Source organism: Paraburkholderia madseniana (assembly GCF_009690905.1).
GTDB lineage: Bacteria > Pseudomonadota > Gammaproteobacteria > Burkholderiales > Burkholderiaceae > Paraburkholderia > Paraburkholderia madseniana.
Genome location: NZ_VOSW01000086.1, coordinates 1 through 40,777, shown reverse-complemented (window position 1 = coordinate 40,777; position 40,777 = coordinate 1). Strand labels below are relative to the sequence as shown.

At 62.8% G+C, this 40,777-nt stretch carries 33 protein-coding genes and 2 riboswitches; of the genes, 12 read left to right on the top strand and 21 right to left on the bottom strand.

All coding sequences use genetic code 11. The features are described from left to right. Positions 1–275: 275 nt before the first annotated feature. Entirely contained in the window at positions 276–563 is a 288-nt protein-coding gene (locus FSO04_RS33865; protein WP_154565911.1) for a DUF4148 domain-containing protein, read from the bottom strand. Positions 564–852: 289 nt separating this feature from the next. Between FSO04_RS33865 and FSO04_RS33860 the strand changes: the two genes are divergently transcribed. The 3 genes from FSO04_RS33860 to FSO04_RS33850 are packed head-to-tail and all read left to right on the top strand — an operon-like array spanning position 853 to position 6,826. Next, positions 853–4,098: an efflux RND transporter permease subunit gene (locus FSO04_RS33860; RefSeq protein ID WP_154565910.1), complete on the top strand. Its 3,246-nt coding sequence runs from the start codon at positions 853–855 to the stop codon at positions 4,096–4,098. A gap of 19 nt (positions 4,099–4,117) precedes the next feature. Further along, on the top strand, positions 4,118–5,350 hold the full coding sequence (locus tag FSO04_RS33855; RefSeq protein WP_154565909.1) for an efflux RND transporter periplasmic adaptor subunit: 1,233 nt from the start codon (positions 4,118–4,120) through the stop codon (positions 5,348–5,350). A gap of 27 nt (positions 5,351–5,377) precedes the next feature. Continuing rightward, positions 5,378–6,826 (top strand): efflux transporter outer membrane subunit, encoded by a 1,449-nt coding sequence (locus FSO04_RS33850; RefSeq protein ID WP_154565908.1) that lies wholly within the window; start codon positions 5,378–5,380, stop codon positions 6,824–6,826. Here FSO04_RS33850 and FSO04_RS33845 read toward each other — a convergent pair. The 9 genes from FSO04_RS33845 to FSO04_RS33805 form a co-directional block, all read right to left on the bottom strand. Beyond that, positions 6,807–8,390 carry a heavy metal sensor histidine kinase gene (locus FSO04_RS33845; protein WP_154565907.1) on the bottom strand — a complete coding sequence of 528 codons (1,584 nt, stop codon included), beginning with the start codon at positions 8,388–8,390 and terminating at the stop codon, positions 6,807–6,809. The genes FSO04_RS33850 and FSO04_RS33845 overlap by 20 nt on opposite strands. After that, positions 8,390–9,067 (bottom strand): heavy metal response regulator transcription factor, encoded by a 678-nt coding sequence (locus FSO04_RS33840; RefSeq protein ID WP_154565906.1) that lies wholly within the window; start codon positions 9,065–9,067, stop codon positions 8,390–8,392. The genes FSO04_RS33845 and FSO04_RS33840 overlap by 1 nt, the downstream gene beginning before the upstream one ends. Before the next feature lie 150 nt (positions 9,068–9,217). Then, the gene (locus tag FSO04_RS33835; protein ID WP_154565905.1) at positions 9,218–10,129 is read right to left on the bottom strand and encodes an ABC transporter ATP-binding protein; all 912 of its coding nucleotides are present in this window, start codon (positions 10,127–10,129) and stop codon (positions 9,218–9,220) included. 79 nt (positions 10,130–10,208) lie between these two features. After that, positions 10,209–11,180, bottom strand: coding sequence for an ABC transporter permease (locus tag FSO04_RS33830; RefSeq protein ID WP_154565904.1), 972 nt, complete (start codon positions 11,178–11,180; stop codon positions 10,209–10,211). Positions 11,181–11,285: 105 nt separating this feature from the next. After that, positions 11,286–14,909: an urea carboxylase gene (gene uca, locus FSO04_RS33825; protein ID WP_154565903.1), complete on the bottom strand. Its 3,624-nt coding sequence runs from the start codon at positions 14,907–14,909 to the stop codon at positions 11,286–11,288. Beyond that, entirely contained in the window at positions 14,906–15,562 is a 657-nt protein-coding gene (locus FSO04_RS33820) for an urea amidolyase associated protein UAAP2 (RefSeq protein ID WP_154565902.1), read from the bottom strand. The genes uca and FSO04_RS33820 overlap by 4 nt, the downstream gene beginning before the upstream one ends. An 11-nt stretch (positions 15,563–15,573) precedes the next feature. Next, the gene (locus FSO04_RS33815; RefSeq protein WP_154565901.1) at positions 15,574–16,329 is read right to left on the bottom strand and encodes an urea amidolyase associated protein UAAP1; all 756 of its coding nucleotides are present in this window, start codon (positions 16,327–16,329) and stop codon (positions 15,574–15,576) included. A 57-nt stretch (positions 16,330–16,386) separates the two neighbouring features. After that, positions 16,387–16,544, bottom strand: a riboswitch (guanidine-I (ykkC/yxkD leader). Positions 16,545–17,056: 512 nt separating this feature from the next. Beyond that, complete coding sequence (locus FSO04_RS33810) at positions 17,057–18,115, bottom strand: isopenicillin N synthase family dioxygenase (protein ID WP_154565900.1); 1,059 nt, start codon at positions 18,113–18,115, stop codon at positions 17,057–17,059. 9 nt (positions 18,116–18,124) lie between these two features. Next, positions 18,125–19,063, bottom strand: coding sequence for a sugar phosphate isomerase/epimerase family protein (locus tag FSO04_RS33805; RefSeq protein WP_154565899.1), 939 nt, complete (start codon positions 19,061–19,063; stop codon positions 18,125–18,127). Positions 19,064–19,219: 156 nt separating this feature from the next. On the opposite strand from FSO04_RS33805, the gene FSO04_RS33800 reads away from it, so the two are divergent. From FSO04_RS33800 to FSO04_RS33785, 4 genes are all read left to right on the top strand, one after another. Continuing rightward, positions 19,220–19,588, top strand: coding sequence for a helix-turn-helix domain-containing protein (locus FSO04_RS33800; protein ID WP_154565898.1), 369 nt, complete (start codon positions 19,220–19,222; stop codon positions 19,586–19,588). A 117-nt stretch (positions 19,589–19,705) separates the two neighbouring features. Further along, a riboswitch (guanidine-I (ykkC/yxkD leader) is annotated at positions 19,706–19,839 on the top strand. A 173-nt stretch (positions 19,840–20,012) separates the two neighbouring features. Continuing rightward, complete coding sequence (locus FSO04_RS33795; RefSeq protein WP_154565897.1) at positions 20,013–21,056, top strand: ABC transporter substrate-binding protein; 1,044 nt, start codon at positions 20,013–20,015, stop codon at positions 21,054–21,056. 113 nt (positions 21,057–21,169) lie between these two features. Then, on the top strand, positions 21,170–21,580 hold the full coding sequence (locus FSO04_RS33790) for a hypothetical protein (protein ID WP_233465063.1): 411 nt from the start codon (positions 21,170–21,172) through the stop codon (positions 21,578–21,580). A gap of 120 nt (positions 21,581–21,700) precedes the next feature. Then, positions 21,701–22,744: a rod shape-determining protein gene (locus FSO04_RS33785; RefSeq protein WP_028194510.1), complete on the top strand. Its 1,044-nt coding sequence runs from the start codon at positions 21,701–21,703 to the stop codon at positions 22,742–22,744. Between the two features lie 10 nt (positions 22,745–22,754). Here the strand turns inward: FSO04_RS33785 and FSO04_RS33780 are convergent, their stop codons facing one another. From FSO04_RS33780 to atzF, 9 genes are all read right to left on the bottom strand, one after another. Then, on the bottom strand, positions 22,755–23,504 hold the full coding sequence (locus FSO04_RS33780) for a GntR family transcriptional regulator (RefSeq protein WP_154565896.1): 750 nt from the start codon (positions 23,502–23,504) through the stop codon (positions 22,755–22,757). Positions 23,505–23,540: 36 nt separating this feature from the next. Continuing rightward, a complete protein-coding gene (gene hpxZ, locus FSO04_RS33775; RefSeq protein ID WP_154565895.1) occupies positions 23,541–23,927 on the bottom strand; it encodes an oxalurate catabolism protein HpxZ in 387 nt (128 codons plus the stop codon). Then, complete coding sequence (locus FSO04_RS33770; protein WP_154565894.1) at positions 23,918–24,613, bottom strand: cysteine hydrolase family protein; 696 nt, start codon at positions 24,611–24,613, stop codon at positions 23,918–23,920. Before FSO04_RS33770 ends, hpxZ begins: the two co-directional genes overlap by 10 nt. Then, on the bottom strand, positions 24,610–26,247 hold the full coding sequence (locus FSO04_RS33765; protein WP_154565893.1) for an ABC transporter ATP-binding protein: 1,638 nt from the start codon (positions 26,245–26,247) through the stop codon (positions 24,610–24,612). Before FSO04_RS33765 ends, FSO04_RS33770 begins: the two co-directional genes overlap by 4 nt. Positions 26,248–26,250: 3 nt before the next feature. Continuing rightward, complete coding sequence (gene biuH, locus FSO04_RS33760) at positions 26,251–26,985, bottom strand: biuret amidohydrolase (protein WP_154565892.1); 735 nt, start codon at positions 26,983–26,985, stop codon at positions 26,251–26,253. Between the two features lie 61 nt (positions 26,986–27,046). Further along, entirely contained in the window at positions 27,047–27,973 is a 927-nt protein-coding gene (locus tag FSO04_RS33755; protein ID WP_154565891.1) for an ABC transporter permease, read from the bottom strand. After that, on the bottom strand, positions 27,966–29,081 hold the full coding sequence (locus tag FSO04_RS33750) for an ABC transporter permease (RefSeq protein ID WP_097396658.1): 1,116 nt from the start codon (positions 29,079–29,081) through the stop codon (positions 27,966–27,968). Before FSO04_RS33750 ends, FSO04_RS33755 begins: the two co-directional genes overlap by 8 nt. Before the next feature lie 57 nt (positions 29,082–29,138). Continuing rightward, the gene (locus FSO04_RS33745) at positions 29,139–30,236 is read right to left on the bottom strand and encodes a BMP family ABC transporter substrate-binding protein (RefSeq protein WP_054042313.1); all 1,098 of its coding nucleotides are present in this window, start codon (positions 30,234–30,236) and stop codon (positions 29,139–29,141) included. Between the two features lie 40 nt (positions 30,237–30,276). Then, on the bottom strand, positions 30,277–32,142 hold the full coding sequence (gene atzF / locus FSO04_RS33740; protein ID WP_168435943.1) for an allophanate hydrolase: 1,866 nt from the start codon (positions 32,140–32,142) through the stop codon (positions 30,277–30,279). 350 nt (positions 32,143–32,492) lie between these two features. Here atzF and FSO04_RS33735 point away from each other — a divergent pair, with 350 nt between their 5' ends. Beyond that, entirely contained in the window at positions 32,493–34,079 is a 1,587-nt protein-coding gene (locus FSO04_RS33735; RefSeq protein ID WP_154565890.1) for a gamma-glutamyltransferase family protein, read from the top strand. Between the two features lie 34 nt (positions 34,080–34,113). Here the strand turns inward: FSO04_RS33735 and FSO04_RS33730 are convergent, their stop codons facing one another. Then, complete coding sequence (locus tag FSO04_RS33730) at positions 34,114–34,875, bottom strand: GntR family transcriptional regulator (protein WP_154565889.1); 762 nt, start codon at positions 34,873–34,875, stop codon at positions 34,114–34,116. Continuing rightward, the gene (locus tag FSO04_RS33725) at positions 34,872–35,837 is read right to left on the bottom strand and encodes a polysaccharide deacetylase family protein (protein ID WP_154565888.1); all 966 of its coding nucleotides are present in this window, start codon (positions 35,835–35,837) and stop codon (positions 34,872–34,874) included. Before FSO04_RS33725 ends, FSO04_RS33730 begins: the two co-directional genes overlap by 4 nt. A gap of 316 nt (positions 35,838–36,153) precedes the next feature. On the opposite strand from FSO04_RS33725, the gene FSO04_RS33720 reads away from it, so the two are divergent. The 4 genes from FSO04_RS33720 to FSO04_RS33705 all read left to right on the top strand — a co-directional run bounded on the left by FSO04_RS33720 (position 36,154) and on the right by FSO04_RS33705 (position 40,579). After that, positions 36,154–37,212 (top strand): ABC transporter ATP-binding protein, encoded by a 1,059-nt coding sequence (locus tag FSO04_RS33720; RefSeq protein ID WP_154565887.1) that lies wholly within the window; start codon positions 36,154–36,156, stop codon positions 37,210–37,212. Between the two features lie 152 nt (positions 37,213–37,364). Next, positions 37,365–38,660, top strand: coding sequence for an ABC transporter substrate-binding protein (locus tag FSO04_RS33715; RefSeq protein WP_154565886.1), 1,296 nt, complete (start codon positions 37,365–37,367; stop codon positions 38,658–38,660). A gap of 108 nt (positions 38,661–38,768) precedes the next feature. Next, on the top strand, positions 38,769–39,683 hold the full coding sequence (locus FSO04_RS33710; protein ID WP_154565885.1) for an ABC transporter permease: 915 nt from the start codon (positions 38,769–38,771) through the stop codon (positions 39,681–39,683). Between the two features lie 2 nt (positions 39,684–39,685). Then, entirely contained in the window at positions 39,686–40,579 is an 894-nt protein-coding gene (locus tag FSO04_RS33705) for an ABC transporter permease (protein ID WP_154565884.1), read from the top strand. Positions 40,580–40,777: the final 198 nt, after the last annotated feature.

Here is a 40,777-nt window from a genome sequence, read left to right as displayed (position 1 = left end):
TTGTTCATGGTGGATGGTTTGTTGTTTGCTGGTTTCCGACTTCGACAATCAGATTCTCAGCTAAAACCTCCACCGCCTTCAATCTCCCGCCTCAACTCCCCCGTACACCAGATCCGAGCATATCTCTCAACCATGTCCCCGCACACCTGTCAGCTATGTCTCCGGTCTATACACAGCCGGCAAAGAGAAGTAGGTGCCGCCCCGCACAGGGGCAACGCTAATAGACCACTAACAATTCAAGGAAAGGCCAACACCGCGGGAGTCCAGACACAGCATCAATTCGACGCCGACTCTGTTTGAGCCGCTGGCACACCTGCCGTCTTGGTAGCGTCAGCGCCATTCCCTCCATGCTGAATAGCATAAATCTCCCGATTCCGCGCAATCTCCGTCGCCGAAGGCGGATAGTCATTATTGCGCACCGGCACGAGCCCTTCAGCCTGAGCCTGCTTCAGCTGAGCAATGACCTCAGCGCGGGTCAATCCCGACGGATTAGATTGAGCAAAGGCAGTAGCCCCAAACGGCAGACTAAGAGCAGCAACAGCAATAGCGGTAAGCAATTTCATGATGTCTCTCCGATGAAGTGCAAAAAATGAGTGGCTTGAACCACGCTTCCCATTGTTGCCATTTCATCTGTCGGAGCACTGACCTTCGGATTACCGTTTTGTTATCTACGCACCGCGCGTAAATCAGAACAAAAAACCCAAACCCCAGATAACAGAACGGTAATCTAGCGGACCATCAGCGGTAAGCGCCCTACCCCCACACTCCTGACATACGAAGAAGCCCGCGCCCCGCGCCACCACGCGCATCAAAACCCGCGCGCCTCCCTCTGCCTCTTTTCAGGAAACCGCCATGTGGATCGTCAAGCTCGCGCTGCGCCGCCCATATACATTCGTGGTCCTCGCGGTGTTGATCTTTATCGTCGGCCCTCTTGCGATACTGCGCACGCCGACCGATATCTTTCCGAACATCGACATCCCGGTGGTCAGCATCGTCTGGACGTATAACGGCTTTTCCGCCCAGGATATGGCCAACCGCATCACCTCGAACTACGAGCGCGCGCTGACCTCCGACGTCGACGATATCGAGCATATCGAGTCGCAATCGCTGAACGGCGTCTCGGTGGTGAAGATCTTTTTCCACCCCGGCGCGGACATCAATCGCGCGATTGCCGAAGCGGCCTCCAATTCCGCGTCGATCCTGCGCGTGCTGCCGCCTGGCACGCTGCCGCCGAACATCATCACGTACAACGCGTCGACGGTGCCGATCCTGCAGCTCGGACTCTCCAGCGACACGCTGTCCGAACAGCAGCTCTACGACCTCGGCAACAGCCAGATCCGCACGCAACTGGCGACGGTGCAAGGCGCGGCGGTGCCGCTGCCGTTCGGTGGCAAGGTGCGGCAGATCATGGTCGATATCGACCCGCGCGCGCTGCAGGCCAAAGGCCTTTCCCCGCTCGACGTGGTCAACGCCGTCAATGCGCAGAACCTGATTCTCCCGGGCGGCACCGCCAAGATCGGCACGAAGGAATACAACGTGCAGATGAACGGCAGCACCGACACGGTGGCTGCGCTGAACGACCTGCCCATCAAGACGGTGGCCGGCGGTGTGGTGTATGTGCGCGACGTTGCCCATGTGCGTGACGGCTATGCGCCGCAAACCAATATCGTGCGCAGCAACGGCAAACGCGCCGCATTGCTCACCGTCGAGAAATCCGGCAGCACGTCCACCTTGACCATCATCCAGCAGGTCAAGGCGATGCTGCCGCATATCGCGGCCGGTTTGCCGAGCGCGCTGCATATCACCGCACTGTCCGATCAATCGGTGTTCGTGAAGTCGGCCGTGATGGGCGTGGCGCGTGAGGCAGTGATCGCCGCAGCCCTGACCGCATTGATGATCCTGCTGTTTCTCGGCAGCTGGCGCGCCACGCTGATCATCGCGGTGTCGATTCCGCTTGCCGTACTGACCTCACTGATCGCGCTTTCCGCGCTCGGCCAGACCATCAACATCATGACGCTCGGCGGGCTCGCGCTCGCGGTGGGTATTCTCGTCGACGATGCCACCGTCGCGATCGAAAACATCACGCACCATCTGGAGAACGGCGAGCCGCTGCACGACGCGATTCTGAACGGCTCGGGCGAAATTGCCGTGCCGACTTTCGTCTCGACACTGTCGATCTGCATCGTGTTCGTGCCGATGTTTCTGCTCTCCGGCGTTGCCCGCTATCTATTCGTGCCGCTCGCCGAAGCGGTGGTGTTCGCGATGATCGCGTCGTATTTCTTCTCGCGCACGCTGGTGCCGACCCTCGCGATGTATCTGATGCGTGCGCGCAGCAACGCGCCAGTCACGGGCAACGGCCCGATTGCGCGCCTGATCCGCTTCCAGGCCGCCTTCGAACATCGCTTCGAAAGGTTGCGCGAACGCTATCGCGGCGTGCTCGGTTCGGCTATTGCTAGCCCGCGCCGTTTCATCGCGATCTTTCTGCTGCTGTGTATCGGCTCGCTCGCGCTGGTGCCATTTTCCGGCCGGGATTTCTTCCCCGCTGTCGATACCGGCGAAATCCGCCTGCATCTGCGTGCACCGACCGGTACGCGTATCGAGGACACCGCGCGCATTACCGATGAAGTCGAAGCCCGTGTGCGCAGCATGATCCCGAAGCAGGAACTCGCAGCCATGCTCGACAACATCGGCGTGCCGGTGAGCGGCATCAACCTGACCTACGATTCATCCGACCCGATCGGCCCGGAAGACGCTGACGTGATGATCACGCTAGCAGCCGGACACAAACCCACCGCTGCCTATGTGGCGACGCTGCGCACGACGCTCTCCAAAGACTTCCCCGGCGTCACGTTTGCCTTCCTGCCCGCCGATATTGTCAGCCAGATTCTCAACTTCGGTTTGCCTGCGCCGATCGATATCCAGATCGTCGGCAACAAGCTCGACGCCAATCGCGTCGTGGCGAACCGCTTGCTCGCACAACTGCGCGGCGTGCGCGGCCTCGTCGATGCGCGCATCCAGCAACCGGGCGACGAACCCGCGATCAATGTGAATGTCGACCGTACGCGAGCGATTCAGGCCGGCCTGTTGCAACGGGACGTATCGCAAAACCTGCTGATCGCGCTCTCAGGCAGTTCCCAGACCACGCCGAATTTCTGGCTCGATCCGCGCAACGGCGTCAGCTATCCGCTCATGGCGATGATGCCGCAGTACGACATCAACTCGCTGCAGGCGCTGGCCAATATTCCGGTCGCGCAGAACGGTGGCGCAGGTGCGGGCGTGGCGACGGCGTCCGCTGCGGCAAACGGCAACGGCCCCGCTCCGCAGAACCTGCTCGGCGCGATAAGCACGCTGACACGCGCCTCCCAGCAAGCCGTCGTCTCGCACTACAACGTGCAGCCGGTGCTCGATATTTTCGCGTCGGCGCAAGGGCGCGACCTCGGCGGCGTGGCGACCGACGTGAACCGCCTCGTCGACCAGATCCGGCCGCAATTGCCGCCGGGCGCGTCGATCGTGGTGCGCGGCCAGGTGCAGGCGATGCACGACTCGTTCAGCGGCCTCGCAAGCGGTCTCGTGTTCGCGATCGCCCTCGTCTATCTGCTGATGGTCGTCAATTTTCAGTCGTGGCTCGATCCGTTCATCACCATCAGCGGTTTGCCGGGCTCGCTCGCGGGGATTGCATGGATGCTGTTCAGCACGGGCACGACCGTTAGCGTGCCGGCGCTGACCGGCACCATTCTGTGTATCGGCATTGCCACGGCCAACAGCATTCTTGTAATCAACACCGCACGTGAATTCCACCACGGCGGCAAGCCGCCGCTGCAGGCCGCGCTCGAGGCAGGCTTCAGCCGCTTCCGTCCGGTGCTGATGACCGCGCTCGCGATGCTGATCGGCATGCTGCCAATGGCCCTCGGCCTCGGCGACGGTGGCGAACAGAACGCGCCGCTCGGCCGCGCGGTGATTGGTGGCCTTGCGCTTGGCACGGTGTCCACCTTGCTGTTTGTTCCGGTCGTCTACGGGATGGTGCATGCGTGGCTCGACAAACGCCGCGCGGCTCGCACTGCCGCAGAAGAATCCCGCGTTCCCGCCCGCACACTTTGACTCCGACGAGAACTAGCTCATGAACAATCCATCACTTCCGCCGGACCTCGGCGACAGGTCTGAACCGGCTGTTGAGGCTGATCGAGCCGCCAACATGGCCTCAAGCCCGAAGCCGGGCCGTCGCGTGTGGCCGTTCGCATTGGCTGGCCTCGCAGCGGCGTTGCTGATCGTCGGTATCGTGCCGCGTCTGCACGCAAGCGCAGCGCTGACACAACAGACGCAAGCGCAAAGCGTCCTCAGCGTGTCCGTGGTCGCGCCACGCCCCGCGCCGGCCGTCAACGAGTTGCTGCTGCCCGGCGCGGTAACACCATTCGCCGAAGCATCGATCTATGCGCGCACGAGCGGCTATCTCGGGCACTGGAACACCGACATCGGTGCCCAGGTGAAAAGCGGCCAGACGCTCGCCACGATCGACGCGCCCGATCTCGACGCACAACTGCGCCAGGCCCGTGCCGACGAAGCCACCGCGCAGGCCAACTTCGACTTCGCGAAGACCACGGCGCAGCGCTGGCAGGAGATGCTGAAAACGCAATCGGTCGCGCAGCAGGACGCCGATACGAAAGTCAGCGACATGGAAGCGCGTCGCGCGATGCTGGCGTCGGCGCAGGCCAATGTCGCGCATCTCGCCGAGCTGGTGTCGTACGAGAAGATCACCGCACCGTTCGACGGCACGATCACCGCGCGCAACGTCGATGTCGGCGCACTCGTGACGGCGGGTGGCACGCCTGGCACGGCAGGTATGTCGGGCGAACTGTTTCACATCCAGCAAACCGGCGTGCTACGCGTGTTCGTCGACGTACCACAGAACGACGCGCCCTACGTCACGCCCGAGACCGGCGTTTATCTGACCGCGCAGCAATATCCCGGACGGCACATCGCCGCAAAGGTTGCGCGCACAACCGGCTCGATCGATCCGTCGAGCCGCACGCTGCGCGTCGAGGTCGACGTCGATAACAAGGATGGCGCGGTGATGCCAGGTGCTTATGTGCAGGTGCATCTGCAGTTGCAGTCGACCACACCGGCGCTCGATCTGCCGGTGAGCGCCCTGCTCTTCCGCCCCGACGGCGTGACGGTCGCCGTGGTCGACGGCAATGGCCGTGCGGCGCTCAAGACGGTGCACATCGGCCGCGACTTCGGCACGCAAGTGGAAATCACCACAGGCCTCGCGGCGACCGACCGCGTGATCGATAACCCAGGCGATTCGCTGAGTACCGGCCAGCTCGTGCAGATCGCGCCGGCCACGCATAGCTGAGCGCCAGTCATCGAAAGGACGAGCCGAATGTCTCCCATATCTCTTCCACGCCCGTTGTTCCGCCGTTCGATCGTGGCCACGCTGATCGGCGCACTGCTGAGCGCCTGCTCGACTTTGCCGCCGTACCAGCGCCCCACCGCAGATATCCCCGCACAGTACGCCGGCGCGGCGCCTGGCTGGACCCAGGCCGCACCTGCCGACGCCGCACCGCGGGGCCCCTGGTGGACGATCTTCAACGATCCGGTGCTGAACCAGCTCGAAGCGCGCGTCGACGTGTCGAATCAGACCGTGCGCAAGGCGGTCGCGCAGGTGCAGCAAGCGCGCTCGATGGTGGATTACCAGCGTGCCGGTTTCTTCCCGACCGTCACTGCCGGTGTCGCCCAGAATCGTTCGAGAACCTCGCAGAATCTCGTGGACCGTGCGCTGGCGGGCAAGACCATTCCCGACTATTCGGCCGGCGTATCGGCGAGCTGGGAGCCGGATCTGTTCGGCCGCGTGCGCGATAGCGTGACCAGCGCGAAGGCCGATGCTGAGGCGAGCGAAGCGGATCTCGAAGCCGTGCGTCTGTCGATGAGCGCCGATCTCGCCGTCGACTATTTCTCTCTGCGCTCGCTCGACACGCAAAAGAAGCTGCTCGACGACAGTGTGACCGCCTACGCCGCCGCCTTGAAGCTGCTGCAGCAGCAACTGAAAGACGGCGCGATCGATGCCTCAGCGGTCGCTCAGGCCACCACCCAACTCGAAGCAACGCGCACGCAGGACACCGACATCGATGTGACGCGCGCGCAGATGCAGCATGCGATTGCCACGCTGATCGGCGAGCCCGCCTCCACCTTCACGTTGCCACCGAACGGATCGGCTGCGACGCCGCCGGCCATTCCCATAGGCGTGCCGTCGCAACTGCTCGAACGACGCCCCGATATTGCCGCAGCCGAACGGCGCGTGGCGTCGGCGAATGCACAGATCGGCGAGGCGCACGCGGCCTTCTTCCCCGATCTGGTGCTGTCGGCAAGCGCTGGGTTGGAAAGCACCTTCTTCGCGCCATGGCTGAGCGCACCGAGTCTGTTCTGGTCGCTCGGATCGCAACTCGCCGGCACGCTGTTCGACGGCGGCCGGCGCACGGCCACTCTGCATGGCGCGACGGCGCAATACGACGGTACGGTCGCCGACTACCGGCAAACGGTGCTGGTTGCGTTCCAGCAGGTCGAGGACAATCTGTCCGCCTTGCATTCGCTCGCCGACGAAGCCGCCAGCCAGCAGCGCGCGACCACGGCCGCGGATCTGTCGCTGCGGCTCACGACAAACCGCTTCAACGCGGGTGCCGTCAGTTATCTCGACGTGGTGACCGCGCAGACTATCGCGCTGACGAACGAGCGCACCGCGGATCAGATTGCGGCGCGGCAGTTGGAATCGAGCGTACTGTTGTTAAAGGCGCTGGGTGGGACGTGGGATGGCCCTAAACCCGCCGGAACGTAAGCACGAACCGCGTGCTCTGCGCGTCGCTCTCCGCATGCACCGTGCCGCCGTGCAACTCCATGATTGTGCGGACGATGGCAAGCCCGAGCCCCGTCGAACCCGTGGACCCCTGCGACACACCGGACGACGGCAAGGCGCTGCGCGACGGATCGACGCGATAGAAACGGTCGAAAATCCGTTCGAGGTGCTCGGCGGCGATCGGCTGCCCCTGGTTCGACACGGTGATACGCACCGAATCGGCCGATGCGCGAACATCGAGCGCGATCTCGCCGCCGCGTGGCGTGTAGCGAATCGCGTTGGCGAGCAGATTGCTGACGGCGCGACGAAACAGTTCGAGATCCGCCGTCAGCGTCGCCGCACCGGTGACCTGCACCCTGACATTCGCATCGTCAGCGATGCCCTCGAAGTATTCGGCGATCCGCGTCAGTTCCTGCCCCGCCTCGAACGCGCGCATATGTTTGACGAACTGCGGATGCTCGGCGCGTGCAAGAAACAGCACGTTTTCGATCATTCGGGAGAGCCGGTCGCACTCTTCCAGATTCGATGCGAGCAGGGATTCATATTCGTCGGTGGAGCGTGGCCGGGCAAGTGCGACTTCGGCGGCGCCGCGCATGTTGCTAATCGGTGTGCGCATATCGTGTGCGAGGTCGGCCGTGAAACGCGACAGGCGCTGAAAGCCGTGATCGACGCGTTCGAGCATGGCATTGAGCGCGCTTACCAGTGCTTCAAGTTCGCTCGGCACGCGCGCCACCGTGACCCGCGTGTTCAGGCGATTGACCGTAACGAGGCCCGCACTCGCCGCGATATCGCGCAAGGGCCGCAAGGCGGCACGAATCAGCAGATAGCTCAGCAGCATCGTCAGAATCACGCCGGCTGCGCCTGCCAGGTTGAGCTTGTCGCGATAGCGGTCGAGTAGCCGCCAGCGGTCGCTCATGTTGCGCGCAATCAACACGGTCGCGGTGTCGCCGTCGTGCAGCCGCGCGTCCGCGAGGATGCCGCGGATCGGTGCACCGTTGCGGCCGGTCCAGTTGCCGATATCCACGTCGGTGATGCGCGCCGCAGCGGGAATGCGCGTGAGCGGCGGCAGCGCGGCGATCGTCTCGACGCCGCCAGCTTCAGCGGTCTCGCCGGGGTCGTGGATATCGCTTGCCGCGCCTCCTTCGCCCGTTTCGCTTGCCGCATTGGGTGCAACGGAAGCATCAGGCGCATTTGAAACTGCCGAGGCAGCCCCGGTCGCCGCGTCACCCTGCGGCGCAAACGTCTCCCCGGCGTTGTGTTCGATCGACATACGCCCATCGGGACCGAACACCTCCATCGACATCGCTTCATTGCCCAGCACGATGCTGATCAACCGGTCACCGTGCTCGCGAATCCCTTTCGGCGTAGCGAGCTCCTCGGCGAGCCGCCGTGCGTGGCGCGCCGCCAGCACGATGTCGAGGTCGTCCTGCGCCTGGATCTGCTTCCCCAGCGCAAGGTACAGAAAACTCCCGGCGAGCACGAAAACCGCGAGCGTGGTGACACCGAAGGCAAGTGTAAGCGTCGCGGCGAGCGAGCGGCGGCGCATCAAGCGGCGTCCTTCAATTCGAGCACATAGCCGACGCCGCGTACCGTGTGAATCAGCTTGACGGGAAAGTTATCGTCGATCTTGGTGCGCAGCCGGCGGATCGCGACTTCGACGACATTCGTGTCGCTGTCGAAATTCATGTCCCACACATAGGACGCGATCTGCGTGCGGCTCAGCACTTCGCCCTGGCGGCGCGCAAGCAACTGCAGCAGCGAAAACTCGCGCGGCGTGAGGTCGATACGCACGCCGCCGCGTTTCACGCGCCGGCGATTGACGTCCATTTCCAGATCGCCCACCTTGATCAGTTCGCTTTCGCGCGGCGGCCCCCGGCGCGCCAGCGTGCGCACCCGGGCCAGCAATTCGACGAAGGCGAAGGGCTTGACGAGGTAATCGTCTGCGCCGAGTTCGAGGCCGCGCACGCGGTCGTCGACGTCGTCACGGGCGGTGAGAAACAGCACCGGCGTGGTACGCGTGGTGCGCAAGGTCTTGACGACGGTCCAGCCGTCCATGCCGGGCAGCATCACGTCGAGCACGATCACGTCGTACTCTTCTTCCTGCGCGAGGAGCAGCCCTTGTGGGCCATCGTTCGCGACATCGACCGCGTAGCCGGATTCTTCCAGGCCTTTCTTCAGATAAGCCGCTGTTTTGAGCTCGTCCTCGATCACCAGGATTCGCATGGGAGTGCTCCGCTGTGCTTGACCCTAAATCATACCGGCAAGCGGAGCGTCTGGTGATTACGATTCGGTAATGTTGGCCGGGGACGGCAGCCGGCCATACCCGTTCGCACAACGGCAAATGGCCACTCCCGGCTCAAGCGCGCTACGTTCCTACTCGACGTTATCCGTCACATCCGTCATCCGGACCATATGCGGCTTGACGACATCGTCTTCCTCGCCCGCCGCCGTGGGCGGATGAATCAGCGCTTCGAGCCGCGCCTTCGTAGCAAGAAACTCTGGCGACGTGGCCTGCGAATAGTCGCGCGGACGTGGCACCGGCACTTCGATCAATTCCTGCACCTCGCCGGGATTTGCCTTCAGCACCAGGATGCGGTCGGCGAGAAAAATCGCTTCGTCCAGATCGTGCGTGATGAACAGCACGGTCACGTCGATGTTGCGCCAGATATCGAGCAAATGCGTCTGCATCTTCGCGCGAGTCTGCGCATCGAGCGCGCCGAACGGTTCGTCCATCAGCAGAATCCGCGGCCGGTTCGCGAGCGCGCGAGCAATCGCCACGCGCTGCTTCATCCCGCCGGACAATTGATGCGGATACGCGTTGGCGAACTTTGTCAGACCGACCAGATCGAGCCATTGCAGCGCATCGCGCTCGGCGTGCATGCTGCTGTGGCCGTTCATCTTCAAACCGAACATGACGTTCTTCTTGACTGTCAGCCACGGAAACAGCGTGTAGCCCTGAAACACCATGCCGCGATCGGCGCCGGGCCCCTCCACCGGCTTGCCGTCGAGCAGCACGCTGCCGCTCGTCTGCCGCTCGAGGCCCGCAAGAATGCGGATCAGGGTCGACTTGCCGCAGCCCGACGGCCCGATCACGCAGACGAACTCGCGCCGGTGCGTTTTGAAGCTGATGCCGTTCAATGCGGTGCACTCGCCCTGCGCGCTCTCGAAGCGCTTGTCGAGATCGCGAACTTCGAGGATCACCTCGCGCGACTTCAGACGGTCGAAACGCTCACGCACCGCTTCGGACTGGATAAGGTATGACGGAATCGGTTGCGGATTTAACATGATTGAATCCTTGAATGCGGTGCAATGAGGTGCTGTGCGCTGCGATGTATGACACCAGGCCGTGGCTCGATCGGTCCTGCTACGCCTTGAGCGTGCGGTCCCACGGAAACAGCTTGCGGCCGACATAGGCCAGCACGAGATCGGTGCCGAGTCCGATAATCCCGATCATCATGATGGCCGCGTAGACGTTGTCGAAATGCTCATAGCGCGCCTGTTGCGTGATGTACCACGTGATACCGGAGCTGGTGCCGACCAGTTCCGCCACGATCAGATACGTCCACGCCCAGCCGAGCAGAATGCGCTGATCCCGGTACAGGTCAGGCAGGATGCCGGGAATCACCACATGCGTGAGCAGCTTGAGTTTCTTCGTACCGAGCGTCATCGCCGCTTCGAACAGGCCGTACTCCAGCTTGCGCGTGGTGTTCGCCACAATCAGCACCTGCTGGAACAGCGTGCCGATCACGATGATGGCAATCTTCGGACCGTCGTAAATGCCGAGGATCGCCACCATCAGCGCACCGAACGCGGGCGCCGGCAAGTAGCGGAAGAACTCGAAAAACGGCTCCTGCAGCCGCGCAATCGCGCTGTAAGTCCCGCAGACGATGCCGATTGGCACGCCGATCACCGACGACAGCAGAAAGCCCCAGAAGATCACCTGAATGCTGTGCCACAGGCTTTGATGCAGCCATACGCCGTCGCGCGACGCAGGGGGCGTCGTGAACGCGGTGTAGAACGCACGCAGCACTTCGTGGGGCGCGGGCAGGTAGACCGGGTTGACCGGCTCGCCCGTCGGCAATGCCGTGTGGCCGGCTTGCGCATGGCTCAGTTCGTCGGCGAACACGTCCTTGTCGACGCGCATGCCGGGCTGGAAATAGTCGACGCTGCCCGGGCTCTCGACCAGCACCTGCGGATGCCAGACGAACGGCACGTAGCTGACGATGCACCATACGAGAACCGGCAACAAAAACGAGCCGAAGCCCAATAGCCACTTGCCGCGTGCGGAGAGTTCGCGGCGCACCGCGAACCAGTCGCTTCTGTTAATTACGGTCATGGGATTCTCCGGGGCAGCGTTCGGTGTCGGAACTCGATCCGCCTGACTTGCAGCGCGACTGCAGCGCCACAAGCAACATCGATTTGAACAGTTCGTCGGCTTGCTTCATTTGCACGTTGCCTCCTCGGTGGTCCCGGCCGCCACGTCGGCACGCAGCACCATCAAGCGCTGACCCGCAACAACTGCCACGCCGGCCGCACAATCGATCGTTTCGATCACACCGTCTTCGGTGACGGCAACGGACACTTCCATCTTCATCGATTCGACGATTGCCACTACCTGCCCTTCGCTCACGCGTTCGCCTTCGCTGACGAGCAGTTTCCAGACGCTGCCCGAGACATCGGCGACGATGCTCTGCTGACCGGCCGCCAATGCGTCGTCCGCCCCGTTGCCGGTAGCCGAACCCGCGTCGCTGCCCTGCTCGCCGACATACTCGGCGTGCCCCGCTGCGTTCCAGCGTTCGCGCTCTTCGTCGAACGCCGCCTGTTGCAGGCGTTTGAAGGCGGAGATCGATTCGGCTTCATCCTTCAAGAAGCGGTTGTACGCGCCGAGGTCGAACACCGATTCCTCGATCTCCAGACTCGCGCGACCTGCGATGAAGTCGGCGCGCAGCTCGGCCAACTCGGCCTCGCTGACTTCGTAGAAGCGGATCTCGTCGAAAAACCGCAGCAGCCACGGCTTGCCGGCTTCGAATTCGCGCGTGGTGCGATAGCGGTTCCACATCTGCACGGTGCGGCCGACAAACTGATAGCCGCCCGGCCCTTCCATGCCATACACGCACAGATAGGCGCCGCCGATTCCCACCGCATTCTCCGGCGTCCAGGTGCGCGCCGGGTTGTATTTGGTCGTGACGAGCCGGTGGCGCGGATCGAGCGGCGTCGCCACCGGCGCGCCGAGATAGACGTCGCCGAGACCCATCACCAGGTAACGCGCGTCGAAGACGATGCGCTTCACGTCGTCGATGCTATCCAGACCGTTGATGCGGCGAATGAACTCGATATTGCTCGGGCACCACGGCGCATCGGGCCGCACCGACTGCATGTAGCGTTCGATCGCGATCCGCGTCGACGGGTCGTCCCATGACAGCGGCAGATGCACGATGCGGTTCGGCACGCGCATCTCGTCGACGGCGGGCAGTTCGCGCTCGGCCTGCTGAAGATGCGCGAGCAAGGTGTCGTGCGACAGCGTGCGCGGGTCGAAATGCACCTGCAGCGAACGGATGCCCGGCGTGAGATCGACGATGCCGGGCAGCCGGTGTGCATCGAGCCAGTTCATCAACGCATGCACGCGAAAGCGCAAGTTCAGGTCCAGCATAAGCGGGCCGTATTCGACCAGCACGTTCTGATCGCCGGAGCGGCGGTAGACCACGCCCGTGCCCTCACCGGCCGATGGATCGCTGTAGAGAATGCAATCGTGAGCGTTGAGGTTTGTCGTTGCTGCGGTTGCTGTAGGTGCCGCAGACGCCATCGACAGCGCTTGCGCGCGTACCGGTTCGAACCGCACCGCATCCCCCGGCCGCAGTTGCCCGAGCTTCCATAGCTCGTCGCCCACCACGGTTACTGGACAGACGAAACCGCCGAGGCTCGGACCGTCCGGGCCGAGAATCACCGGCATGTCGCCGGTGAAATCGACCGCGCCGACCGCATACGCGTTGTCGTGAATATTCGACGGATGCAGCCCGGCCTCGCCGCCGTCCGTGCGCGCCCATTGCGGCTTCGGGCCGATCAGCCGGACGCCTGTGCGGCTTGAGTTGTAGTGAACCGTCCAGCGCGTGCCGTACAGCATCGCGATGTCGTCGGGCGTGAAGAAGTCCGGTGCACCGTGGGGACCGTCGAGCACGCCGAGGGTCCAGTCGTGCGTCAGCGCCGGCACGCGCGCCGGATCGAGTTGCGCGCCCGCTTCGCCGCGACCTGCGTCGGCGGCAAGATGCAGCACGTCGCCCTTGCGCAAGGCGCGCCCCGCGTGGCCGCCGAATTGGCCCAGCGTGAAGGTGGCCTTGCTGCCGAGATAATCCGGCACCTGCAAGCCGCCCTTGAGCGCGAGACAGGCACGCATGCCCGCGCCGGTCACGCCGCCGAGCTTGAGCACCGAACCCGCCGGTGCCCGCGTGACCTGCCAGAGCGTGACCGGTTGGCCGTCGAGTGTGGCGGCGAGCGGCGCGCCGCCCAGCACGAACAGCGTCGCGGTGTTGAAGCGCAGTGTCGCGCCGACCATCGCGCATTCGAGTCCCGCCGCGTCGGCCGGATTGCCGAGCAGTTCGTTGGCAAGGCGGAACGACAGATCGTCCATGGGGCCCGACGGTGGCACGCCGATGTCCCAGTAGCCAACCCGTCCCGGCGTCTGCTGCACGGTGGTCTGCACGCCGCCGTCGAGCACGTCGATAGTGTGCGGCGCGAACACGAAGCGCGTGAGGAAGGCGGTGGTTTGCTCGCCGCGCGCGAAGGTCGCCGAACCGGCGATGGCGCGCAGATAGTCGAGGTTCGTCTCGATGCCGTACAACTGGGTTTGCGCCAACGCGGCGCGCATGGCGGCGAGCGCGGCATCGCGTGTTGCGCCCTTGACGATGATCTTCGCGAGCAGCGGGTCGTAAAACGCGCTGACTTCGGTGCCTGCATCGACCCAGGTGTCGACCCGCGCATCGGCGGAGAAAGCGACGTGGGTCAGCACGCCCGCGCTCGGCTGAAACTGCTTGTGCGGATCTTCAGCGTACAAGCGGACCTGGATGCTCGCCCCGCTGGGCGTCGCAACCAGCGTGTCGAGCGGCGCAAGTGCGCCCCCTGCCTGACGAATCATCCACTCGACCAGGTCGACACCCGTCACCTCCTCCGTAACGCAATGCTCGACCTGCAGCCGCGTGTTCACCTCGAGGAAATAGAAGCGCCGCGTGTCGGCGTCGAATACGAACTCGACCGTGCCGGCTGATTCATACTTCACAGCCTGCGCGAGGCGCACGGCACTCGCATGCAACGCCGCGCGTTCCGCTTGTGTCAGACCGGGTGCGGGCGTTTCCTCGATCACCTTCTGATTGCGCCGCTGCACCGAGCAGTCGCGTTCGCCGAGCGCGATCACGCCGCCCCGGCCGTCGCCAAAAATCTGCACTTCGATATGGCGCGCGTTCTCGACGAATTTCTCGATGTAGACACCCGCGTTCGCGAAGTTGGCCTCGCCAAGCCGGGCGACCGATGCGAACACGCTCTCCAGTTGTGCCGCATCGCGGCACAGCGACATGCCGATGCCGCCGCCGCCCGCGGTGCTTTTCAGCATCACGGGATAGCCGATCGATTCGGCCTCGCTTAGCGCGGCAGTTACATCAGGCAGTAGGCCGGTGCCGGGTAGTAGCGCCACGTCGTTTGCTCGTGCCAGCTCGCGTGCCGTGTGCTTCAGGCCGAATTCACGCATCTGCGCGGGGCGCGGCCCGATGAAACGGATGCCCGCGTCTTCGCATGCCTGCGCGAAAGCCGCGTTCTCCGAGAGAAAACCGTAGCCGGGATGCACGGCATTCGCGCCGGTCGCACGCGCCGCCTCGAGAATTGCTGCGCTATTCAGATAGCTGGCGGCCGCCACCGCCGGGCCGATGCAGATCGATTCGTCAGCGAGCATCACGTGCATGGCGTGGCGATCGGCCTCTGAATAGACCGCAACCGACGCAATGCCGAGGCGTTTGAGCGTGCGAATCACACGGCAGGCAATTTCGCCGCGATTGGCAATCAGGACTTTGTCGAATGTCATTGGCTGTCCCAGATGGTCAGCCGCACGGGCGTCGGGTTATAGCCGTTGCACGGATTGTTCAACTGCGGACAGTTCGAGATCAGTACCGTCACGTCCATCTCGGCGCGCATTTCGACGTATTTACCCGGGGCGGAGATGCCGTCTTCGAAGGTCAGTTTGCCGAGTGGTGTCACCGGCACATTCATGAAAAAGTTGATATTGCTGACGATGTCGCGTTTGGTGAGCTGCGTGCCAACGCCGCAGGTGCAATGCGTAATGGCATGCAGGAAACTGTCCCGGCAGCTATGCATATAGCGCTTGTCGAGCGCGTAACGCACTGTGTTGCTCTCGGCGGCGCAGGCTCCGCCGAGCGTGTCGTGGCGCCCGCAGGTGTCCGCGACGATGGTCAGCATCGGCTTGCCTAAGTTCGACATCAGCACGCTGCCTGCGGACAGATAGAGATTGCGTTGCGCGCGAATCGTGTCCTGCGCGCTGTAGCGTTCGAGCGGATCGGCGCTGTTGTAGAACAGCGTGTCGACGGCCTGATTGCCTTCCAGGTCGAGAATGCGGAACAACTGGCCGCGTTTGATTTCATGCAGCCACGGCTGGCCGGACGGCAGTGTGAGATCGTAGACCGCGTTACGGATGTCGAGTTTGCTTTCGATGATAGGCATCGCGGGTCTCCTTAAACGAACAGACGATCGGTGTTGACGAAGCCGCGCCCGTTCTCAGGGCACGCGGCGCGGCAAGGATCGTCGGCCGGTACGGAGGCATCGGCGGCATACGCGCGGTACGCGATCAGCTTGACGGGCCTCGGTTCGTATTCGGAGGAAGGGTTCAGCGGATGCGGTGCGCTCGAAAACGCGGCGAGCGTGTCCATTTCGAAACGCAGATCGAAGGCCGCGCCGACAGGGGAATGTCCCGCGACGAAGTCGAGCGAGCCATCCTCACCGATCGCGAGCTTGCTGAAAAAGTTGATATTGGCGACGAGATCGCGCGTACCCAGACCGTGTTTCGCCAGCTCAAGCAACAGGCTGTCGCGGCCGTTGCGGACCATCGCATTGCGATGTTGCTGATAGCGGGCTGTGCCGTATTTGTCGGCGAACAGTTCGGCGTCGCCTAGGCCGCCTAGCGGATCGTGCCAGCCGAGCGTATCGGCGGTGATCGACGCCATGACGCGGCCCATATCCGAATAGAGCACGTGACCGCGTGTCAGATGCGCGGTGTGTTGTGCCTTCAAGGTATCGGCCATGTTGTAGCGTTCGAGCGGTTCGTCGTGCCGGTAGAACACGGCGGCCAGATTGGCGCCGCCCTCGGGATCGACGATGCGCAGCGCCATGCCACGGCGCAGCACGCCGGACCAATGCGTGCCGGCAGGAATCACTGTTTCCCACAACACATGCGGGATCGGTGCGAGATCGACTGAGGTTTGCGTCGACATGGAGGCTCCAGGTATCGGTTGGGAAAAAGCATGAGAGGGCGATTGACCGACATCGCGACCTCCCGGGCTTTTATCCCTCCGTGGAGCCTCGCCGGCGCCTTGAAAGAAGGTGAACGGCAAGACCGGATTGCTCTCGGACCAGACATCGTGTGCGCGCTTTGAAGCCTTCTGGAAGCCTTTAAAGCGGTACGACCGGAACCCTAGCGATCCTGAAGATGATGCAAATTACTTCGCACCTCTCGCTGCGTAGCTAAGCGAGTTGCGTGCCAGCGTGATGTTGCTGAGGCCGCAGGCGCATTGTGGCAAGGGATTGAATGGTATCGGCGGCACAATGCGGCAAGCAGAGGTTCATTGGCTTGATGGCGCACGCACCACGGCTGAGGGCAAACCGGCACCAGTTGAATGCGCGAAGCACCATGATTGGGCCGCGCGATTACGTTTATCACGGGGTGTAGGGGCTCTGCACGATGGCACGGTGTGTGCGTGATAAGGCGTCACACACTTCACCGCCCTCATCCGACCATGCTCACGCTTGCCACGCTTCGCCGCACGCTCTACACGCTCATGTCGGCTCGTTTCATCGAACTGCAAAAGCAACGGCGCCGCTCGTAGACTAGGCTGCGCGTTGGTTGAGAACCTGTGTCTTGCAAGCACGTTCCGGCCAGATAACCAGCACTAAACGCGCTTCCGGGGCGGCCACACACACGGCCTCAATGAGTGCCATCAGTCAGGCAACATCCTGCTCAGTACCCGCATAACGAGCCTGCTGCCCAAAGCTCGCCAACCCCTTCGACCCCTCCGGCAACACCAACTCACCGCGTTCGAGACGCTGCTTCAAATAGGTAAAGCTCTGCGCCGTCTGCGCGAACAGATGATCTCCCGCCGAAACCGGCGGGTATTTCGCCAGCGCCTCGGGTGTTGCAAACTGCGGCAGTGGTAGGACCACGGTGTGGTAATCGCAGGCAAAGAAGAGCGGAAACGAGTAGCGCTCTTCCCTCACCTTGCGCACGCGATGTGACGTCGCCACATACGTGCCGCCCGTCCATACCTCCAGCATGTCGCCGATGTTCACGACAAACGCGTTGTCGACCGGCGGCGCGTCGATCCACTCACCCTCGCCGTTCATCACTTCGAGGCCAGGGGCCGTCGGCAGCAGGATCGTGAAGCACTCATAGTCAGTATGCGCACCGATGCCCGGCCGGTCTTCCGCGGACGGGTCGAAGGGATAGTGAAGCAGGCGCAGTTGGCTCGGGGGCTTCTGCAAATAGCTGTCGAAATGCGTCTCCGGCAAGCCGAGTGCAAGCGAGAAGCCACGGAACAACGCGCGGCCGAGCGCGAACGCCGCCTCGTAATAGCCGCCGATCGCTTCACGAAAGCCTGGCTGCTCGGGCCACAAATTCGGCCCGAGCATCGGCGTGCCGGCCCGGACATCCGGGTCGTCAGGCGGCAGTTCCCGGCCCGTGTCGAAACCTTCCTTCCTGTCGCGCTTGCCGCCTGCGAAAACCTCTTCGCCTTCGGGTACATAGCCACGATGCGCAGTCGATTTGCCAATGTAATAGCGCATCTTCCAGTCGTCGGGGGCGGCGAAGAACTGCTTGGCCTGTTCTATGAGCGCAGCTTGCTGTGCACGCGAGACCTGATGACCAGTGACGTAGAAAAAACCCGCGTCACGCGCCGCGCGGTCGAGTTCGCGGGCGGCTGCAAGACGCTGGTCGGGATCATCGCTAAAAAGGCCGCTGACGTCGACGATGGGCAGACGGTCGAAACGCGTGTGGGATTGGCTCATGAGCTTGGCTTATACGGGCTGCGGTTCGGTGGGCGATTGAGTCGGCGAATGCATTTGCGCGGACAGGTTCGCTTGCGATTCGGTTTGCTGGCCGCCACGCGCCTCACGTCCGGCAAGAAACGCCGCGATGTGACGTCGCTCTTCGCGCCCCATCCACGTGTTGATCTCCCATAGATCGGCCACCGGAGCATTCGTGAACGGCAAAGTGTGCAGATAACCGTCGGGGCCGAACTCGGGTGTCATCGTCGTGTTCGTATAGCCCCTATCGACCTGCGCGCTCCACAGCGCCTCCCAGATCCGCTGATGCGAGGCGAGGCAGTCCGCGTACTCAGGTGCAGCCGGATGCGGCACCTGCGGACCTTGCGGATAGCCAACACGCCCGTGCAGATGATGCGCATGCGGCGCAAGCTCGAGGATCGTGTCCCACTCGCTGTCGAGAAGACGCTCGCACACCGATACCCAATGGCTGAAGTCGCAAGTCAGCTTGAGGTCCGGCACGGCACGCGCGACGTCGCGGGTAATCCATGGGTTGTAGAACGAGCGGCCGCGATGCGTCTCGAAGCTGCAGATCACCTCGTGCTTCGCGGCGATTTCCACCGCGCGCGTGAAGAAATCCACCTGTGTGGCGGCCGGCCATGCGTCGCAGCCCGCCATCACATTGAAAAAGCGTGGCTTGAGCGGCTTGCCCCAAACGATCTTTTCTTCGAAGTCGCGCAGGTGGTCCGCGGGTGTGGCGGACCGTTCCGGCACATAACTGCCCGCCGTCGTAATTTCCGCAATGAACTCGAGACGTTCATCCGCGATTGCCTGCGCAAACGCTTCACGCTCAACCCCACCCGTCGGAACCGGCGCTTCGATACCGTCGAACCCGGCGGCACGTACCATTGGCGCCGCATCATGCGGACCACCATCGAATCCCCAGAACGTCTTGAACAATTCGAATTTCATCGCCTCTCCAATTACATGCACAATTGCATGCAATAGTACACACGAAATTCCTTCGCCAATAAAATATCCCGGCCTCGCCATGCATAATTCTGGCGCGCCCAATTTCCGGCGCGATTAGCACTTAAACTGTGCACCCCTCCTCCTCGTGGTGAATCGATGAAGAAGAAACTTGCGCGTCACAAGGGGCAAGCCGTCGCGCGCGCCATTCTCGACATGGACTGGCAGTGGTCCTCGCATTTCGGCGACCTGGGGCTGAACGACCTTAACTACAGCGATCTGTTTTGCCGGATGTGGGTCGAACCGGAAGATGATTTCGCCAAGACGGCGCTCTACGAGTTCATGCCTGGCGTGAGCCGCCGCACCGCGGTGCGCTACGTGCAGGAGCTGATCGACGCCGGCTGGCTGCTGGAGACGAGTTCCGAAGCGGATCGCCGCATCAAACGGGTCAGTCTCGCGGCCTCGATCGAGGAACGCCTCGAGCAGTTTCTCGCCTACGTGCATCAGCGTTTCGCCACCTTGGATTGAGCCTTTGACGCCATGTCCGCGTTGAAGCATTCGCATAACAAGCATCTCGAGGCATCGCGCAATCCGGCTGGCATATTTCTCGCTAGATTAATCGCCGAGAGGTGCGGCAGCGTCGCATCTTAGGGATGCTAGGGTTCCGGTTCGCGAGAATGTCTGGTCCGAGAGCAGCCCGGTGCACCTGTTCGTTCGATTCGGACTTGATCCGGGAACGAGCTGGCCGCACTACACGGCGGGACAAAAGCCCGGGAGATTGGCGATAGCGATGCCTATCGTGCCTCTCCGTGGCCGGCGTTTGTCTCCCGCAGTTTTCGCACAGTGTCCGCACCAATCGGATTCTCGCGGGAACCGGTCATGTTGTTTTATCGCGCAGTCGCCGCGCGATCCAACTCAACAATCGCAATTGACCGGTCTCCTGGAGAAAACGATGAAACGCTTCGAATCCGCCCGTACGTCCCTTACCTTACTGAGCAGCCTTGCCTCGTCGCGCCGCATGCGTGGCGCGATCGCCGGTGCTGCCGCCGCGGTCTCTATCGCCTTTGCCGCCGCACCTGCACAAGCGACCACGCCGCTCGCCATCGGCTATAGCGACTGGCCCGGCTTCGTCGCGTTCCAGGTTGCCATCGACAAAGGCTGGTTCAAGGAAGCCGGCGTGGATGTCAATTTCCAGTGGTTCGACTACTCGGCCTCACTCGACGCGTTCTCCGCCGGCAAACTCGACGCGGTCGGCGCAACCAACGGCGATGCGCTGGTCACCGGCGCAAGCGGCGCCAAAAACGTGATGATTCTCCTGACCGACTACTCGAGCGGCAACGACATGATCGTGGCCAAGCCGCCCATTCGCACCGTGGCCGGACTCAAGGGCAAGAAAGTTGGGGTCGAAATGGGTCTGGTCGATCACCTGCTGCTGGACACGGCGCTCGAAAAGCATGCGCTCAAGGAATCGGACATCACGCTCGTCAACGCGAAGACGAATGAGTTGCCGCAAGTGCTGGCGTCGTCCGGCGACGTCGCAGCGGTCGGCGCATGGCAACCGAACGCGGGCGAAGCACTCAAGCGCGTGCCGGGCTCACGTCCCATCTTCACCTCGGCCGACGCGCCGGGCCTGATCTATGACGCGATCACGGTCAATCCGGTCAGTCTGCAGTCGCGCAAGGCCGACTGGGCCAAGGTGATCAAGGTCTGGTATCGCTGCGTGGCCTACATCAACGATCCGAAGACGCAACCGGATGCCGTCAAGATCATGTCCGCGCGCGTCGGCCTGACGCCGGCCCAATATCTTCCGTTGCTGAAAGGCACGCACCTGCTCGACGCGACGGCGGCGAGGAAGGCCTTCGTCAAAGGTGACGGGCTGGACTCGGTGTACGGTTCGAGCGTGAACGCGGACAAGTTCAACGTACGCAACGCCGTCTACAAGCAATCGCAGAACGTGAGCGCCTATCTCGATCCGGCGCTGACCAACGCGCCGTAAGTAGCGCTGGCCGGGCGTCTATAGCTATACACGGTAATATGGGGGCAGCACGCTCCGTCGCTGCACACATGCGATTCATTGCGGCGCCGGAGGACGGCCACAAGGAGGCAATCGTGTATAAAAACCGGTCTCGCTATCACGCCCTGGTTGCGCTGGCACCCGTACTGGCGCTGCTTTTGTCGCTTCTGCTGCTGACCCAGCCGCGATCCGTGTTAGCCAGCGAAGACAGCGCCAACGGCAGCGCGGAAGCCGCGGGCCAGCGCGCCCGCTTTGCCAAAGAATTCTGCGGAGGCTCCGAGCAGGACGTGGTCGAGTACAAGGAGAAACTCAGAAAGGTCCTGACCGAAGCCAGCCAGTTCGATACGCGCTGGCAGGCGGGCTGGCAGCGCGGGGATAGCGATGCGATCCAGATGCGCGCGCTGCAACTCAACTCCCCGTCGGAATTCGCAGTGCGGGTCAAAAGCAACTGCGACCGCATCAAATGGCAGGGCGACAACTTGCTGCGAGCACGCCCGCCGAAGTAGCCCGGCGCCCGAAACTGTTATTCTTCCCTCTCTCCGGCCATCACCTGGTCGCCTGCCGCCTCCGGGCGGCATCCCAAGCGGCGCGCTCACGCGCCCGGCATCAGCGAGACAGGAATTTGCATGTTCGGTTTTTTGCGTGGCTATTTTTCCAACGACCTGGCAATCGACCTCGGCACGTCGAACACGCTGATCTATATGCGTGGCAAGGGCATCGTGCTGGACGAACCCTCGGTGGTCTCGATTCGTCAGGAAGGCGGCCCGAACGGTAAGAAGATCATTCTGGCCGTCGGCAAGGAAGCGAAACAGATGCTCGGCAAGGTGCCGGGCAATATCGAGGCGATCCGCCCGATGAAGGACGGCGTGATCGCCGACTTCAACATCACCCAGCAGATGATCAAGCGCTTCATCCAGATGGCGCACGAGTCGCGGATGTTCGCGCCGTCGCCGCGCATCATCATCTGCGTACCATGCGGGTCGACTCAGGTCGAGCGCCGCGCGATCAAGGAAGCCGCGCATAGTGCGGGCGCCTCGCAGGTCTATCTGATCGAAGAGCCGATGGCCGCAGCGACCGGCGCCGGCCTGCCGGTGTCGGAAGCGACCGGCTCGATGGTGGTCGATATCGGCGGCGGCACGACCGAAGTGGGCGTGATCTCGCTCGGTGGTGTCGTCTATAAAGGTTCGGTGCGCGTGGGCGGCGACAAGTTCGACGATGCGATCGTCAACTATATTCGCCGCAACTACGGCATGCTGATCGGCGAGCAGACTGCCGAGGCCATCAAGAAGGAAATCGGCTCCGCGTTTCCGGGCTCCGAAGTCAAGGAGATGGAAGTCAAGGGCCGCAATATGTCCGAAGGCATTCCGCGCAGCTTCACGGTGTCCAGCAACGAGATTCTCGAAGCGCTCACCGATCCGCTGAACCAGATCGTTTCGGCGGTGAAGATCGCGCTGGAACAGACGCCGCCGGAACTGGGCGCCGACATCGCCGAGCGCGGCATCATGCTCGCGGGCGGCGGTGCGTTGCTGCGCGATCTCGACCGCCTGCTCGCGGAAGAAACCGGCCTGCCGGTGTTCGTCGCCGAAGCGCCGTTGACCTGTGTGGTGCGTGGCTCGGGGATGGCGCTGGAGCGGATGGATAAGTTCGGCGGGGCGTTTTCGTACGAGTGAGGGTGGTCACTCAGGACACAAACGGCAACTTGCTATCGCGCGCAGCGGCCAGCATGGAAAGCGTGATCTTGCGCACTTCCAGCTTGCTCTGCGTGATATGCGCGCGCAGCAGGATGATCGCTTCCGTCACCCGGTTGCGTTCGATCAGGTTCAGCATGGTGGCGTGCTCGTCGTAGGTGGCGCTCGTGCGGTGCGGTTTGAGGAAGTCCAATCGACGCACGATGCGGATGCGCTCGGTCACTTCGTTATGCACGCGCAGCATCTCCGCGTTGCCGGTCGCCGCGACCAGTTGACGGTGGAAGTTCTCATCCATGCCGAACATCTTGACCGGGTCGCTCTCGCGCAATTCGGGCTCGACGCACCATATCGCCTTCAGCGCTTCGACGGCCGCATGCGCGACGTCGCCGCCCGCCCCCACGCGTTCGACGGCCGCTACCTCCAGCACGATGCGCAAATCGTAGAGCTGATCGAGCTGGTCGAAATTGATCGGCGAGACTTTCCAGCCACGCCGGAAGCCGACTTCCAGATAACCCTCGCGTTGCAAACGAAACAGGCCGTCGCGCATCGGCGTGCGCGACACGCCGTAGTGCTGCGCGATGCCGTTTTCGGAAAAACGGTCGCCGGGAAACAGGCGAAAGCTGAAGATATCGTTCTTCAACTGCTGGTACACCTGCTCGGCGAGCGGATTGGCGGCGCCCGGCACGGCAGGCGTGTCAGGCTCCGCGGGGGTCTCGAGCAGATTTGTCGTATCGTCGTTCATTGATGCCACATCCCCTTTTTTCTTATTATCGGCGTTTCATGGCATGGCGATAAGGCTGACGTGCGCCGCGACGATCTTCCAGCCGTCGGCGGGACCGAGCCTCGCCCACGTCTGCATCTGACGGCCGATCAAAGGCGTCGCATCACTGGTGAACTCAGTGCTGACGGTGGCGAAGTCTGTGCCGAACGTTGTTACCACGGTGCGATGCAGCTTGCGCGACTTCGGCACCGGCTCGCAGCTCTCGCGCCATGCACGGATCGCTTCGCCGCCATGCTGGATTTCGGCGATTCCATAGCGGACCGTCTCCGGCGTGTGCCAGAAAAGCGCGTTCATTGCCGCGACGTCGTTGTCGACCAGCGCCCGCTCGTATTCGACAAAGGCTGCCTGCACTTGCGCTACCACTTCGGGCTGATTTATCTCCATGCCGGGATCGTCTCGTCGAGTTTCGTCAATGAAGCAAGCGGCGCGGTCCAGCCGACAATGCCGCCTTGCGAGCGCACCATCTCGAGCGTCGCCTGTTTGAACGCGGGGAAATAGCTGGCGGTTGCGTCTTCGATCAGCAGACTGTCGTAGCCACGGTCGTTGGCTTCGCGCATCGAGGTCTGCACGCACACTTCGGTGGTCACGCCCGCGAACACGAGATGCGTGATGCCGCGCGTCGCGAGCTCTTCGCCGAGCCGGGTGGCGTAGAACGCGCCCTTGCCGGGTTTGTCGATCACGAGTTCACCGGCAAGCGGCGCGAGCGGCTCGATGATTGCATTACCGGGCTCGCCGCGAATCAGGATGCGCCCCATGGGTCCTGCATCGCCGATGCGGGCATTGGGCGCGCCTCTGAGCCGTTTCGCCGGCGGGCAGTCGGACAGATCCGCCGCGTGCGATTCACGCGTGTGCACCACGAGCCATTGATGCTTGCGCGCGAAGGCCAGCAGCGCGGCGACGGTCGGCACGATCTCAGCCAGCAGCGACACGTCGTTACCAAGCGATTCGCCGAAGCCGCCCGGTTCGATGAAATCGCGTTGCATGTCGATCAAGACCAGCGCGGTTTTCGTGGGGTCCAACGTGAAGGGACCCGGTTGGGCGTCGATCGTCAGCGGGGTTTGCTGTGTCATCCGATGGCTTCCTTCATTCTTTCTGCGGGTACGGCGCGATGCGCCGGCGTGTCGCCGTGCCCTGCCATATGCTGACCGAGCACGGTCCGATCCGCACGTGCCGCCGGCGTCTCGAACACCAGTTTGCCCTCCGCGATCACCACGATGCGGTCCGCCAGTTCGAGCAGTTCGTCAAGGTCTTCGCTGACCAGCAGCACTGCCGCGCCTGCATCGCGTGCAGCCATCAGACGGGCATGGATATCGGCGACGGACGCGAAATCCAGACCGAACACAGGGTTCGCGACGATCAGCACATCCACCGGCTGTCCGAGTTCGCGCGCCAGCACTGCGCGCTGCACGTTGCCGCCCGACAGCGTGCCGATGGTTCGTTCGGGTAGCGGTGGACGCACATTGAACTCGGCGATCAACTGCGCGGCGCGCTCACGCACTGCACGCCGGTCGAGCCACCAGCCGCCGCGCCGCAACGGCTCGCGATCGAAGTCGCGCAGCGCGAGGTTCTGCGCCACGCTCATCGCAGCGACGCAGGCGTTTTTCAGCGGCTCCTCGGGAATCGCGAACACGCGCCTTTGGGTCATCTCTTCGCGCGTTGCGTGATAGGCCTTGCCCGCTACCTCCATGTCGCCGGCTTTCACACGACGCTGCCCGACCAGCGCTTCCACCAGTTCCTTCTGTCCGTTCCCTGAAACGCCCGCAAGTCCGAGGATTTCGCCCGCACGCACGGACAGCGTCGCGTGCTTGACTGCCGTGTGGCCGCGATCGTCTTCGACTGAAACGTCGCGCAACGCGAGACGCACTTGCGCCGTGTCGTCGACTGGTTTGCGTGGCAGGCGTTCCACGGTCACCGCAGCCATCACCGGCGCTTCGTCCTTCAAAGGGACTTCGTTCGGCGCATGGGTAGCGACGGTGCCCATCATCCACGCTGCGAGTTCGTCGCGGCTGGTGTTGGCAACCGCGCTCGTGCCGACTTGCCGGCCCTTGCGCAACACGGTGACGTCGTCGGCATAAGCCATCACTTCGCGGAACTTGTGCGTGATCATCAGCACCGTCAGCTCGCCGCGCGAGGTCAGATCACGCATCAGGCCGAGCACTTCGTCCGCTTCTTGTGGTGTCAGTACCGAGGTGGGTTCGTCGAGAATCAGGAAGCGTTGCTGCAAATAAAGCTGTTTCAGTATCTCGAGTTTCTGTTTTTCACCGGCGGCGAGCATGGCCACCGGCGCGTCGAGCGGCAAGCGGAACGGCATGCGCTGCATGAACGCGGCAAGCGCGACGCGCTCGCCCTTCCAGTCGATTTTCCACGGCATCCGTCCGCGCGCGAGCAACAGGTTTTCTTCGACCGATAGGCCTGACGCCAGCGTGAAATGCTGATACACCATGCCAATGCCGAGCGCCTGTGCATCGCGCGGCGATGCGATGTGGACCTCACGATCGTCGGCGGCGATCTGTCCGTCGTCGAGCACGCCGTAGCCGACCAGTCCCTTCACGAGCGTGCTCTTGCCCGCCCCGTTCTCGCCAAGCAGCGCGTGAATCGTGCCGGCTTTGACCTTGATCGAGACGCTATCCAATGCGCGAAACGCGCCGAACGATTTGCTTGCGTTCAGCACTTCCACGCCCAATGCCTTCGGCGCCGTGGTCATGGTTTATCTGCCTGAAGTGGCCAGCGCCGCTGCCGGCGCCGCCGTCGTGGCCAATAGCGTAGCCAGCAGCGCGTGCGAATCCGACACCGTGCCGAACACGCCGCCTTGCATGGTGATCATGTGCAGCGCGGCGTCGTGATTGCCCTTGTCGGTCGCGCCGCAGCAATCGGCCAGCACCGTGCATTCGAAGCCGCGATCGTTGGCCTCGCGCATGGTCGTGTGGACGCAGACGTCGGTGGTGATGCCGGTCAGCACCAGATTGACGATGCCGCGCGTACGCAGGATCAGTTCGAGATCCGTCGCGCAGAAAGAACCCTTGCCGGGTTTGTCGATGATGATCTCACCTGGCAGCGGCTTCAGTTCGTCGATGATTTCCCAGCCCGGTTCGCCGCGCACGAGGATCTTGCCGCATGGGCCGTCGTCGCCGATGCCTACGCCGTCGGTGCCCGCGCGGCGGCTGCGCCAGCGTTTGTTCGCGGGCAGGTCGGAGAGGTCCGGGCGATGCCCTTCACGCGTGTGAATGATCGTGAAGCCCAGTTCGCGCATCGGCTTCAGCACGCTTTTGATCGGCTCGATCGGCGCGCGCGTCAGCGACAGGTCATAGCCCATTTTGTCGACATAGCCGCCGTGGCCGCAGAAATCCGTCTGCATGTCGATGATCACGAGTGCCGTGTTGTCCGGCCGCAGGTCGCCATCGTAGGGCCACGGGTAGGGTTTCGCTTCGATGAATCGGTTCATGGCGGTGAGATCCTTGTTAGGTCCTGGCGGGGTCTTTGAAGGCACGCACGGTAGGGCAAGCTCAGCGAGTCAGGCTCAACTCGCCCGGCGCGCCAGCCAGCGTGCGATCCGGACGGCAGTTGACGATCATGATCGCGAGCGTCAGCACATACGGCGCCGCGTTGTAGAGGTAGTAGCCGCTCGTCACGCCGATCGCCTGCAACGCCGGCCCGAGCGCGCCGGCCGCGCCGAACAGCAACGCGGCCCACAGGCAACGCAAGGGCTGCCAGCGCGCGAAGATCACCAGCGCCACCGCCATCAGTCCTTGTCCGCTGGAGAGCCCTTCATTCCAACTGCCTGGATAAACCAGCGACAGATACGCGCCACCGATGCCCGCGAACACACCGCCCACCGCCGTCGCGGCGATGCGCACGCGCGTCAACGGATAGCCCATGGCACGCGCCGTCTCGGCGTGATCGCCGACGAGCCGCAGCACCATCCCCCAACGGGTATTGCGCAAGCCCCATTGCTGAACGAAGGCCAGCACCACGCCGATCACGAACAGCAGGTTGATATGTAGCGCGTTATGCAATTGAGGCGACGAGGTCCACGTGCCAAGATCGATAAACGGCAGCATCGGCGCCTGCGGTTCGATGAAGGGTTTGCCGAGATAGAACGCGAGCCCGGTGCCGAGCAGCATCAACGCGATGCCGAACGCAATGTCCGACACGCGCGGCAACGAGCACACGAGACCATGCAGGCAGCCGAGCAGCAAGCCGACGAAACCGGCCGTAAGCACGCCGGCCCACGGCGAGCCGGTCAGAAAAGCACCGGCATAGCCGCTCATCGCGCCTGACACTAGGATGCCTTCGAGGCCGAGATTCACGCGCCCGCCCTTCTCGGTCAGACACTCACCGAGACTAACGAACAGATAAGGCGTGCTGACACGGATCGCCCCGGCGAACAGCGACAGCAACAGGATCACGATGGGCGAGTGCATATCAGGCATGGGTCTGCTCCAGTTGCACGGGAAGATCGGTCTGCGCGGCGGCCTGCAATTTGACGCGCCATGCGGCGATGCGCCCGCCAAGTGCTTCCCACGCGAGCAGGTTGGCGAACAGCAGACCTTGCAAGACGAGCGTGGTGGCGTCGGGGAGATCGAGCCGACGTTGCAGCAGCGAACCGCTCGCCTCGATGCCGCCGATCATCAGCGCGCACGCGATGATCGCGAGCGGATTCTGCCGTGCGGCGAACGCAACGAGGATGCCCGCATAGCCATAGCCCGCGAGCAATGATGCATTTGCGCTGCCCTGCACCGCCGCCACTTCGAACATACCGCCGAGTCCCGCCGCAGCACCGCCCAATACGCACGCGGCAAGAGCCAGCAGATTGACCGGCAAGCCGACCAGACGCGCCGCGCGATGACTGCCGCCCACCACGCGCATCGCAAAGCCCTTGGTGCTGAACTTCACGAACACCCACGCCGCGATGCACGCGACGACGCCCCAGAACAGTCCCCAGTGCGTGTCGAGTCCGGGGATCGAGCCGATCATCATCGCGTCGGGCACCGGATAGGTGGACGGTTTGTTCAGGCTTGCGGGGTCGCGCAGCGGCCCTTCCACCAGATGTTTGAAGAGCGCGATCGCGATATACGACATCAACAGGCTGCTGATCGTCTCGTTGACGCCACGCCACTGCCGCAACGCGCCGACCGCGCCGATCCAGATACCGCCGGCCAGCATGCCGGCCACCGCCATCAACGGCGTGGCGATCAGCCACGGCGTGCCGTGCGGCAGCATCTGCGGGACGATCGCCGCGCACATGCCGCCGAGTGCGAGCGCGCCCTCGCCGCCGATCACGATCAGTCCAACCTGGGCGGGCAGCGCGACGCACAACGCGGTCAACATCAACGGCGACGCACGCAGCAAGGTGCTCTGCCACGCGAACGACGAGCCGAAAGCGCCCTCAAAGATCAGCCCGATCGCATCGAGCGCCGGCTGCCCCTGCACCAGCAGGAACAACGAAAACAGCAGCAGCGTGCCGAGCACCGCCAACGCGGTCGGCAACGCGGGCAAGAGCGACAGCATCACTCTCGCGGTAGGGGCATTGGGGCGCATCACGGCTCCTTCGCTCATGCAAAGTCACGCACACTCACACAATCACGCAGGCCAGGATCAGATCTGACCGACGACGCCTGCCACCAGATAGTTCATGCTTTCGAGCGTGTAGTCGGTCTGTATGTGGCTCGCGCCGGAGGCGATCGCCGTGCCGCCCTTGTTGTCCTTCATCGGTCCTTTGAAGATCACGAAATTGCCGGCCACCATGCTGCCTTTGATCGAGTCGGCGTTCTGCTTCGCCGGCGCGGTGACTTTCGCGCCGTACGGCGACATCTTCACGAAGCCTTCTTTCAAGCCGCCGCGCAACACGTTCGGTTGCGGCGTGCCGGCCTGTGCGCCCGTGACCAGTTGCTTGTACGGCGTCGCCCAGTCCCATTCCGCGCCGGTCAGATAGCCTTTCGGCGCGAGCGCCGCCTGGCTCGCGTGATAACCGCAACTCATCGCGCCGCGCTTTTCCGCCGTTTCGACGACGACCTTCGGACCGTCGACGTGACAGGTCAGCACATCGCAACCCTGATCGATGAGACTGTTGGTGGCTTCCGCTTCCTTCACCGGCATCGACCAATCACCCGTGAAAATCACCTGCGTGGTGATCGACGGATCGACGGACTGCGCGCCAAGCGTGAACGAGTTGATGTTGCGCAGCACCTGCGGAATCGGTTTGGCGGCGACGAAGCCGAGCTTCTTGCTCTTCGTCATGTGACCCGCGACCACGCCGTTCAGGTACTGGCATTCGTCGATATAACCGAAGTAGCTGGTGATGTTCGACGGGTTGCCCTGCTTCCACAAACCGCCGCAATGCGCAAAACGCACCTTCGGATATTTGGCCGCCATCTTCAGCACATGCGGATCGAAGTAACCGAACGAGGTCGCGAAAATAAGCGTCGCGCCGTCCTGTTCGATCATCGCTTCCATGGTTTTCTGCACGGCGATGGTTTCGGGCACGTTCTCCTCTTCCACCACCTTCACGTCAGGCATTTTCTTGATGACGGCGGCAGCGGTCGCCTGGGCTTGGTTGTACCCGTAGTCGCTGCGCGCGCCGACGTAGATCACGCCGACCGTCGTCTTCGGCGCGGCAAACACCGATTGGATCGGCAGGATATTGCCGAGCGTCAACAGGCTGGCGCTCTTGATGAAATTGCGGCGACTGGTCATGGTGTCCAATTCCTTGTGGAGAGGTGAAGAGCGTTGGCCTTCAGTTGACATTCAGGCTGTCGAGATAGGCCAGCCAGCCGCCAAACGAGGTGATGTCCGCTGCACCGCTGCTGTCGTTAACCGCCGACGGTTCGCAGATGAAGCCCTTCACCGTGAGGCCGTTGGCGAGTTGCACAGAGCCGATGCCGAGCGGTGCGGGCACGTCGGCGACAAATTTGCCGAAGCTGCGCAGCGGCATTTCCCAGACTTCCACGGCGATGGGTGCGCCTTGCTGATCGGTGACGCGCACCAAGCCTGGCTTGGGCGGCTGCGTGTTGGCAAGCGCGTAAAGCGTGTAATCGGCGGCGGTTTGCGTCGCCATGACAAAACGCGCGCCGGCTTCCTGAAGCTGCCAGTTCAGCGGCTGGCCGCGCAGATGCGCACCGACCACGGCAAGCGCGATGGTCTGCTCCTGAAATGGCAATGGCGCGATCGCGTTTGCCGCGGGCGCGGTTTTCTTTTCGGTCACGGTCGTGGCCGAAGCCTCGCTCGCGCTCCGGGCTTCGGTCACGAACAGCGCCTGGATCCGCGCGCCCAATTCCGCGAGACGCCGGTCTGCGCCGCTCGGCGCGATCAGCGTGACGCCGGCCGGCAAACCGTCCTGGCGACGCCGGCACGGCACGGCCAACGCGCACAGATCGAGCAGGTTGACGAAGTTCGTGTAGTAGCCAAGCTGGCTGTTCAACTCCACAGGATTGGCCTGCACATCGGCGATCAACGGATGCGTCGGCGTGGTCGGGACGATCAGGATGTCGATCGTCTCGAAGAGCTGTTCGGCGTGCCGCTTCAGATCGGCGAGCGCGTACTGGCCATTGAACGCGTCAGCGGCACTGTAGCGATCCGCTTTGCCGATCACCGTTGCGACGACCGGATGGACCGCTTCGTGATGCGTCTCGAAGAATGAACCGAGCGCGGCGCGCCTTTCCGCCACCCAGGGGCCGTCGTAGAGCAGCGCGGAGACCTGTTTGAGCGGCTGGAAGTCGATCGGCGTGGGCGCGAGATGCAGATGGGTAGAGAGCGTATCGAGTGCGGCTGAGAAGGCCTGATTCGCCGCTGCGTCCCCGTAGAACTCGAGATGATCCGGCACGCCGATCCGCGGCGCGCTACGCAGGAGACCGAGACCCGGTACCTTGCGCGAGTAACCGTCGAGCGGATCGAAGCACGCGATTTCATTGAACACGCGCCATGCATCGTCAACGTCGTGCGCGAACACCGAGATCGTGTCGAGGCTGCGGCACGCCGGCACCACGCCGCGCTTGCTGACGAGTCCAAGCGACGGCTTCAGGCCGACAAGCCCGTTGAACCCAGCCGGCACGCGCCCGGACCCGGCCGTGTCGGTGCCGAGCGAAAAGGCCACGCAACCCGCGGCCACAGCAACCGCCGAGCCTGAACTCGACCCGCCCGACACGCGCTCTGGATACTCGGTGTTCCGCACCGCGCCGTAAGGCGAACGCGTGCCGACGAGACCGGTCGCGAACTGGTCGAGATTGGTCTTGCCGATCAGGATCGCGCCGGCGTCGATGAGGCGCTGCACGGCGAATGCCGAGGTGTCCGGCGTATAGCTGAACGGCTCGCACGCGGCGGTGGTCGGCAAGCCGGCAACGTCGATATTGTCTTTGACCGCGAACGGCACGCCGAACAGCGGCATCCGTTCGAACACGGCACTGCCCTGCTCTTCGTAAAGCGCTTCGAGCGCGTGGGCGCGGGCCTCTACGTCCGCAGCGGGCACACGCAGGATCCAGACTTCCGGCCGGTCGATTTCGGCGATACGGGCAAGCGCCGACGCCACGGCCTCAGTCGGCGTAAGACGTTTGGCGGCATAAGCCGAGAGGAGGCTACGGACCTTCAGGGGCGACGAAATTGGCACTGGTTTTTCCTTGAGTTCAATCTTGAATACAAGTTTGGACTCAAATTAGCAGGAGCTATGCCAGGTGACTTTCAAGTTCGCCCGAACGCGCTGTCAACCTTGCCAGGTTTGGTTTTGCGACGATTTACCGGCGGCGAGGACGGGCCGCGCTGCCGCCTTTCGATCAAAGCGTCATGGTGCAGCGCTCCCCAACTCGGGGCTCCTGCGCCCTGCATTCGAGCCTGGCGCGCAGCGGCGCGCCGCGATCGCACGTTACCGCTACGTGCCGATTTTTTTCGGCGCCGTGCGCGAACTTATACTCGCTACTCCGACGACCTCACTCACTGCTCATCCCCCGTAGCGGAGCATCGATGCACGACACCCGACTCGCCAGTTCGACTGCCGGCATGATCACCAGCCCTCATGCGTTGGCGAGCGAGGCGGGTCGCGACGTATTGCGTGCCGGCGGCAACGCGATCGAAGCCGCGATCGCCATCGGCGCGGCGCTCTGCGTGACGTATCCGCATTTCACCGGGCTCGGCGGTGACGCTTTCTGGGTGATCGGCGACCGGCAAGGGATGTTGCGCACGGTGTCGGGCATCGGTCAGGCCGCGCAGCAACTGCCCGCGTTCACAGGCGCCATTCCACTGCGCGGTGCTGCCTCGGCACTCACCACGGCCGCGACCGTCGACACATGGCGTCAGGCGTACGAGATCAGCAAAGACGCATGGGACGGCGCGCAATCGTGGTCGTCGCTGTTCGACCGTGCGCTGGAATATGCAACCGATGGCTTCCCGGTCACGCCCTCGCAGCATTTCTGGCAAAGCATGCGGGCGGACGAATTGCATGCCCTGCCCGGCTTCGCGGCAACTTTCGCGCCGCACGGCCATATTCCTGCCATCGCCGAACGTTTCGTGCAACCCGCGCTGGCGAAGAGCATCGAGCGGATTGCCCGCTTCGGCGCACGCGAATTCTATGAGGGCGAGCTTGCGGAGCGGATCGCACTCGGTTTGCGCGAAGCCGGCTCGCCGCTGACGTTGAGCGATCTGGCGCGAACGCAAGCACGCGATGAGGCGCCATTGCGCGTGGCCTACCGTGGCGGCGAACTGGTCAGCATGCGGCCGCCGACTCAAGGTGTGACGACCCTGCAGATCATGGGCATGCTCGATCGTTTCGACATTGCGCAGATTGCCGAGGGCAGCGCCGAGTACTACCACCTGCTGGTGGAAGCGGTGAAGGTCGCGTTCGTGGACCGCGACCGCTTCGTGTCCGATCCTGAGTTCAACTCCGTGCCGGTCGACGACATGCTGTCGCCCGCCGCGCTCGATGCGCATGCACGCTCGATCGATCTGCGTGAAGCGCGCGCATGGCCCCATGTGTTCCGCCCGGGCGACACGGTGTTTATCGGCGCGACGGATAGCGAAGGCCGCAGCGTCAGTGTTCTGCAAACGGTTTACTTCGACTGGGGTAGCGGCGTGGTGGCGGGCGATACGGGGATTCTGTGGCACAACCGCGGCGCGTCATTCAGCACGAATCCCCGGCATCACAACACGGTGCAACCGGGCAAGCGGCCGTTCCATACGCTCAACCCCGGCATGTATCTGAAGAATGGCCGGCCACATCTGCTGTTCGGCACGCAAGGCGCCGACGGTCAGCCGCAAACGCTGGCCGCGATCCTGACGCGGCTGATCGACTACGGGATGGACCCGCTCACTGCCCTCGCCCGTCCTCGCTTCCTGCTTGGCAAGACTTTCTCCGATACACGCGATGCGTTGAAGCTCGAAGAAGACGCCGGCGCCAACGTGTTCGCCGAACTCGCTGCACGTGGACATGAGGTGAGCGCTATTCCGGCGCAGAGTCCGTTGGCGGGCCATCCAGGCGTGATCCGCATCGAGTCGGACGGTGCAGCATCAGGCGCGCACGATCCACGTAGCGACGGCCGTGCGCTTGGGGTTTGAGTCAGCCGGGCATCAAGCGGTCGCGTGTCGCCACTCACGTAGTTTCCCGCGCTGACGCATTGGCGTAGCCAGTGATGCCGAGCAACTGGCCCAGGCTCTTCTCGCCGCGCATCCGCGAGGTTTCGATCCGCTCCTGGATATCGCGAAGGTGCGCTTCCATATGGGCCATAGCGCCCGCTGCATCGCGTGCCTCGATGCAATCGACAATCGTCGCATGTTCAGCGTGCTCGCACGGCGCGTGCCCCGGCGGTTCATATACGCCGACAATGAGCGAGCAGCGCGAAACCAGTTCCTTCAGATAGTTTTGCAGGATCGAGTTGCCCGCGAGCGCAGCGATGCGCATATGAAAACCGCTCGCGAGCGTGGCCCACGAAGGCTGGTCGAAGCGATGCATCGCCTCGTGTTCGCTCGCCAGTTGCTGGCGCAAGGCCTTGATGTCCTGGGCGCTCGCGCGCTGTACGGCCAGCTCGACCAGCATGCGTTCAACGGAGCGCCGCGCTTCGAAGATCTCGCGCGTTTCCTCCGGCGTCGGCTCGGCGATCACTGCGCCCTTGTTCGGCCGCAGCACGACGATGCCGTCGTAGGCGAGCTTTTCCAGCACGCGCCGCACGACCGCGCGGCCCACGCCGAACAGTTGGCACAACTCGGGCTCCGGCAGCTTCGTGCCGGGCGTCAAACGGTGGTTCAGCACGCCGTCGAAGATCGATTGATAGATGCGCTCGTCGACGTCCGCTTCTTCCTTCGGTGTTTTTCTGGCGGTGACCGCGCCAGCTTTCGGGTTGGTGCTCGTGCTCATGCGACCTCCGGGCGCAACACGCCGTCCCGCTCCAGTTCGTCCATGTGATGCGCGATTGCGCCCGGCGTCGTGATCCACACATCGCCTTTCGCTCGTGCCGCGGCGATATGGTCGAGTGCGCGGCGCAGATGCCGTAGTCGATATGGCTGCCCCACCAGATAAGGATGGAGCGCGATACCCATCACGAGCGCCTGCGGCTGCGTGCCGCGATTAGCCTGTTCAAGCATCTCGTCGAACTGATCGACGATCATGTCGGCGAACGCGCGGCCGTCCATATGGCGGCCCACCATCATCGGCAGATCGTTGAGTTCCTGCGGGTACGGAATCGACCATAACGGCCCACTGCGTGTAGCCATGCGTACCGGACGATCGTCGTGACACCAGTTCAGCGTATAGCGATAACCGGTCTCGGCCAGAAGGTCAGGCGTCAGGTGCGATTCGGAGATCCACGGTGAGAGCCAGCCCTGCGGTGGCGTGCCGGACGCTTCGGCGATACGTTCGCGGCAATGCAGAAGCAGTTCGCGTTCGCCGTTTTCGTCGAGGTCGCTTTGCCGGTGTGCATTGGTGTGACCGTGACCGATCAGTTCGTCGCCACGCGCCACGCAGGCCGCAATCAGTTCCGGGCAATGGTCGTAGAGCGCGGTATTGATGAGCGTGCCTGCTGGCATTGCCAGTTGGTCGAACAGTTCGATGCAGCGCCACGCGCCCACGCGGTTGCCGTACTCGCGCCAGCTATGGTTCAGCACATCCGGTTGCGGCGAAATCGGGCCGAGCGCGGCGCCGAGTCCCTCGCCGAACGCAAAGTGCTCGATATTGAAGCCGAGGTAGACCGCGAGTCCGCTATCGCCGGGCCAGCGGAACGCATCGCTGTCCGTGATCGGGCGATAGGAAAAGCGGCCATGGGTGGCGATCGATTGACGGGCGCGATTCTCTGCTGCGGGCATGTTCCGTGTGTCGTTCATGTAAAGAAGCCGTGAGTGACTAAAAGCGACGCGTGGCGCCCTGCATGAACCGAGTTGGCCGGATCATGCCCCGGGACGGACCGAAGACGCACCGCGATTGCGCAAAAGAAACGCTTTGATCGCTGACGATCGACGCTGCGGATCGTTTGCAATATGTGAGCCAACTCGTCGACGTTAAGCACACCGGCGCGTTTGCAATCCGCGACCACTACGAAGCGACGGATGGCACATGTCTTGCATTTGGATGGCTTCGCCGAGGCATCGCGTGTGGTTTTGCGTGCGTCAGCACTTCGCCGTTCACGAGGACACCCACTCCATGATTCAGCCTGCTTCAACGGTGCTCGAAACTACAGCCGCCGATATCGAACTGGTGCACGTGTCGAAGCAATACGGCGACTCGCTTGCCGTCGACGCCATCGATCTGCGCATTGCCGGCGGCCAGTACTGCTGCCTGCTCGGGCCCTCGGGATGTGGCAAGACCTCGACCCTGCGCATGATCGCCGGGCATGAATCGGTCACCGAGGGTGACATTCTGATCGCGGGACGCAATGTCACGCGGGAAGAACCCGCTGCCCGCGGCACGGCAATGGTCTTTCAGAACTACGCGCTGTTCCCGCATCTGAGCGCGCTCGATAACGTCGCGTTCAGCCTGAAAATGCGCGGCATCGCGAAGGATGTGCGCCGCAAGCGTGCCGGTGAGCTGCTGGAACTGGTCGCGATGTCCGCGTATGCCGAACGCAAACCGGCGCAACTGTCGGGTGGCCAGCAGCAACGTGTGGCGCTCGCTCGTGCGTTGCTGAATCAACCGGGTTGTCTATTGCTCGACGAGCCGTTATCAGCGCTCGATCCGTTCCTGCGCGTGCAGATGCGTGCGGAACTCAAGCGCTGGCAGAAAGAACTCGGCATCACGTTCGTGCACGTCACACATTCGCAGGAAGAAGCGATGGCGCTTGCCGATCTGGTGGTCGTGATGAGTCACGGGCACATCGAACAAAGTGGCTCGCCGCACGAAGTCTTCAATCGCCCGCGGACTGAATTCGTCGCGCGTTTTCTCGGTGGTCACAACGTATTCAACACGAACGGCCGCTCGTTTACCGTACGCGCCGATCATTTGCGGGTGGTGCCGCACGGCGTCACGCCCGTCCAGACCGCAACCGGTGAGAGCGGCCTGACGCGGATTGGCGGCGTGCCCTGCAAGGTACGCGAAGCGGAGTACCAAGGCACCCATTTACGCATGACGCTCGATCCGCTCGACGGCTCGTCTGAACTGATTTCGCTCGTGAGCGACGGCGACTATGACCCTGCGCGGCTCGGCCCCGACGCGCGTGTGGTGGTCTGGTGGAACGAGCAGGACGCGCATCCGCTGGCGGCCTGAGCAGGTGCGCGGTTGTGTTCTGCCTTGCGCGACATGGCGGCGCAAAGAACGTCTCTGAACGAGTAGCGTGAACCGAGCTTCAACTGAACGACAAACAGGCGCTGATCGAACATCAAGCGCGCATCAAACGAACGTCAACTGAGGAGAAGGCAATGAGTGAAGCGAACGAGAGCCCGGCAGCGGCCGCATCCGATCTGAAGGAAAAGGGCCTGTCACGCCGCACGTTCATCAAGGGCGCTGTGGCGGCGGCCGGCATTGCCGGTTTTCCGTACGTGCATGCGCAGGAGAAGATCACGTTGCGCTACCTCGGCACGGCGGTGAACCAGAGCGCCGACATCGCGAAGAAATTCAAGGAAGACACAGGCATCGACATTCAATACGTGCCGGTGACGACTGACGACGTGGCCAAGCGCATCATCACGCAGCCTAACTCGTTCGACATTGTCGACACCGAATATTTCGCGCTCAAGAAACTGATCCCGGCCGGCACGCTCGCGGGCATGGACGCGAAACGTATCAAGCTCGCCGACAAGATCACGCCGGTGTTGACACGCGGTGAAGTGAACGGCAAGAAGATCGGCGATCAGGGCACCGCGCCGAAAAAGGTGATGTTCCTGACCGGCCCGCGCTCCACGGAATTCTCCGCAACGCCGACCGAATGGATGACGCTGATCCCGACCACATACAACGCGGACACGCTCGGCATCCGTCCCGACCTCATCAAGCGGCCGATCGACAGTTGGGCCGAACTGCTCAATCCGCAATTCAAGGGCAAGGCGGCGCTGTTGAACATTCCCGCGATCGGCATCATGGATTCGGCAATGGCGATCGAGGCGATGGGTCACGTGAAGTACGGCGACAAAGGCAACATGACCAAGGCCGAAATCGACCAGACCATCAAGATCCTGATCGAAGCGAAGCGCGCCGGCCAGTTCCGCGCGTTCTGGAAGGATTTCAACGAAAGCGTGAACCTGATGGCGTCGGGCGAGGTGGTGATCCAGTCGATGTGGTCGCCGGCCGTAACCAAAGTACGCACCATGGGCGTCGCGTGCAAGTTCCAGCCGCTCAAGGAAGGCTATCGTTCGTGGGCGTCAGGTTTCGGCTTTCCGCGCTCGCTGCAAGGCAAGAAACTCGACGCTGCGTACGAGTTCGTCAACTGGTTCCAGGACGGGTGGGCAGGCGCCTACCTGATGCGTCAAGGCTATTACTCCGGCGTGCTCGAGACGGCGAAAACGCACATGCAGCCTTACGAATGGGACTACTGGATCGAAGGCAAAGCTGCCGCGCAGGATATCAAGGCACCTGACGGCCAGTTGCTCGAAAAAACCGGCACGGTGCGCGACGGTGGCTCGTACAACCAGCGCATGGGGGCGATTGCCTGCTGGAATGCGGTGATGGACGAGAACATCTACATGGTTCAGAAGTGGAACGAGTTCATCGCAGCTTGAGCGTGGCTTGAGCGACTGAATCGCATGCCGGACTGCCGGTGCATGACATGCCGGCAGTTCTTCGATGACGCGGTCATGCCGCAAAAGTGCTTCCACTGATATCCGCCCATGGCAACGATCGACCTTCCCTCTCACGCGCAGGATGAGCCCGTCAAACACCGGCGCGCGCCGGCATGGTTGCAGGCGACGCCGCTTTCGCTCACGTTCCTGCTGTTTTTCATCGTGCCGTTGGCCATCACGTTGATCGTCAGTTTCTGGGACTTCAACGAATACCAGATCATCCCGGCGTTCACGTTGAAAAACTACGCGGCGATTTTCAACGGCTGTTCGTCGATGACGGACGTCTGTGTGACCTTGAAAACGTACTGGTCGACGCTCAAGTTCTGCGCGATCGTATGGGCCGTGACCTTGCTGCTGGGTTTTTCGATCGCTTACTTCCTCGCGTTCCACGTGCGCACGACGAGCATGCAGACAATCCTGTTCCTCGTCTGCACGATTCCCTTCTGGACGTCGAACGTGATCCGCATGATTTCCTGGATGCCGTTGCTCGGCCGTAACGGGCTCGTCAATCAGGCACTGCTGGGCGCGCATCTGATCGACCAGCCGCTCGAATGGCTGCTGTATTCGAACTTCTCGGTCGTGCTGGCGTTCGTGCACCTCTATACGTTCTTCATGATCGTGCCGATTTTCAACGCGATGATGCGGATCGACCGCTCCTTGCTCGAAGCGGCACGCGATGCGGGGGCGAGCGGCTGGCAAGTGATTCGCGACGTGGTGTTGCCGCTATCGAAGACCGGCATTGTGATCGGCTCGATCTTCGTGATCACGATCGTAATGGGCGATTTCCTGACCGTCGGCGTGATGGGCGGCCAGCAGATCGCATCGGTCGGCAAGATCATTCAGGTCCAGACCGGCTACCTGCAATTTCCCGCCGCGGCAGCCAACGCGATCATTCTGCTGGCTGTCGTGTTGATGATCGTGTGGGGTCTGACGCGGGTGGTCGATATCCGCAAGGAGCTGTGAAGATGCAGGCCATTCGCCTCAAACATCGGGAGCGTCGGCCGGCCAGCTTTTACTGGCTCGCGTTGCTGTTCGGCTTGTTCGTCCTGTTCCTCTATGGACCGGTCATTACGATTTTCATTCTTTCGTTTCAGGGACCCGAGGGCGGGCTGACGTTTCCGATGCGTGGCGTGTCGTTGCACTGGTTTGCCGCGCTGCGTGACGGCGTCGGCGATGTCGACATCTGGGGTGCATTTGGGCGATCAGTGCGGCTCGCGCTGGCTGTGACAGTGTTGACGGTGCTGTTCTCGGTGGCAGCCGGATTGGCTTTTCGCCGGCGGTTTCGCGGGGATACGGCGGTCTTTTACGTCTCGGTCGCCAGTCTGATCATGCCGTCCATTATCGTTTCGCTTGGGATCGGGCTGACGTTCCGGTTGCTCGATAACGGTGTGAAGTATCTCGCTTCCGCGTGGGGGTATCAGTCGTTTGCCGATACCTATACGACGTCGATGGGCTTGTTCACGTCGGCGCTGGGTGCGCATTTGACGTGGACGCTGCCGTTCGGTTTGCTCGTGATGTTTGCTGTGTTCAACCGCTTCAATCCTGCTTATGAAGAGGCTTCGCGGGATCTTGGCGCCACGCCGTGGCAGAGCTTCCGGCACGTTGTTTTGCCTATCATCGGACCTTCGGTTGTCGGCGTCGCAATGTTTGGTTTCACACTTTCATGGGATGAGATTGCGCGTACCTCGCAGGCGATTGGAGATCAGAATACCTTGCCGCTCGAATTGCAGGGTCTTACCACGTCGGTGACGACGCCTGTGATTTATGCGCTTGGGACGATGACCACGGTCTTGTCGCTCACGGTTATGGTTTTGTGTTTGCTCGCGGTGCGGGGGTTGGGGCGTCGGCGGGTGAAGTAACGTTTCTTTGCCTGCTCGGCGCTTGTTTTTCTGTTTGCCTGGGGTGTTGGCTTTTCCTTGTTCTGGCCTTGGTGCCTTTCCTTGCATTGTTAGTGGTCTATTAGCGTTGCCCCTGTGCGGGGCGGCACCTACTTCTCTTTGCCGGCTGCAAAGAGAAGTAGGCAAGAGAAAGCAGCTCAAACCACTCCTGCTAAGCGG

Bases quoted from the DNA above. Each gene is read 5' to 3' on its own strand.
- FSO04_RS33750 (WP_097396658.1), bottom strand. From the start codon at position 29,081: ATGCGCCCCAATGCCCCTACCGCGAGAGTGATGCTGTCGCTCTTGCCC.
- biuH (WP_154565892.1), bottom strand. From the start codon at position 26,985: ATGAACCGATTCATCGAAGCGAAACCCTACCCGTGGCCCTACGATGGC.
- FSO04_RS33765 (WP_154565893.1), bottom strand. From the start codon at position 26,247: ATGACCACGGCGCCGAAGGCATTGGGCGTGGAAGTGCTGAACGCAAGC.
- FSO04_RS33785 (WP_028194510.1), top strand. From the start codon at position 21,701: ATGTTCGGTTTTTTGCGTGGCTATTTTTCCAACGACCTGGCAATCGAC.
- FSO04_RS33805 (WP_154565899.1), bottom strand. From the start codon at position 19,063: ATGAAATTCGAATTGTTCAAGACGTTCTGGGGATTCGATGGTGGTCCG.
- FSO04_RS33715 (WP_154565886.1), top strand. From the start codon at position 37,365: ATGAGTGAAGCGAACGAGAGCCCGGCAGCGGCCGCATCCGATCTGAAG.
- FSO04_RS33710 (WP_154565885.1), top strand. From the start codon at position 38,769: ATGGCAACGATCGACCTTCCCTCTCACGCGCAGGATGAGCCCGTCAAA.
- FSO04_RS33860 (WP_154565910.1), top strand. From the start codon at position 853: ATGTGGATCGTCAAGCTCGCGCTGCGCCGCCCATATACATTCGTGGTC.
- FSO04_RS33745 (WP_054042313.1), bottom strand. From the start codon at position 30,236: ATGACCAGTCGCCGCAATTTCATCAAGAGCGCCAGCCTGTTGACGCTC.
- FSO04_RS33720 (WP_154565887.1), top strand. From the start codon at position 36,154: ATGATTCAGCCTGCTTCAACGGTGCTCGAAACTACAGCCGCCGATATC.
- FSO04_RS33730 (WP_154565889.1), bottom strand. From the start codon at position 34,875: ATGAGCACGAGCACCAACCCGAAAGCTGGCGCGGTCACCGCCAGAAAA.
- FSO04_RS33705 (WP_154565884.1), top strand. From the start codon at position 39,686: ATGCAGGCCATTCGCCTCAAACATCGGGAGCGTCGGCCGGCCAGCTTT.
- FSO04_RS33835 (WP_154565905.1), bottom strand. From the start codon at position 10,129: ATGTTAAATCCGCAACCGATTCCGTCATACCTTATCCAGTCCGAAGCG.
- FSO04_RS33735 (WP_154565890.1), top strand. From the start codon at position 32,493: ATGCACGACACCCGACTCGCCAGTTCGACTGCCGGCATGATCACCAGC.
- FSO04_RS33815 (WP_154565901.1), bottom strand. From the start codon at position 16,329: ATGTCGACGCAAACCTCAGTCGATCTCGCACCGATCCCGCATGTGTTG.
- FSO04_RS33830 (WP_154565904.1), bottom strand. From the start codon at position 11,180: ATGACCGTAATTAACAGAAGCGACTGGTTCGCGGTGCGCCGCGAACTC.
- FSO04_RS33795 (WP_154565897.1), top strand. From the start codon at position 20,013: ATGAAACGCTTCGAATCCGCCCGTACGTCCCTTACCTTACTGAGCAGC.
- FSO04_RS33800 (WP_154565898.1), top strand. From the start codon at position 19,220: ATGAAGAAGAAACTTGCGCGTCACAAGGGGCAAGCCGTCGCGCGCGCC.
- FSO04_RS33780 (WP_154565896.1), bottom strand. From the start codon at position 23,504: ATGAACGACGATACGACAAATCTGCTCGAGACCCCCGCGGAGCCTGAC.
- FSO04_RS33820 (WP_154565902.1), bottom strand. From the start codon at position 15,562: ATGCCTATCATCGAAAGCAAACTCGACATCCGTAACGCGGTCTACGAT.
- FSO04_RS33770 (WP_154565894.1), bottom strand. From the start codon at position 24,613: ATGACACAGCAAACCCCGCTGACGATCGACGCCCAACCGGGTCCCTTC.
- FSO04_RS33840 (WP_154565906.1), bottom strand. From the start codon at position 9,067: ATGCGAATCCTGGTGATCGAGGACGAGCTCAAAACAGCGGCTTATCTG.
- uca (WP_154565903.1), bottom strand. From the start codon at position 14,909: ATGACATTCGACAAAGTCCTGATTGCCAATCGCGGCGAAATTGCCTGC.
- FSO04_RS33725 (WP_154565888.1), bottom strand. From the start codon at position 35,837: ATGAACGACACACGGAACATGCCCGCAGCAGAGAATCGCGCCCGTCAA.
- FSO04_RS33855 (WP_154565909.1), top strand. From the start codon at position 4,118: ATGAACAATCCATCACTTCCGCCGGACCTCGGCGACAGGTCTGAACCG.
- hpxZ (WP_154565895.1), bottom strand. From the start codon at position 23,927: ATGGAGATAAATCAGCCCGAAGTGGTAGCGCAAGTGCAGGCAGCCTTT.
- FSO04_RS33810 (WP_154565900.1), bottom strand. From the start codon at position 18,115: ATGAGCCAATCCCACACGCGTTTCGACCGTCTGCCCATCGTCGACGTC.
- FSO04_RS33850 (WP_154565908.1), top strand. From the start codon at position 5,378: ATGTCTCCCATATCTCTTCCACGCCCGTTGTTCCGCCGTTCGATCGTG.
- FSO04_RS33845 (WP_154565907.1), bottom strand. From the start codon at position 8,390: ATGCGCCGCCGCTCGCTCGCCGCGACGCTTACACTTGCCTTCGGTGTC.
- FSO04_RS33755 (WP_154565891.1), bottom strand. From the start codon at position 27,973: ATGCCTGATATGCACTCGCCCATCGTGATCCTGTTGCTGTCGCTGTTC.
- FSO04_RS33865 (WP_154565911.1), bottom strand. From the start codon at position 563: ATGAAATTGCTTACCGCTATTGCTGTTGCTGCTCTTAGTCTGCCGTTT.